Raw genomic sequence first — 57,671 nt, 5'->3', positions numbered from 1 at the left:
GCAGCGCGGCGGCGGCAGCCAGCGGCTGCACGGCCCGGTGGCCAAGCCACGCGCCACCCGCGGCGGCCAGGATCAGGGCAAGCACTCCGCACAGCGCCAGAGCGTCGAGGAGCGTACGCCGCTCAGTGTGATCGGTACTCAAATCGAGCGCGGCTTGCCGGACCGCGACGCCGTCGTTCACGGTGAGCACCCGGTATTCGACATCGCCGACGTGCAGGTCGTCGAAGCGACGGCCGCCCGCGGCGACTGCGGCCTGGGCGCTGGCATCCGGAAGACCGGCGGGGAGCCCTGGCGTCGCCACCTGCTGATCGGGTCCGTCGATCACCACCCAGACGCCCGGCGGTGGATCGGTGACGTCCTCGGCCCGAGTCAGCGTGGTGGTCAGCAGCTGGTCGGCGGCGGTGTGCTGCGCTCGTACGACAACCAGGGTCGCGACGGCGGCCACCAACGCGATGATCACGGCGACCGTGCCGGCGGCTTGTATGCCCAGCCGGACGGCGGTGCGCCGAAGCAGGGTCCGCTCGCGAGCGCTCACGCGTGTCCAAGTCGATAGCCGCGTCCGCGGACCGTTGCGATGACGTCAGGACCCAGCTTGCGTCTGAGATAGTGCACGTAGGTGTCGACCGCGACGTCGCTGCCGGCGTCGATGAAGACGGCCGCCCGTAGCTCCGCTCGGCTGAAGACCCGCGCCGGCCGCGTCGCCAGATACGCCAGCAACGAGCTTTCCCGATCCGACAATCGGACCGGCGCATCCGGCGGCACCGCCGACACCTCACGCGTGTCCAGATTCAGGCGCCGGCTCCCGATCGGCACGATGCGCGCCCGATCGAGATGCCTGCGTCGCAAGGCGCGTAGCCGGGCCAGCAGTTCATCGATGTCGAACGGCTTGGCGAGGTAGTCCTCCGCTCCGGCGTCGAGGCCTTCCACCCGGTCGGCGGGGTTTCCCAGTGCAGACAGCACCAACACTGGACAGGTCACGCCAGTGCGGCGGAGCCGAGCGAGAAGGTCCAGACCGTCCAAGGCGGGTAGGCCGCGATCCAAGATCACGACCTGATAGGTGCGAGTCAGCCCGAGATGGAGCCCGCGTTGGCCGTCGACGGCGACCTCGACAGCGTAGCCCTCGTCGGTGAGCAGTTCATCGAGCATCGAAGCCAGGCGCGCGTCGTCCTCGATGACCAGGATGGCGGGCGCCGGCTCGGAGTTCACGACACCATGATGCCCGGCGAGCGCTGATGGTCGGGTGCGGGCGGGGCTTGATCCGATAATCGTCCCGATTACTCCCTGTGGCCGCTGCAAGCCCGTGAGAATTGGAAGGCGTAGGGCTGGCCGAGGACCTTTGGCACTGGGCGAACCCTGAGCAGCACCCGCAGCGTTGACGGTGGCGTCTCGCTGAGGAAGGTGGCCCGGAATGCCTGACACCGTGAAAAGGGCGTCTTCGTCGCGGCCAGGACCGTCTGCACGCATCTGGGCGGCACGCGACAGCATCCTGTTCAGCCTGTCGACGCTGTTGCTGCTCGGCGGCGTCCTGGCGGCATCCGCGGATGCGAACGCATTGGCCACCATTCTGTGGACCAGCTCGGCCGGGATCGGGTTGGCGTATTCGACGGTGACGATCGGCCTGGCGGTGCGCCGTCGGCAGCCGTCGGTGGATGTCATCGCCTGGTTGGCACTCGTCGGTGCGCTGCTGGTCGGCGAGCCGGTCGCAGGCGCGGTCATCGCGGTCATGCTGTTCACCGGCGGCGTCCTGGAGGCCCGAGCGTCGGTTCGTGCCCGGCGGGAGCTGAGCACGCTGGCGGCGCGGGCACCGCGGGTGGCGCGCAGGCAAAACCCGCACGGCATCGAGGAGGTGCCGGTGGACCGGGTGGCGATCGGCGATCGGCTGCTGGTGGGTGCGGGGGAGATCGTGCCGGTCGACGGTCGGCTGACCGACGCGGGCGTGTTCGACGAGTCGGCTCTGTCCGGGGAAGCCAACCCGGTCGACCGCCCGGCAGGCGACGACGTCCGTAGCGGTGTCGTCAACGCCGGGTCCGCCGTGACGATGGTCGCGACACAGCGCGCCGCCGAGTCGACCTATGCCGGGGTGGTTCGCCTAGTCGAGCAGGCGCAGTCGGCGACCGCACCGTTCGTGCGGCTGGCCGACCGGTTCGCCGTGGGGTTCGTGCCGCTGACCCTCGCTGTGGCCGGGATTGCGTGGGCGATCACCGGCGACCCGGTACGCGCAGTTGCCGTCCTGGTGGTTGCAACCCCGTGTCCGCTGTTGCTCGCGGCGCCCATCGCGATCATGTCCGGACTGTCCCGGGCGGCCCGGCATGGTGTGATTCTCAAAGGCGGTTCCCCGCTCGAACGGCTCGCCGCCGGTCGCGTCCTCCTGTTCGACAAGACCGGCACCCTTACTCGTGGCCGACCCGCGCTGACCGCCATCATCACTGCCGGCCCCGAGCCCGCCGACGAGCTGCTCCGTCTGGCCGCCAGCCTCGATCAAGCCTCCGCGCATGTGCTCGCGGCGACCATCGTGAAGGCGGCCCGCGACCGCGGCCTCAGCCTCACACCGGCGACAGATGTGCGAGAACGCCACGGCTACGGCGTCGAGGGCACCGTCGGCGGCCGTGTGGTACGGCTGGGTAAGGCCGCCTGGACCCTGGACGGGCCCGTCCAGGGTTGGGTACGCCGAGCTCGTCGTCGTGCCGCCCTTGATGGCTCGCTGACTGTGTTCCTAGCGGTGGACGGCCAGCCGGCTGGAGTGCTGTTGTTGACTGATCCGCTCCGTCCGGACGCGCCACGGATGATGCGTACCCTGCGTCAATCCGGGATTCGACGGATGGTGCTGGTCACCGGTGATCGCGCGGACATCGCCGAAAGCGTCGGCCGCATCGTCGGCGCCGACGCCGTCTACGCCGATCGGGACCCCGCTGAGAAGCTGGCCATCGTTCAGAGGGAGCAGCAAGAAGCTCCCACGATCATGGTCGGCGATGGCGTCAACGACGCCCCGGCTCTCGCCGCCGCCGGAGTCGGAGTCGCCCTGGCTGCTCGGGGAGCCACCGCGTCGGCCGAGGCAGCCGACGTCGTGCTCACGGCTGACCGGATCGACGGGCTCGCCGACGCCATCATGGTCGCCCGGCACAGTCACCGCATCGCTCGCCTGGCCGCGGGAATCGGTATGGGGCTGTCTTTCGCCGCGATGATCCCGGCAGCAGCCGGTCGGCTGTCACCGACCGCCGGCGCCATTCTGCAGGAGATCATCGACGTCGCTGCGATCGGGATCGCCCTGACCGCGTTGCTGCCCACGCGTACCCACACCGTGCGGTTGCCGCAGGCCGACCTGGCCGTCGCGACACGACTCCACGCACAGCACGACGCCATACGCCCACTCGTCGAACAGATCCGTGTCGTCGCCGACGGACTGGGAGCGGTGCCGCCGGACCTGGCGTCCGCACGACGTCTGGTAGATCAGCTCGATTCCGATCTGCTGCCGCACGAACTGGCCGAGGAACAGCAATTGCTGCCCATCCTTGACCGCGCGCTGGGTCCAGATCCGACGGGAGCGCTCAGCCGCACCCACGCCGAAATCGAACACCAGGTACGGCGGCTGCGGCGAGCCTGTGACGACCTCGGCGAACACCCGGAGCCGGATGAACTCACCGATCTACGCGCGAGTCTTTACGGCCTGTACGCGATCTTGCACCTGCACAACGCTCAGGAGGAGGAAAGCGCATTCAGTCTCATGCCCACCGAAGCGGCCCGCCGGGCCGGCTGAGTGTGCAGCCGACCCGAGGCCACATGCGGACGACGCTTTAACGCCGCATCCTCCGCATGCTCATGTACAGGGTGGCGGCGCCGAGCACGGCGGTGACGGCACCGACGGAGACGTTGTTCGCCACTGCCGGCGTCGTGTTGACGGTCCCGCGGATCACCCAGGGTGATACGAAGGCCCACACACCGAGCACGGGAATCACCCAGGTGACGCCGTGCCAGCGCTCATACGACGCGGTCAGCCCGCAGGCCAGGGCGACGAGCACGGTGCCGGTGGCGATGTTGCTGATGGCGAGAGGCGTCAGCGACTGGAAGCCGACCACCCAGGGTGAAATCGCCAGGTACAGCCCCGATAACAGGACGAGGCCGGTGACGACGTGGGCGGCCCAGGTTTCGTTGACCTGTTCGTATTTCTGGCGCAACGCCACAATGTCGGGATGCCGCTCGATGCTGACCGTGGAAGCCATGGTTGTCACCTCCAGAAGAACGTGACGGAGTGCAATATGCGGCGATCACACCGGCGCACCGCCGGTCACCGTTGATCCGGTGATGCGCTGGCGGGCTGTCTCACTTTCAGGCTAGTACCGCCGGAAGACGTGCCTGAGGTCAACCTGCGGATCGGGCGCAAGCAGATCGGCGCGGTCTGGTCCCGGCCGCGGCAAAGCCGGATCCTGCCATGATCGGGGCCTTGGTCCCTACCTCCACGACGTCGAAGGTGCTGGGCTCGAGGTGAGGCCCTCGCGCTGGAGGTGGTCCATGATCACGATTTCCACACCGCGACGCGTCGAACTGTCCGCACCGGCCAGGCCTGCATGGTCGGGTCTGTTCAGCATTGCGGCGATCGCGGCTTTGGCGTCGGCGGTTCTTCTTCCGATCCAGATCGCGGTCTTCGTCGCCTGGCCGCCGCCCCTCGACGGCGGCGCGGCCGACTGGTTCGCGCTGCTGCAGGACAATCGGCTCGCGGGACTGATCGATCTGGATCTGCTACTCGTCGTGGACAACATCCTGCTCGTGCCGATCCTGCTCGCGCTGTTCCTCATCCTGCGCCGGGCCAGTGCTTCGATGATGCTCGTCGCGACCGCCGCAGGTCTGCTGGGCGTCGTCATGTACGCGACGATGAACCCGGCGATTCAGATGAGCACGCTGAGCGACGACTTTGCGACCGCGACGTCCGCAGAGGCCAAAGCCAGCGCGGTGGCAGCTGGCGAGGCTGCCTTGGCCGCTTGGCAAGGCACCGCCTTTCATGTGGGGTACTTGCTCGGATCCTTGGCGGGGATTGTGATCGGCATCGCCATGCTTCGGAGTGCGGCGTTCAGCAAAGTGACGGCGTGGATGGCGATCGCGGCCAATGCCGTGGGGCTCGGCTTGTACCTGCCGGGTATCGGCGTGTTCGTCGCCGTCTTCTCCGTCCTCTTCCTGGAGATCTGGTATGTGCTGGTGGCGCGGGCGCTGTGGGGGCACGCCAAGCGGTCCCGGGGCGACACGGCCATCCCGGCGGGGTCTCGAAGGGCGTCCGGCCCTGAGGCCGCGGGACCTTAGCCTCTGCGCGGCGGTCCCATGGTGCGATGCCATGGTCAGTGACCATCCTGGCGGGCCAACGGCTGGCCCGTTCAATGCGATCAAGGGGACGTCATGAACACTCTGGTGATCGGGATCGGTGACGAGCACCGGCGCGACTACGCAGTCGGCCTCACGGCGGTGCGTGAGCTGCGGACCCTGCACACCCAGGGGATCGACTTCGCGGAAAGCCACGGCGAGGCCACAGCGTTGGTCGACCTCTGGGCCGACATTCCACTGGCGATCATCGTCACCGCCGGCGACACGGGCGAAACGCCCGGCCACATCGAGCGGATCGGACCGCACGACTCGGCTCTGACCGGCCGCGGATCGCCAATCGGCGATGCGATGGCATTGGCCCGATCCCTCGACCGGATGCCGCAAAGACTGCTCGTCTTTCGCATCCAGATCCGCGACGGATCACCCGGGGAAGGCCTTTCGGCGCAGGTGAGGCTGGCCGCAGGCGAAGTGATCAGCGAGATCGCCGACCTACTAGTCACCCAGCGTTGGGTGCGCCACTGACCAGACCTGCCACTAATCCCGGAGGCAACTGTGATCACCACGACGTTCGACATGCTTAAGGCGCATCCGTTTCTCACCGGGATGACCGACGAGCATCTCCGGCGGCTGTCCGCTTGGGGGCACGGGTCGATCTTGCACGCAGACACCCGCGTTTTCGAGGAGGGCAGCCGGGCTGACCGGTTCTGGCTGCTGACCGACGGCCACGTCCGACTGGAGACACACCTGCCCGGTCGTGGCGACGTCACGGTCGAGACCTTGGGGCCGGGCACCGTTCTCGGCTGGTCGTGGCTGTACCCGCCCTTCCGGTGGCATTTCACCGCGACCGCCGTCGAACTTGTGCACGCCGTGGTCGTCGACGGGCCAGGTGTTCGCCGGATGTGCGAAGAGGATCCGGTGTTGGGCTTCGAGCTGACTCGCCGCTTCATGCGCGTTGTCGTGGACCGGCTGCAGCAGACCAGGCTCCGCCTGTTCGACGTTGATGCCCCGCCTGAGTGGCTGACGGCCTCGCCGTGATTCGCGGTGCTCGTGTTCCCTCCTGGTACCGGAGAGGTCACGTCGGCACGGCGATCGGGCCGAAGGTCCCTCGTGTCGTAGGCGGTCGGCACTGGGCCGGCTGAAACCGGGCTCGCACGCTGGAGATATGAGCGAGAAAGAAGTTCACGACGCCGGCCGGCAGGCACTGCGAGAATCCGCCGATCGCGTGCGGCCTCCGGGCGAGCGCGAAGAGGAGCTACTGCGATACCTCGGCGGCGTCGCGTACCGCGAACACATCGAGGAGTCTCGCGAGCAGCGAGACCTGGCGACCGAGGAGGGCAAGCGATGACTGTCGCACGTACCTGGACCGTCGAGGTCTTCATCGACGAGCACGAGGATGAGCGGCTCACTCATGCCGAGGCGCGCCTGCACACCCGTGATCGCACGAATCTGAGGGGCGAAGGCGTGGCCATGCGGCGGCCGGGCGACACCGAGGTGCCGGAGATCGGTGAGGAGCTCGCCGTCGCGCGGGCGCTGGCCGACCTGTCGCACCAGTTGCTCACGGCAGCCGCTGGTGACATGGAGCAGGTGGCGGGTTGACCGCTCGCCGGCGGATCGGCCCGATCAGCATCGGATGAGTACGCACCGTGGAGGTGACGAGATGTCGCCCGTTGCCACCGGCTTCCACCGGTCGTCACCAGCAACCGAAACGCAACGCGCAGCCTCGGTCTTCGCCATACGAAGTGTTGTCACTTTACTGATCTTCTTGGGAGTCAGCGCGGTCGCCGGCGGCGTCGAGATGCTGCTCGACGTCGACGGAGGCAGGTACCTGCCGCAGTCGTGGCTCGTGGACCTTCCCCTCGTCGACACGTTCGCACGATCGAACTGATCTATCTGCCGAGCCTGTCCTGGTTGCAGGTCGTCTACGGATTGACCGGATTGAGCCTGACGCTGTTGCCCTGGACCGGGCCGGTTCGGGATCACCTTCGTGCGAAGTGAAACGACTGTCGAGCGTCGAAGGCGATCAGGGTGAACGCAGACCAGAAGTTCTGCGCGGAGGGCGGAGGCGACGCGAATGGCTGTCTTGGGAACCCGGCATCCAGCCCGGAGGCGGTGGAAGGCGTGGAACGCCTTCACCTTGTGGGTACTGCACACGCCGCTGCTCGAGCGACTCGCCGAACGGCAGGTGTGCGAGCTTCGGTTCCGGGCACGGCGCAGCGGCATCGAAGTGGTTTTACCCGTCATGTATGCCCAGCGTGACGATATGCTCGTCGTGTTGGTCGGCGGGCCGGACGGCAAGCGGTGGTGGCGCAACTTCACGTCGCCGCGCCGGGTTCAGGTCCTCCTGCGCGGGAGCGGGCGCACCGGTGTCGGACGTCTCGTGCTCGCCGGATCACCACAGCGGCCGGAGGCGGCCGGCATCTACAGCAGCCGGTTCCCCGACCTGGAGGTGCGGGACGACCCGATCGTGGTCATAGACCTCGACCAGACCTCCTGACGAAGGCGTGGGCCGACCCGCTGTCACCGATTTCGCGATGAGCCGCGGCCGTCGACGGGAGGTCGTGAGATGACGATCGTCCATCACGAAGGGCAGGCGGAGCACTACCGTCTGCCGACTGCTTTGGCGAGGTTGGCGGAATGCGCCGGGCGTACCGTAGTGCTTCTAGCCCGCCGGCGCGTGCATCTGCCTCGGGCTCGGGTCGGCGCCTGGGTGCGGTTCGCGGACGGATCCACCTCGCGGATCTATCGGGAGACGGTGCTTGACCGTCCCGCTCCGCACGAGCCGTGTGTACTGATCGTCCAATTCCGGCTGCGGCGTGTCCGAGGCCGTGGACACCGAGTGTTTCAGGCCGAAAGCATGCTGAACACCCCGTTGTTCGTCGGCTTTCCCGGGTTCGTGTCCAAGTTGTGGCTCGCCGCAGACGAGCATGGCGTCTACCGAGGGTGCTACGACTGGGACGGTCCCGAAACGGCTCGGGCGTACGTCCGGGCCTTGTGGTGGCCGCTCGCCTTGGTCAGCGACACAGCCTCGATCAAGTATCGGGTGCTGCCGGGCTTGCGTCGCGACGCGATCCTCATGGACCCGGGCCGGGTCGACGCCGGGCGGAGCCAGGAGCAGGATCAGTGGTGGCGGCCGTTGAGCATGCGATGAACACGCCTCGGTTGCTGGTAGTCGGAGCCGGACCGACGGGTCTGGCGCTCGCTCTGCAGGCTGCCGTCCTGGGTGCGCAGGTCCGGCTCATCGACCGGCGTGCCAATGCGGCCCGGCCGTCGCGCGCCATGCTGCTGCACTCTCGCACATTGGAGGTGCTGCGCCCGCTCGGCCTGGCGGACGCGCTGATCGAGCGAGCCATAACCGCGCCACGAATGCAGCTACACGTTAACCAGCGCACCGTACCGGTGACCCTGGCCGACTTCGCGGTCGACGACACCGCGTACCCGCACCTGTCGCTGATTCGCCAGGCAGCCGTCGAGACGGTGCTCACCGAAACACTCGCACAGCACGGCGTCTCGGTTGAGTGGGGCGTCGAACTGTCAGGCTTCACCGCTTCCACTCAGAGCGGTGTCCGCGCGTATCTGCACGGAGCACGATATCGGAGTACGGAGCAGGACTTCCTGGCCGGATGCGATGGCGCGGCGAGCACGGTCCGCAGGGCGGCGCACATATCCGCCCCAGGCCGCGCGTACAGGCAGGAAGTCGTTCTGGCTGACGTCGAGCTCGACGACGATCTGACGCCGGAAGCAGCGCACGTCGCAGCAGGCTGGGACGGCCTGGTGTTCCTGTTCCCCATCGGAGAGCGCGCACCATGGCGGATACTGGCGACCCGGCAGGCGACCAGTGAAGGCGGCGACTGTATTGGTATGGACGACGTGCAACGCATCCTGGACCTGGCGCACCTCCCTACGAAGGTAGCCGGCGTTGCGTGGTCGAGCGTAGTTCCGCTGCGACGCCAGCTAGCCCAGTGTTACCGGCGAGGGTCGGTGTTCCTGGCCGGTGACGCGGCACATACGCACTCGCCGGCTGGCGGCCAGGGCATGAATACCGGCATCCACGACGCGATCAACCTCGGCTGGAAACTCGCCCTGGCCGGCAGCAGCACGGCCCGCGACACGCTTCTCGACTCGTATGAGGTCGAGCGCCGGCCGGTGGCCCGCACGATCATGGCGTTGACGGACGTGGTCTTCTGGGCCGAGGCGGGCACCGACCCGGTGGCGTCACTGGCCAGGACTGCTGCGGCACGTCTCGGGGCGCCGCTGCTGCCGGGCGTGCTTGGATGGCGCCGGTTGGTGGCCGAAGGGTTCCGAACCCTGGCGCAACTTCGCACCGGATACCCCAGGAGTCCGCTGAGCATCGACGACCGGCCGCCGTCGTCGATGCCGGTGGGTGCCGGGGGACGGCTGCCGGACATGCCGGTCGTGGTGTCATCCGGACCGGCGCGGCTGCACGAACTGACCGCCGAGCCCGGCACCCATCTGCTGCTCTTACGCGATGCGGCCGAGCCTGGACTCATGGAAAATGACCGAATTCGCGTCCACCGGTTGCTGGACCGGCCGGGAGCCGGGTTGATCGGCGTGCGACCCGACGGCTATGTCGGATTGCGAGCCGGCCGGACGAGCTCGCCGAGCGTGAAACGCTGGCTACGCCTGACCGGTGCCCTCTCTGGGCCGACGCCGTAGCCTGTCGGCGCCCATGCAGCGACGAGCGGCGACCGGATGGCCGCCGCTCAGGCTTTGTCCACTATTGCTGACAGCTCGTCGACACGACTTCGGTGAGCGGAGCGGCCGTGACGGGAATGTGCGACTGCAGCAGGAGACAACCCTTGGCACCGGCCGCGGCGATGGGGTGGGCAGCGCCGGGCGGCACAACGATGTAGGCGCCGTCGGACAGCCGATGCGAGCCGACGGAAACCTCACCTTCGAGAACCCAGATGTGTTGCTCGATGCCCATATGTGGACGACCTGGAGTGCTTGCCCCGGGTTCGAATCGCAGCAGCACGTCGACGAGGTCATGGCGCCGCGACAGCTCTTTGACATACACGCCTGGGCACCCGGCGACGGACGTCCAGGGTCGGCGCCTGATCTGCTCCGAACGCGTCGTGGTTACCTCATGTTTGTCCGCCTGGATCGGCACTGTCATCATCATTTCCCCGCTCCTAGCATTCGGCTGGATGTGCCATGGTCAAGCCTGGTCCAGGACGGCCCGCCGAGCCAGAGGAGCTGGTGCTCCGCGGAGCGGGACATTGGTCCTGCCGGTGTCGACGGTGCCCAGGTAGGGACCTTTGACCTAGCAGAAGGAGGTCCGCCGGGCCGGGCACCGCGGGACCTCCGTGTCTGGGCCGGATTCCTTGGTGGCGGTGGACTGTGACTAGGCGGACGCGATCGGCCGGCGGACAGCTGGTCGATCAGTAAGGCAGATGCGCTTACACGACGGGTGAGGAGTGGAGCTGCGATGACTGTCAAACTGGACGTCCATCAAGAAGAAGGTCAACAACCACAGGCGCGCGGGTGGATGGAGGAGCAGTCGCCGATCAGGCAGTCCGCCGCCGAGATGGCCGCAAGAGCCTATTCCGCGGCAGTCCGCGCGACCGAACTATTCATCACCAGCCTGCCCGGAACACCCACCGATGAAGACCTAGCGCGCTACACGGGCCTCCTCAAGCGTGAGGACGCGGCTTGGCAGGAACGCCGCGAAGCGTTCGCCGCTCTTGCCTTGCGCCACGAGCCGTAGTCGGGCTGACCACAATGAGAGCCGGCGGTACGCCAATCAACCGGGCCACCATTGACCTGGGAACGCTGCGAGAACTTGTGAGACCCGCCGACGCCACGTTCACGAGTGTCTACCTGGCCACCGTGCCCGATAACGCCGCGGAGTCTCACTGGCGCAGACTTTCCACTCACCTGGCACGTCAGGGCGCGCCCAGAGCCGACATCGACGCAATCGGAAGGTCTTCGGCCGAGACGGGCGTAAGAGGCGATCACGTGTTGGTCGCCCGCGCCGGGCGGACGTTGCTGAGTCAATCTCTGCCCGGGGGAGTGGCCAACGACTATGCCCACGTCGGCGCGCCACCGCCTCTGGCACCGCTGCTGGCCTGGCGCCAGCGCCATCCAGCGTACGTGGTGAGCCACCAGGCCGAGCCTGTGGAAGTGCTCGAACTTGCGCGGTCGAGTGGCGCCGACCTCGTGCTGGCAACAGCAGGTGACGTAAACGACCTAGTGAACCGGTTTCGGCGGCTGGATCCCTCGATCACAGTGCGCAAGATCGGTGATGGCGAGGAGACGGATGAGTCGATCCAACAGGTTCTGGATGAGTACGCCGCGACGACAAATTCAGAAGTGAGATTAGCCCTCGATGCCTTCGCCGTTCCGCACAGCGTCGCTGTCCAGGGAGTCCACCCGACGCTTGCCGCCCTGGCCGTTGGCCGTGCAGACACGGTGTTGGTCGTGGACGATCCGGACGATCGGCGAACCGCGTGGTTCGGGCCGGTCGAACTGTGCGCCTCGCTGCCAGACCCCGTGCATCCCGAGCGGACCGCGCACGGCGGCCGTCTGGTCGACGTGACCATCCGGGCCGCTCTGCTCACCGGAGCGCGGATCCGGATTCTGAGCGATGAGCAGGCGCGTGGCTTGCGCGGTGGGCTCGGCGCTCTCCTCCGGTGACCGCGGCGGGCTGCGGCAGAACCCGGACGAGGTGAGGACCATGAACGAGAAGCGTTTCTCCGGCCAGACCGTGCTCGTGACGGCGCGGGCTCCGGCATCGGCCGAGCCGTTGCCCGGCGACTGGCGGCGGATGGACCGCCTGAGCAGGGACTTTAGACCCCTCTTCGCGGGTCCGAGCGCTCTGCCCGCCCGGGTCGTGACCACGGGATGGTCAAGTCATGGACACGGATGCTTCACGAGGCGTCCGTCGCTCAGCCTTTGCAGCGAGCGCAGCTGAGTGCTGCGGTCGCCGCGATGAATCGGACAGGTGGCGCGGACATGCCTAGGATGCGCGATTTCCTCGACCGGTTCCGCCCGGCCGGCGCTCCGGGACCGGCCGGTGCCGTCGGCGTACCAGCTGATCGGCTGTCCGGCGCCGAGACGGAGCTCGCGCCGCTGTTCGCGGCCCTGACGGCGGTCGAGCAGCGGTGCGCTGAGACGCGTGATCGAGCGGAGCAGGATGCCGCCCGCCGCACCGCCCAGGCACGCCGCATGGCCGCGGCCATCGTGAGTCGTGCCAGATCGCAAGAGCGAGGTGAGCGGGCCGCCGCCGCAGCCGATGCGCTGGCCACCGTCGATGCGGAGGTGAACCGCATCTCGACGCAAGCCCGGCTGACGGCCGCCGATCTGCGCGAGCAGGGTGCGCGCCGACTCCCCGCGCTCGTGGACCTCGTGGTCACGCGGACCCGGAACTTCGCCGATTCGGCCGCGCGGGATCGGCCATGAACGGCGCGTGGGTGGCCGGAAGCGTCCGCGCGCAAGCGATGGCCCGCCGTCGTCTGGGTGTCACCGCCGCGCGTGCGTTGGGCCGTAGCGCTTCTTTGACCGAGGCGTTGGCGGCTTTGGCGGCCTCGCCATACGGCCGTCACGTCCGACTCGCCGCCGGCCTGGCCGCCGCTCAGCATGGTGTCCTCGACGCGCTGCTGTGGAATCTACGGGTACTCGCGGGCTGGCTGCCCCCCGCGGGCGTCCGCTCCCTGCGGGCCCTGGCCGGATGGTTCGAGATCGCCAACGTGGACGAGCACGTCGCCCAGCTGACGGGCCGGGCCGCCGAGGAGCCGTTCCGCCTCGGAGTTCTTGGATCAGCCTGGCCACGTTTGTCCGAAACCGGCTCCAGGCCAGAGGTGCGCCGGGCCCTGGCCGCCTCAGCTTGGGGCGACCCGGGGTCGGACGATCCAAGTGACATTTCGCTTACCATGCGCGTGGCCTGGGCTCGGCGGGTGGTGTCCCAGGTAGATCAGGCGGTTCCATGGGCGCTCGGAGCTACCGGTCTGCTGGTCGCCGGGCATGTCCACGATGCCGGCGGGCGGCTGCCCGAGACCGCGGCCCGTGGCGTGGACGCCCTTCTCGGCCCTGAATGGGCCCACGCGCGGGACCTCGCCGACCTATGCGATCGGCTCCCGGCCCGGGCCCGTTGGGTGCTGACCGACGTCCACCGACCCGAACAGCTGTGGCATGCCGAGGCAGCGTGGTGGAGACGCCTGCACACCGATGGCTCGAGACTGATCGCCGGTGGCCGGTTCGGACCGGATCGGCCGATCGGGGCCGTCGCGCTGCTGGCTGCGGACGCCTGGCAGGTCCGTGCCGCGCTGGCGCTCGCAGCACGGACCGACGTCGAACAGGAGGACGCCGATGTCCTGGCGTGAGGCGCTGGCGCCGCAACCGATGAGCCGCGTCGCGATCCTGAGCCCGATGCCGGCTCTGCGGGCGGTCTTGGCGCGAGTGGCGGATGAGGGCGTGGTGGAGTTCGATCGGCTCACCGGGCCGGGCGAGGCCGCGGCGAACCCCACCGCCCGCCTGCTGCGAGGCCTGCCGGCGGGGTCCGCGGAACCACGGCTGGCGGTCGCCGCACCCGACCTGAACGCATTGGTCGAGGCGGGCCGGATCGATCTGCTCGCCGGCGAAGCCCAACTCGCCGAGTACGCGGGGCAGGCCGTCGTGCGTGGTCACGTCGCCGGTCTCGTCGGCTGGACACCGACGGCCGACGTCACGGCGCTGTGCAGGCGTCTCGGTGAGATCGGCGGCGTCGCGGTGGAGCTCCCTCTGCCGCGGGGCACGGACCCGCCGACCGCCATCGCCACAGGCCGGACCTCGCAAGCGTTCGGGCCGCTCGTGACCACCTACACCACCGTCCCGTACGCCGACGTCGACCCGACGCTGCTGGCCGGGTTGGCGTACGTGGTCATGTTCGGGGCGATGTTCGGCGATGTCGGGCACGGCCTGCTGCTGGCCTTGATCGGTGTGGCGATCCGATGGGGTCTGCGATGGCCGCGCGCCGTGACGAAGCTTCGACCACATTGGATGTTCATCACAGCGGCCGGCGTGTGCGCGGCCTTGTTCGGGCTTGGCTACGGTGAATTCTTCGGGCCGACTGGTGTGGTGCCCGTGTGGTGGATCTCGCCCATGGATCACCCGGTGCCCCTGCTGCTGGGCGGAATCGCGCTTGGCGTTGTGCTGCTCGGCTTGGCGTACGCGCTGGGCACGATCAACCGCGTCCGCGAAGGCGGCTGGAGTGTCGCTCTCTACGCTCCGTCCGGGTTGGCCGGTTCCCTGCTGTTCGTGGCTCTCGGACTGGCCGTACCCGCCTGGTACCTCCCGTCCGGATGGTTGGCCGCTGCGGCGGTGCTGAGTGCGCTGCTGGCGATCGGACTGGCGTTCGTCGGGTTCTGGACGGCCGCAGGCCGTGGCGCGGGCGGCGTGCTGCAGGCCGTGATCGAGGTGTTCGACATGGTGCTGCGGCTTGGTTCGAACATCGTGTCCTTCGCCCGGCTCGCCGCGTTCGGGCTGACCCATGCGGTGCTGGGCTGGATCGTCTGGGACGCCACCACCGGCCTCTGGTCCGCCGGTCCGGCTGGGGCAGTCGCCGCGGTCGCCGTCTTCGTCGTCGGCAACGCGTTCGCGTTCGCTTTGGAAGCGCTCGTCGCCGCCGTGCAGGCCCTGCGACTGGAGTACTACGAGTTGTTCTCCCGAGTCTTCCAGACTCAGGGCCGGCCGTTCCAGCCATGGCACATACCGCTCGAACAGGTTCCGCTCGAACGCTCCGAAACGGAGGAGTCATGATCGGCATGCTCAGTGTGCAACTGGCGGCACAGGCCGCCGAGGTCAGCGGAATGGCTTTGCTGGCAGCCGCCATCGCCGTCGCCGGGGCCTGCATCGGCGCCGCGATCGCGGTGGCGTACACCGGCGCGGCGGCGCTGGCGGCGATGAGTGAACGCCCGGAGCTGTTCGGTCGGGCCATGGTCATCGTCGGCCTGGCCGAGGGAATCGCGATCTATGGACTGATCATCGCGATCATCTTGATCGGCAAGGCGTGACATGACAGCGGGCCGGATCGCCGCGATCGGCGAACAGGTTGCCGTCGAGGGATTCGGGCTGGCCGGTGCGCTGGCGTATCCGGCCGGCGATCCCGATGAGGTCCTGGCCGCCTGGCACTCCTTGCCGGCCGACGTCGCGCTGGTGTTCCTGACAGCGGCGGCGGACCGAGTCGTGCCGCGCCGCTCGCCCGAGTCGGTGCCGTTGACGGTGGTGATGCCGGGATGACGGCCGATACTTATGGCGACGCGTTGCGTCCGCTGGCCGAGGCGTTGCTGAGCGCGGCGGACGCCGACGCTGCGCTGACGCGCCGGGCGGCCGCGATGTCGTCGGCCACGGTGCTCGCCGACGCGCGCCGACAGGCAGACGAGATTCGGGCTGAGGCCCGCCGACAAGGTGCCGCCGACGCCGAGGCGGCCCTGGCCGCCGCGCGGGCACGTGCACGACGCGAGGCCCGTAGCGCGGTGCTCGGCGTCCAGCGTGACTTGTACGACCAGCTGCGGGAGCGCAGCTACGCGGCAGTTGCGGCGCTGCGGCTCGAATCGGGGTATGCCCGCTTGCGTAGCGGGTTGGCCGAGGCGGCGCGGCAAGTCCTCGGCCCTGACGCCGTGGTGGTCGACGCCGACACCGGCGGTGTCACCAGTTCCGCAGACGGGCGGCGGCTGGACCTGTCGTTGGCACAGTTCGCCGACCGGGCGGTCGACGAGGTCGCCTGGCGCCTGTTCGACCCCGCAGCCGACCAGGACGCCGTTGCGACCGCAGAGGCGGGATCCGCATGACGGCCATGGTTCGCCGCGTCAACGGCCCGCTCATCGAGGTGGATGACCTTGCCGGCGCAGCGGTGGCCGAACTCGTCGAGATCACCTCCGCGGCCGCCGCCATCCCGGCCGAAGTCGTCGCGCGCAGCGGAGAGCACGCGATCGTGCAGGCGTACGAGTACACCGGGGGCGTGCGCCCGGGTGACCCGGTGCGGCAACTGAACCGGTCTCTGTCGGCACCGCTCGGTCCGGGTCTGCTCGGCGGGGTCTTCGACGGTTTGCTGCGCCCGCTCGCCGGCGGCCCCGCCTGGCTGGCGCCCGGATCCATCGCACCCGCCGACGGTCGGACCTGGCAGTTCGTTCCCGTGGCGGGCGATGCCCGACAGGCCAATGCCGGGGACATGCTGGGCGTTGTCACTGCTGCCGGTCCGATCGAACACCGGGTGCTGGTGCCACCCGGTGTGCAGGGTGCCGTGTCGGTGCGGCCGGCCGGGGCCTACCGCGCAGACGAGCCGATCGCGCAGGTCGGTACCGTTGACGTCGCCTTGCGAACCTGGTGGCCGGTACGCCGCCCGCGGCCCTGCACGACCCGGCTGGCCGCCGCCGATCCGTTGCTCACCGGCCAACGCGTCCTTGACCTCCTTTTCCCTCTCATCAAGGGCGGCACGGCCGCCGTGCCGGGCGGGTTCGGCACCGGCAAAACGGTGCTGCTGCAACAAGTCGCGAAGTGGTCCGACGCCGACGTGATCGTCTACGTCGGCTGTGGGGAGCGCGGCAACGAGCTCGTCGACGTCCTCGACGAACTGCGTGATCTGCCCGATCCGCGTACCGGCGGCCGGCTGGCCGACCGCACGGTCATCATCGCCAACACCTCGAACATGCCGATCATGGCCCGGGAAGCGAGCATCTACACCGGTGTCACGGTGGCCGAGTTCTATCGGGACATGGGCTACGACGCCGTCGTCATCGCCGACTCGACCTCCCGCTGGGCCGAGGCGCTGCGGGAATTCGCATCCCGGAGCGGCGACCTGCCGGCGGAGGAGGGTTACCCGGCCGGGCTGGCCTCCGCGCTGGCGGCGTTCTACGAGCGGGCCGGCCGTGTCAGCACACTCGGTGGCCGATCCGGATCGGTGACGGTCATCGGCGCTGTCTCGCCACCCGGTGGCGACATGACCGAACCGGTCACCGCCCAGACCCAGCGGTTCGTCCGTTCGCTGTGGACGCTGGATCGGGACCTGGCATACGCGAGGCATTATCCGGCGGTGAGCTGGTCGGGCTCCTACTGCCGGGACGCCGAAGCCATCGGAGCCTGGTACGCCGCCAACGGCGACCCCGGCTGGGCGGCTCGCCGAGGTCGGGCCTCGGCGGTGCTGGCCGATGCCGACCGGATCGCGGCCTTGGCCGAACTGGTGGGCCTGGAATCCCTGCCCGGACTCGAACGCATGACCTTGCTCGGCGGTCGTCTCCTGCGCGAAGGCGTGCTACAGCAGAGCGCGTTGTCGGCCAACGACGCCACATGCACGTCGGCCAAAGCGGCCGGCCTGCTCGACGCGACATTATCCGTCATGGATGAATGCGTCGAGCTGGTCGCTGCCGGTGTCGCCGCCGCGACCCTCGAACAGGCCGACTTCGGCCCGGTGCTACGGGCCCGGGAGGAGACGGGACCGGACGACGCGGACGGCGTACGCGCCCGGGGTGAGCTCATGCGCCGGCGGCTGCACGAGGGCGGGCCATGAACACGACACAGCTCGACTACACCGACATCACTGAGATCCGGGGACCGTTGATGGTGGTCCGGGGCGTCGACGGAGTCGGCTGGGACGAGTTCTGCCGGATCGACACCGGTGACGGGCAGCTGCGGCACGGCCTCGTCCTCGAGGTCGACGGCGACCTGGCCGTGATCCAGGTGCTCGAGGGGACCACCGACGTCGTCGCCGAGAAGGTGGCGATACGGTTCGACGGCGCGCCGTTGCGTATCCCGGTGGGAGACGGCTGGCTCGGCCGCGTCTGCAACGGTCGCGGCGAGCCCCTCGACGGTGGCCCGCCGGTTTACGGCAGAGAGATGTCCTCCGTCGCCGGTTGGCCGCTCAACCCGGTGCTTCGCGAACCGCCGTCCCAGCCTGTGCTCACCGGAGTGTCGGTGATCGACGGTTTGACTACTCTAGTCCGCGGCCAGAAGTTGCCGATCTTCTCCGTCGCGGGGCTACCGCATCTTGAGCTGGCCACCCAGATCGCGGCGCAAGCGACCGCCGGTGGCGAGCCGTTCAGCGTCGTCTTCGCCGGGATGGGTCTCACCCACGCGGACGCCGCCTTCGTCCGCGACGCCCTCGACGATCGCAGCGCCGCAGGCGAGCTGGCGCTGCTCATCAACACCGCTGGTGACCCGGTCATCGAACGCATCCTCACCCCGCGTCTCGCGTTGACCATCGCCGAACATCTGGCCTTCACCCAGGGCCGACATGTGCTTGTGGTCGCAGCTGACATGACCAGCTACTGCGAGGCGGTGCGCGAAGTCTCGGCCGCGCGCGGTGAGGTGCCCGCCCGGCACGCGTACCCCGGCTACCTGTACAGCGACCTGGCCGGGCTCTACGAGCGTTGCGGGCGTATCCGCGGCAGGCCGGGCTCGGTGACCATCCTGCCCCTGCTGACGATGCCGGCCGGAGACATCACGCATCCGGTGCCCGACTTGACCGGCTACATCACCGAAGGCCAGATAGTGCTGTCGCCGCAGGTCCACGCGCGAGGCGTCTACCCTCCGGTCGACCCCCTGTCATCGCTTTCGCGGCTGATGCGGCGTGGAGCCGGACCCGGCCGGACCCGCGACGACCACCTGGACGTCGCCGCTCAACTGCTAGGCGCCCTGGCGCGCGCACGTCAGGCCCGAGAACTCGCCGAACTCATCGGAGCCGGCGCGCTCGGCCCGGTCGACCAGGCGTACCTGCACTTCGAAGACCGTTTCGGACGCGACTTCGTCAGCCAGCGCCCCACCGAAGCCCACACCCTCGATCAGACCCTGGAACGCGCGTGGCAGACCCTCAGCTCGCTGCCACGACGAGAGCTGACCATGATCCCGGATCGGTTGCTCGACGCGTACTACCGGAGCGATCATGGCTGAGCTGCGCGGATTGCCGCCTGGCCGAGCCGGACGCCTCTGGCTGCGTCAGCGTCTGGCGGTCGCCCGGCGAGGCGCTGAGCTGCTGGACCGCAAGCTGCGCGTCCTGCGGTCCGAACAGGCGCGACTGCACGCCCTGGTCACCGCTACGGAACATGATTGGACCCAGGCGTACGCGGAGGCTACGCGCTGGTTGACACGCGCTGCCCTGATCGGTGGCGAACGGGCGATCCGCCTGTCGTCACCGTCTGATTCGGCTCACGTGGAGTTCGGCTGGCAGGCCGTCATGGGTGTGCGATATCCCGGCTCCGCCGTTGTGCGACCGCCGTTCTCCGACCACTCGCCTCGGGCGTCAGGAACGTCTGCCCTAGGCGTGGCCGCCGCCGCATACGCAGAGGCCGTAAACGCCGGGGCAGCGCTGGCCGCCACGCAATCCGCGGCGGCGATCGTGGACGGGGAGGTCGCTGCGACCGTGCAGAGACTTCGCGCGATCCGCGACCACTGGATCCGACGTCTGGACGCGGCGATGACCATAGTGGGCCAGCGGCTGGAGGAGATTGAACGTGACGAGAGCATCCGTCTGCGGTGGGCTGCCCGCCGGCACGAGACACCGCACTGACCTCGAGTGAGCCGGTCCCGTCATGGGCCCTTGGTACGCCGACGACAGGGATGACCGGCCGGCGGCCGCGGGCGGCGGCCACCGGTTCCGCGGCAGCCGCTGTCGCGAGCAAACCACCACGGCTCGGTCTGAACGCCGCCGCCCAGCTCGCTAGAACGGGCCTCGCTCGAATGGGCCTCGGTAAGCCTGCTGAAGTGCCTCCGCCGCGTTTGTGACAGCGGTCAAGAACTGCCGGTGATCATCGAACCCGCCGAGAAGTAGCGGCGACCGTTCGTGAACACTTTGGAACGCCAACTTGACGCCGGCCTGAAATCGAGTCTCGACTTCGAGTAGTTCCAGCAGTTCGCTGACTCGACGGCTGAAGGTTCTCGGAGAGCAGTTCAACCGGTGACTGGCAGCCACGTCGGTCGCCCCACTGAGCAATGCGACGACAACAGGTCGAAGGTGTTCCGGCAGCATCGTAATATATAAATATCTGACGTTGCTTTCGGTATACGCATTGTGTTTCGTGGCGTTGGGAACATTGTCCAACAGCATGGGCGGCGGCCCCTCCACGTCGAATGACTCCGCTCACGGTAGATGTGAGAACTTCTATCCGAGCCGTCGTGACGATGTCAAGATCTAGCGCAAAGTTGCCTCGGAAGCCGCTGGTAGAGGCATACGGCGTCGGAAATTTCTATATTTTGTCGCATGTGATGGATCATGCCGTGAGTTTTACGGTGGCCCGGCTCTTCGGCGGCAGGAATTGCTTCGGCCCGGCTCCGCGGAAAGGCTGTTCCACGCATACGCTCATCGAAAGTGGAGATGGCCCACGGATTCGGTGGTGGGGGCGGGCGGAATCATTGCGAATCGTCGAGGATCTGCTCGATCACTGCGATTCGTCGTGGAGCGCAAAACGAGTGGCGGTCGCGGCCGCGCGTGCGCAATGAAAGGATTCGCGGAGCGTCTCGGCGTCCGTGGCATTGGCAAGGATGACAACAGCGTCGAGCAGAGCGATGCAGGCGTGGCGACGGCTCTCGCTCAACTCACGACTGGCGAGTTCCCGGGATACCTTGAGGAGCAGTGCCGCCAGGTCACGGTCCATGAGATTCGCCGGACGACTTGACCAGGAAGTCGATGATCGCCTGATTCACGGCATCCGGTTCCTCGAGGAAGCCGAAGTGGCCCAGCCCTGGGAACTCCACATAGGTTGCCGAGGGGATCGCCTGGTGCACCTCGAGCCCAGCGGCGGGCGGAGTGATCAGGTCGGCGGAGAATGCCATCACCAGGCAAGGCCGGGTAAGACCCGCCAGCGCAGCCCGGCGATCACCGATCACGCTCGCGTCATACTGAGCGGCCGGCCCGGCGCCCTTGGTCGGGAAGCGGCGCTGCAGCTCGAGCCAGTCCGACATCTTCTGCTCGTCGGTGAGAGTGCCGGGCCCGAACAGCTGCACGAGGTGCATGAGCGATTCGAGTTCGGACGCTGGGCTGGTGCTGCGGGTCTGGGCAGCCAAGGCACGCGCCAGCAGGCGGCGGAACTTGTCGGTGCGGGCCCGGGTGCCCATGAGGACCGCCGCCCGCACCAGGTCCGGACGGGTGAGCGCCACCTCCTGGGCGACGAACGCGCCCAGCGACGCCCCGATCAGGTGCACCGGACCACAGTTCAAGAGTTGGACGAGCGCGACGACGTCCGCGACGAGCTGGCTCATCAGATACGGGCCCGGCGGGACGGGGGACGGCGCCGTGCCACGGTGATTGACGGTCATCACCCTGAACCCGTTACGTACCAGCGCGGGAACCTGGTAGGTACGCCATACCTCGCCCGGCGTGGCCGCCGGCGGCAGCATCACCACCGGGACACCGTCTCCGTGCTCCTGCCACGCGAGTTCGACAGGTTGCTGGTCGCCCATCAGTCGAGCACAGCGCCCCGAGCAGCCTCTGGTCAAGACGGTGACGACAACTCGCCAACGACTCGGCCGCCGCGCTGGGTTGCGTGGCTGACGTGCCGATTCTCCCGACACTGACGAGGTCAAGGCGCGCTGCGCGTGCGAGTTGGTACTGCTGGACGGTCGCCCCACCGCCTAGAGTGGCCCTTGCCAACTTCCCGGCACTCCGGGCGATTCAGACGGGTGCCGGATGCAGCTGTTTGCCAAGGATGGTCGCATGAGCAACTCACTCGCCGTGCGCGTACGCGGGCTGACCAAGCGATACGGCGGTAACGCCGTAGTGGACGGCGTCGATCTCGACATACCGAACGGGCAGATCTTCGCGCTGCTGGGACCCAACGGAGCCGGCAAGACGACGACGGTGGAAATCCTCGAGGGCTACCGGAACCGGGATGACGGCGAGGTCTCGGTTCTCGGTGCCGACCCGCAACGGGCCGGCCGCCGGTGGCGGTATGGGATCGGCATCGTGCTGCAGGAAGCCTCGGACCTGAGTGAGCTCACTGTGACGGAAACCGTTCGCCACTTCGCCCGCTACTATCCCGATCCGCGCGCGGCCGATGAGGTGATCGCGACGGTGGGCCTGGCCGAGAAGGCCAATGCCCGGGTCGGCACATTGTCCGGAGGACAGCGGCGTCGCCTCGACGTCGCCGTGGGCATCGTCGGCAATCCCACGCTGCTGTTCCTCGACGAACCGACCACCGGTTTCGACCCGCAGGCGCGCCGGCAGTTCTGGGAGCTCATCCGGTCGCTGTCGACCGAGCACGGCACGACCATTCTGCTCACGACTCACTATCTGGAAGAGGCCGAGAATCTCGCGGATCGGGTCGCCGTGCTGGTCAAGGGGAAGATCGTGGCGGACAGCGACCCGGCGTCGCTGGGCGGCCGGGCCGAGGCGAAAGCCGTCATCTCCTGGTTGGACAACGGCGAGCGGCGCTCAGTGGAGTCCGATGATCCGGGAGCGGTGATCGCTGAGCTGACCGCTCGTTACGGCGGCGCCGTGCCGGGATTGAGCGTGACGCGGCCGAGCCTCGAAGATGTCTACCTCGATCTGATCGGGAGCGAGAACGCATGACGACGATCGAAACCCGGCGACACCCGGCCGGCGTCAAGGACCCGTCGGCGCTGATGCTCGGCCTGCACCGAGGCGTCATCGAACTCAAGACGTTCTTCCGGGAGCGCGACAGCGTGGTGTTCACGTTCGCGCTGCCGATCGTGCTGCTCGCGCTGCTCGGTTCGCTGTTCGACGCGGTCTACGCGGGCACGACGGTCACCGCCGCGCAATACCTCGTCCCCAGCATGATCGCCGCCGGTGTCGCCTCGACCAGTTTCGTCAACCTGGGAATCAGCATCGCCGCCGACCGCGACGACGGCACGCTCAAGCGGTTGCGCGGCGCGCCCATGCCGAAGTCCGCGTACTTCCTCGGCAAGGTCGTCATGGTGCTGGTGATCAGCCTCGCGGAAGTGGTGCTGATCGTCGGTTTGGGTGTGGCGCTCTTCGATGTCACGCTGCCGCGTGCACCGGAGCGATGGGCCACCTTCGGCTGGGTGTTCGTGCTGGGCGTCGTGGCGTGCTCGTTCCTCGGAATCGCCGCCAGCAGTCTGGCGCGGACCGCACGTGGCGCGGCGGCCGTGATGAACCTGCCGTACCTGGTGCTGGCGTTCCTGTCGGGGATCTTCTACACGCCCATCAGCGCGCTGCCTCCCGGGCTTGCGCAGATCGGTGCGCTCTTTCCGTTGAAATGGATGGCGCAGGGATTCCGGTCGGTGTTCCTGCCCGACTCGATCCTGCCGCAGGAAATCGTCTCGACGTCCTGGGAACACGGCCGCACCGCCCTGGTCCTGGCTGCCTGGTGCGCCGGTGGGCTGCTGCTCTGCCTCATGACGTTCCGGTGGCGAGGCCGTCGGGAGCAATAGCCGAGCCCAGCACTGTGACGTGCTCGCGGGGATCTTAAGTCCCGGGCCGCCCGGACGGATGTCGCGGAAACACACGACACGACTGACCGGCCACGATGCGATTGACTGGCTTGCCGGTACCCAGGAGGAGGGTGAGCCCATGTCTAGCGCCAACGCCTGGTTCCCCTACCGCTCCAGCGGAAACGACTTCGAGCTGTTCGCGTTTCCGCACGCCGGGGCCGGTTCGACCGCGTTCAGCGCGCTCCGCGAAGCGCTGTCGGGCAGCTCCGTGTCGTTGGTTCCGGTGGTCCTGCCGGGCCGGGAACGCCGGATGCGCGAGACGCCGCATCAGGACCTCGACGCGCTGCTGGCCGACTTCGAGCAGATGGCGGCGGCGGACGGGTTCGCGGCCTTTCAGGGCGACTACGGCCTGCTCGGCCATTGTTCGGGCGCGATGATCGCCTTCGAGGTGGCGCGGATCCTGGAGCGATCCCCTTGCCGTAATCCACATCTGCTGATCTCGTGCAGCTGCCTGCCGCCTCAGCTCATCCGTGACACCGGGATCAGCCGGCTGCCCACGCCGGAACTGTTCTCCCGGGCGGGCGGCACGCCGGAGGCGCTCCTCGCCGACCCGGCTTTCGTCGCGATGCTCGAGCGTCCCCTGCGCGCCGACTTCGTGGTCTTCGACGCATACGCGTACCGCCCGGGTGAGAAGCTGTCCACCCCGATCCTGGCGACGCGTGGGCCGGACGACCCGGATCTGTCGGCGGCCGAGTTGCAGGCTTGGCGGGACCAGACCACTGGTGGCTTCGCCACGATGGAAGTCGGTTCGGGGCACTGGGCGCTCACGCCCGAGGGCACCGCGATGCTGGCCAACCGGATTCCTGCTGCCCTGTACGCCGGCCGCGGCGCCTGACCGTCACCCGGTGCGCCGAAGTTGTTCGGGTGGTGCGGCAAGCGAAAGTGAGGGTGAGTGAACACGTCCGTCCAGCAGATCCCGGCCGGAGACGACTTCGGCTTGCCGGTGCCGGTGCAACCGCCACGACCGCTCGGTCCCCGGCAGTACGCGTTCTGGATCTTGCAGCAGCTCGCCCCGGATTCCGCGGTGTCCAATCTGACCATCGTACTGCGCACCGAACGACGGCTGCGGTGGTGGCCGCTGCACGCGGCGGCGAACCACCTGGTGACGCGGCATGCCGCGCTGCGTACTCGGTTTCCGTCCGCGGCCGGTGTGCCGCTGCGGCACATCAGTTCCGCCGACGACGTCGAGCTCGCCGTGGAGTCGGTCGAGGTCACTGAGGCGGACCTGACCGGACGCCTGCACGCGGCGGCCCGTCAGCCGTTCGACCTCAGCCGCGAGCTGCCGATCCGAGCCACTCTGTACCAGATCACAGGCGGCGGCAGCGCCGTGCTTCTGGTGGTGCACCACGCGATCAGCGATGCGATGTCGCTCTCGATGCTGACCGACGAGCTGGCCCGGGCGTACGACGGTGTCGCTGCCGGCACCGGGATTCCCGCCGAACTGCAGGGCGAGGCCACCGACGACGTCGCCGAGCCCGTCAGCCGTCCCGGCGATGTCGCGTACTGGGCCGGGTATCTCGATGGCGTCGACACCACGACCATGGCGCTGCCGTGGGCTCGGCCCAGTCCGGCCCGGCCGACGTTCGCGGGCGGGACCATCGCAACAGCGCTGTCGCCGCGAACGGTGTCGGCGCTGGCCTCGCTGCGCAAGTCGCTTGGCGGCACCGACAATCTGATCCTGCTGGCGGCGTTCTACCTGACGCTGTTCCGTCACGGCGCCGGACCCGACATGATCATCGGGGTTCCCGTGACGAGCCGCAGCACAGGCGCGGCCACCGGCCTCGGCTTTCAGGTCAGTACGTTACCCCTGCGGTTGACGCTGGACCCCCAGGCGAGCTTCGCGGCGCTGAGCCGCCAAGTGCGCGACGCCTTCCTCAATGGCATTCAGCATGCGTCAGTGTCGATCGAGGAGATCCTGGCCGGGCTGGGCCACCACTCGCCCGACTGGCGTATTCCGCTGTTCCGGCACATGTTCAACTACCGGCCGTGGGACGAGGGCGACGTCAGGATCGCCGGGGAGAAGCCGACCTCGCCCACGCTTCTCCGCGACGACAGCCGCCTGGACCTTCAGCTGACGATCCTCGACGGGCAACCGCCGGAGCTGATGGCCAACTACAGCGCCGAGGTCCACGACGAAGCCGACATCGTTACCCTGCTGGCCCGGATGGAACTGCTGCTCGCGGCGGCCGCTGACGATCCACATCGGCCGGTCGTGGAGCTCGACATGCTCAACGCCGCCGAGCGGGAGGTCATCGGCGAGGTCAACCGGACCGTTCGCCCGGAATGCCTCGACCAGACGGTCCTGGAGCGGTTCCTCAGCCACGCCGAAGCCAACCCGCAGGCGATCGCGGTCATCGACGGCGACACCGACTACTCGTATGCCGACCTGGCCGGCCTGGCCCGCCGGGTGGCCGCCCGGCTGACGGCCGACGGCGTCGTGGCGGGCGACATCGTCGCGCTGGCCCTGCCTCGGTCGGCCCCGCTGGCCGCCGCGATCCTCGGCGTGTGGGCGGTCGGCGCCTGCTACCTGCCGGTCGACGCGGAGCACCCGTCCCAGCGACTGGCGCAGCAGCTCGCGGACGCCCGGGCGAAACTGGTGCTGGCGGAGTCCACGCAGGACATCGCCGACAGCGCCGGTACGCAGGTCGTCACCTGGGACGAGGTGATCTCCGGCGGCGCCGGCGGCGAAGAGCTCGGCCTGCCCGCCGACGCCGAGGCCGCGTACGTGATCTACACGTCGGGTTCGACCGGGACTCCGCGTGGCGTCGTCGTCAGTCACCGGAACTTGGCGAACGTGGTCGCCGACTTCGCCGGACGGCTCGTAGTGACCGGTAAAGACGCGGTGCTGTGGTCTACCACGACCGCTTTCGACATCTCCGGGCTGGAGCTGTGCTTGCCGTTGAGCACCGGCGGCACCCTCGTCATCGCGGGAGCGCAGGCCCAGGTCCGGCCGCGCGAACTGCTCGACCTCGTCGCCAAGCACGACGTCTCCGTGGTGCAGGCGACACCTACGTTCTGGCGTACCGCGGCTGAGGTGATCACGGACGGCGAGCTGCGCGGGCGGACGGTCCTGTGCGGGGGTGAACCCATGACCGCCGGGTTGGCCCGGGATCTGCTGGCCACCGGGTGCCGGCTGTTCAACGTGTACGGCCCCACCGAGACCACCATCTGGTCCACCGCGGTTGAGCTGTCCGGCGACATCACAGACCCCGTCCCGGTCGGCGGACCGCTCGCCAACACCACCGTCTTCATCCTGGACGCGTACGGTGCGCAGCAACCGCCGGGCCTGCTCGGCGAGCTGTGCATCGGGGGAGCGGGGGTGAGCCTCGGCTACCTGAACCGGCCCGAGCTGACCGCCGATCGGTTCCCTGATGGCGAGCAGGGCCGTTACTACCGAACGGGTGACCTGGCCCGCTGGCGTCCCGACGGTGTGCTGGAGCTGTTCGGCCGCAACGATCGGCAGGTGAAGCTGCGCGGACACCGCCTGGAGCTGCCCGAGATCGAAGGCGCGCTGCGTTCGCATCCCGCTGTCGCCGAGGCTGCGGTCGTGATCGTCGGCGACCCGCAAGGCGACGCCGAGTTGCGAGCGTTCGTGATTCTCGCCCCCGGCGCGTCCCCGGCCATCTCGGCCGACCTCTGGCCCTATCTCAGCCAGCGGCTGCCGTCGTACGCGTTGCCGTCTCGGTTGCGGGTGCTGGACGAGTTCCCGGTGAGTCCCAACGGCAAGACGGACTACGGTGCGCTCCGGGCCCTCGACGTCAGCGGCTCGGACGGCGGGCCGCTGCCGGCGGATGATGAGCGTCCCGATCCGAATCCGGAGCTGACCCAGCGGCTTCTTGTGTTGTGGCGCGACACGTTGGCTCGTCCCACCCTGGGGGAAAGCGATCACTTCTTCCTCAATGGCGGGCACTCCCTGCTGGCGGCGCAGCTCGCCGGGCGAATCGCCGAAATTCTGGGCGAAGACCTGCCGCTGCGGGCGATCTTCGACCACCCGACGGCCCGGCTGTTGTCGGCCCACCTCAGTGGGGAGCACTGAATGGGCGCGCAGTGGTTCGCCTGCGTGGAGCGGCGAGCCGAACCGCGCGCCCGGGTGTACGTCTTCCCGCACGCCGGTGGCGGGCCGGGAGCGGTAGCTGCCCTCGCCGCGGCGTTGCCGGACACGATCGAACCCTGGGCGCTCAACCTGCCCGGCCGCCAAGCCCGGCTGGCTGAGCCGCCGCGGCGGGAGCTCGATCCGCTCGTCGCCGATCTCGCCGAGGAGCTGTCCAGCGATCAGTCCGGTCCGCCCGTGCGGGCCTACTTCGGCTATTGCGGTGGCGCGCTGCTGGGGTACCTGACTGCCCGGTTGGTCGCCCCGAAGCATTTGTTCGTCGGTTCCTTCGCCGCGCCCGACATCGCGCTGGTGCCGCGGCGGCTGCATCTTCTGCCCGGCGAGGCGTTCTGGGACGACCTGTTGGCGGAGGGCGGCGTACCACCGGAACTCGCCCGCCATGATCTGCGGCCGGTCTTCGAAAGCGCGTTGCGCGCCGATTTCGAACTCTACTCCCAGTACCACCACCGGCCGACCGAGCCGCTGGACCTGCCGATCAGCGTGCTGTACGGCCGAGACGACGCCGATCTGAGCCGCGGCGCCGTGCTGGGCTGGCGGCGGCTCAGCACCTCACGCCCGGACCTCTGCGAACTCAAGGCAGGGCACTGGCTCGTCGACGAGAATCCGGCCGAAGTGGCGGCCTGCCTGGCCGAGCGAATCGTCCGTGACTAGCCCGCGACGTCCTGGGGAGGCCACGATGGAACCCTTGCCGGACCCGCAGACGCCGGCCGATCGAGCACTCCACGCGATCGAGGCGACGATCGGCGTCATCCTCGGTCGCTCGATCGGCCCGGACGAGAACTTCTTCGAAGCCGGCCTCAGCTCCCTCGATCTGGTGCGGCTGCACGAGGTGGGCGCTCGTCAGCTGACCGTCGAACCGCCGGTCACCGTGATGTTCGCGTACCCGAATCTGCGCGCGTTGCGGCGGCATCTGGCGGGCGAGGGCACGGTGGCCGACGTCGGTGGCCGCACCGCCACCGCGAGCCAGGTACGCCGAGTCGGCACCGCCCGGCGCGAACTGCGAAAGCGAAACCGATCCGAGAGCGAGCCCCAATGAGCGAGTTTTTCGATCCCATCGCCATCGTGGGGATCTCAGCGCGGCTGCCGGGCGCCCGGGACATCACCGAATACTGGAACAACCTCGTCGCCGGCCAGGAGTCCATCACCGCGCTGACCGACGATGAACTGCGGGCAGCCGGGGTGCCACGTTCGCTTCGCGACGACCCGGCGTACGTGAAGATGGCTGGGCTTGCTCCTGACGTGGACCACTTCGACGCCGGGTTCTTCGGCATGACCGCCCGCGAGGCCGACATCTGCGATCCTCAGCTGCGGCTGTTCCTGGAGGTCGCGTACCAGGCGATCGAAGACGCCGGGTATGACCCGGTCCGGATGAGCCGTGACGTCGCGGTCTACGGCGCATGCGGGCAGAACCGGTACGGCGACCTGCACGTGATGGAGAACCCGAAGTACAGCGCCGACGCCGACATGGGCATCATGGTGCTGAACAGTGTGGACTACCTGGCGACGCTGGTGTCCTACAAGCTGAACTTCCGGGGTCCCAGCATGTCGGTGCTCACCGCGTGCTCCAGTTCCCTGACCGCGGTTCATCTGGCCTGTCAGGCGCTGCAACTCGGCGAGTGCGATGCCGCGATCGCGGCGGCCAGCAATGTCGAGATCCCCTATCGGACGGGATACCGATGGAGTCCAGGCGGCGTACGCTCCGCCGACGGCCGCTGCCGGCCGTTCGACGCCTCGGGCACGGGCACCATCTTCACCAATGGCGCTGGAGCAGTCCTGCTGAAGCGAGCCGCGGACGCGATCGCCGACGGCGACCACATCTGGGGTGTCATTCACGGCGTCGGAGTGAACAACGACGGTTCGGACAAGGTCAGTTTCAGCGCGCCCAGCGTGGCCGGCCAGTCGACGGCGATCGTGGACGCGATGACGATGGCGGGATTCGACCCGCTGGACATCGGCTATGTGGAGATGCACGCCACGGGGACACCTCTCGGCGACCCGATCGAGATGGGCGCGCTGGCCGCGGCGTACCGCCGCCTGGCGGAGGGGCCGTTGCCGGCCGGGCGCATCCCGGTGGGGTCGGTCAAGGGCAACGTGGGGCACACCAACACGGTGGCCGGCATGGCGGGCCTCCTCAAGCTGGTGCTGTCACTCGAACACGAGCGGATCCCGCCTTCGATCAATGTCACCACCGTCAATCCCAGGCTTGAGCTGGAGAACACGCCGTTCGTCGTCAACAACCGGCTGCGCTCGTGGCCCCGGTCGGATCATCGGCCGCGCCGGGCGGGCGTCAGTTCGCTGGGGATCGGCGGAACCAACGTGCACCTGGTCCTGGAGGAGGCTCCGGCCGGCGTGCGTACGCCGAATCTGGACCGTCCCCGCATCGTGGTGTGGTCAGGATTGGACCAGGCGGCGGCGAAGTCGAATCAAGCGGCGCTGGCCGGCTACTTCGCCGGTGCGGACGAGGCGGATTTTGCCGGCGCCACCAGCACGTTGCAGCGCGGACGCACCGAGCGCCAGGTACGCGGAGCCGCGATCGCCGCCAGCGCCGCGGAGGCGGCACAGCTGCTATCCGCTGGAGACGTCCGTACGGGCGAGCCGAGCGGCGAAGTGGCGCCGGCAGTTGTGTTCACCTTCCCCGGCCAGGGCTCTCAGTACGCGCGGATGGCGTCCGAGCTGTACGGCGTATGGCCCACCTTCACCGAGGTCATGGACGTGTGCCTGGAGGCCGTGGCCAAGGAGGGCCCGGATCTCTACCCGCTGTGGCTGGCCGAGTCCTCCGGCGATCAGCTGGCCGAGACGGCCGTCGCCCAGCCGCTGTTGTTCGCCGTCGAGTACGCGCTGGCGCGGCAGTGGATGGAGTGGGGGATAACTCCGGCCGCTGGAATGGGGCACAGCGTCGGCGAGCTGGTCGCCGCCACGGTTGCCGGAGTCATGGACCTGGAGGATGCCCTTCGGCTGGTGACGGTCCGGGGTCAGGCCATGCAACGTCAGCCGCGGGGGGCGATGCTGGTCGCGGCGACCAGCCCGGATCAGCTGCCCGCGTTGCCGGCCGGGTGCGCGATCGCGGCGGTGAACGCCTCCGATCAGGCAGTTGTCGCCGGACCCGCCGATGCGCTCACCCAGGTGGCGGAGACTCTGTCCTCGGCGGGTGTCCTCACAAGGACTCTGCACACCTCACATGCGTTCCACAGCCCTTCGATGCGTCCCGCGGTCGCCGAATTCCAGGCGGCGTTCGAGGGTGTGGACCTCGCCGCGCCGAGACTCCCGGTGTACTCCGCGGCCACCGGCAAGCTCCTGACTCCCGGCGAAGCGACGGACCCGGGCTTCTGGGCCCGGCAGCTGGCCGAGCCGGTGTTGTTCGACGCCGCCGTCGGCAGCGCGTCCGAGGCGGGGGCTGGCATCCTGCTCGAGGTCGGTCCGGGCACGGCGCTGACCGGTTTGGTCCGCAGACATCCGGCCGTCGCCGGCGGGCGGTGGCGAGCGCTGGCATCGTTCCCGAGATCAGCCGCCGGCGAGCACCGCGGTGTGCTCGAAACACTGGCCGACCTCTGGCTGGCCGGCTGCCCGGTGAACTGGCCCAGCCTCTACCGCATCGAGCGTCCGCAGCGCGTATCGCTGCCGGGCTACCAGTTTCAGCGCGAGCGGCATTGGGTCGACCCGATCACCGGCCCGGCCGCCCCTGAGCCGACTGTTCCGGCAGCTGGGCAAGCCATGCCCTCGGCAGCGCCCGCTGCCGAGGCGCCCGCTGCAGCGCCGGCCGCCGGGCCGTTCACCATTCCCCTCTGGACAGCGGTGCCCGGCCCGGCCTCCGGGGAGGCGAAACCGGGGGTCGCGCTCGCCCTCGTGCCCGTCGGGGATCTGCGGGTCGTCAACGCTCTGCAGCAAGCTGGGCACGAGGTCATACGGGTACGCCCGGGTGCGGAGTTCAGCGAACGAGCCGGCGAGTACACCGTGCGTCCCGGACACCTCGCCGAGGATCTCGGCAAGGTGCTCCACGGATCGGCTCAGCCCTCGACGCTGGTGCACGCGTGGGCGACGGGTGCCCCGGCCGGAATCACCGAAGAGCTCGACCGCACGTTCTACGCGCTGCTCCATCTGGTGCAGCGAGCCGGTCACCATCGCCCGTCCCTGCTCGTGGTGACCAGCGGCGCCGTGGACGTCTCGGGTAGTGAGCCGGTCAACCCGGTGCGTGCGGCGTTGATCGCCGCCGTCCGAGCCTTCCGGCTGGAGTCGCCGGACACCGAGTGCCGGGTGATCGACCTCGGTTCGGTCGTCTCCGAGGACCAGCTCATCGCGGAGCTTGCCGCCGACACCGCCGAGCCCGTCGTGGCATTGCGTGGTACGCGCCGATGGCTGCCCGGCAGCGTGCCGTGGGAGGCCACCGAACCGAACGGCGACCTGAGAATCCGCCGCGGCGGGGTCTACCTGCTGACGGGCGGGCTCGGCGGGCTCGGTCTCGCGGTGGCCAAGGGCCTGGCCGCGACGGGGCGCCGGCCGACCTTGGTGCTGGTGAGCCGGACGATCCGGGAGGTGGACTTCGCGGAGATCGAGTCCATGGGCGCCACCGTCCGCGTTTTCAGCTGCGACGTCGCCGATCGGGACCAGCTTGACACGGTGCTCGATCAGGTCGGTCCGGTCAACGGCGTCTTCCACCTGGCCGGCCTGCCCGGCGACGGCATGCTTCAGCTCCGCAAGCCGGCGGACGCGGAGAAGGTCCTGCGGCCGAAGGTCTTCGGCACGCTGGCTCTGGACGCCGCTTTCGCCGATCGGCCGCCACTCGACTTCGTCGTCTGCTTCTCCAGCCAGGCGGCACTGACCGGCATGGTCGGCGGCGCCGATTATTCGGCGGCCAACGCCTTCCTGGACGCGTACGCCGCGACGCGGCCGGGCTGGCTGAGCGTCAACTGGCCGGGTTGGGCGAGCGTCGGGATGGCGCGAGGCGGCGTACTGGCGAAACTGTCGGCGGTGGTCCGGGACGCCCGCACGACCGGTCCGCGCTACGAAACGGTGCTGTCGGCGGCTACTCATTGGGAGCTGGACGAACACCGGATCGGCGGCGCGGCGGTGCTGCCCGGCACCGGAATGATCGACTTGATCATCCGTGGCTATCTGGAAGCAGTCCCGAACGCGGCTGCGCCGGTGACCCTCAGGGACGTGGTGTTCCTGCGTCCGCTCGCGGGCGAGGCCCCGCTGCATACGAGGGTGGCCTTCGAGCCCGAGGGCGAGGCGTGGCGCGTACGCGTGCTGTCGCGCCCCGAGGACACGGACACTCAAGCGTGGCAGGTGCACGCCGAGGCCGTCGTCGTGCCCGGCGGCCCGCCGCAGCGGTCCGTCGCGATCGCGGAGCTGACCGCCGGGCTCACCCTGACATCCCTGTCCGCGCCTTCGGCAAAGAGTGCATTCGTCTTCGGCCCGCGCTGGCACAACCTCGACGAGATCTGGGAATCAGGCGACACAACGGTCGTACGCCTGGCGCTGCCCGCCGGACTCGTCGCTGAGGCGGCGGCGTACGCGGCCCATCCGGCGCTCATGGACACCGGTTCTGGTGTCATCCGGCGTCATCGACCGGGCGAGTTGCTGGTGCCGTTCACCTATCGCAGCATGACGTGGTACGCGCCGCTGCCGGGACGGCTGTACAGCCGGCTGCGATCGCTCGTGGGTGACGACCCGGCGGCGGACGTGGAGTTCATCACCGATGACGGAGCGATCGTCGCCACCATCGAAGGGCTGCGGATGCGCCCGGCCAAGGTGATCGATTTCAGCGATCAACCGGACTCTGTCGTGGACGCGGAGGATGCGGACGGGCTTTCGCCGCAGGAAGGCGTACGACTGCTGCTGCGATTGCTGGCGTCGCGCACACCCGCGCAGGTGTCCGTCGTGCCGAAGGACGCAGGCGATTCCGTGCCGGAGCCGCCGGTCCGTGCGCTCACCACGGCCACAGCCACAGCGACGGAGCCGGTGCCGGCGGTGGTCGTGGCCGCCGAGACTTCTGTGCAGGAGCGGCTGGCCGCGATCTGGTGCCTGGTGCTCGGCCGCAGCCGGGTCGAACCGGAGGACGACTTCTTCGAACTCGGCGGCGATTCGCTGATGGGCGTGGCGCTGACCGGCCGGATCCGGGACGCGTTCGGGGTGAACATGAGTATCGGGTCGTTGTTCGATTACCCCAACCTCGCCGCCCTGGCCGGCGCCCTGGAAGCGCAGGGGGCGCGGTGAAGCCGCCGGGTCAGACCATGCCGCCGAGGAGGGCGGCCCGCGTGAGTTCGGCCTTGTTGCCGGCTCGGAGCTTCACCCGGATGCGCGAGACGTACGTCTCGACGGTGTGCGGGCTGATGCCCAGGCGCGTGGCGATCTGACCATGAGTGAGACCGCAGGAGATGAAACGCAGCACTTGTTCCTCGCGCTCGGACAGTTGCTGGGCCGCCTTGCCGTGGTCCGGTCGGCGAGGTACGTCGGACCGAGCGGGACCGAGGCTGAGGCCGGACGTGGCCGCGCGGATGGCGGCCACGAGCCCCTCGGCTGACGTGCGTTTGCTGACCACACCGTAAGCCCCGGCCCGTACGTAGTCGGCGTGGGCGGCGAAACTGTTGTCCAGGATCAGAACGGGGGCGATCCGCGCGGCCGCCGCGATCTGTTCCGGCTGTTCTGCCGGGGTCAGCGCATCGGCGTCGATGACGATGGCGTCCACGGGCGACGAGAGGGCTTCGTCGGGAGTCGTCCGTATCGAGGCGGCCGTCAGACCGGCGCTCTTGAGCACCTCGACGAGGCCGAGCAGGAAGATGGGAGAGTTGACGAGCAGATCGATGCGAATCACGTGTGCCCCCCTCTGATCTTGTACGCGTCCGCGAGCATGCTGCGCCGCCCGGCTCCGGGGAGCCGGGCGCGGGCGCGACTCCGCGGGCAGTCCATCGGGCCGTCAGCCGCCAAGGAGTCGGCGATAGCCTCACGTAACGCACCCATCACTGGTCAAGCGACTGACGACTTCTCGCCAACGTTCCCGGCTGGCATTGATGGCGGATCTTCGGCACGGAAGTCTCGGACGGGTGCGACACCTAACCTCGGTGAACGACCTGAGCGATGCTGAATTGCACTACCTGGTGCAGCGGTCGGCGTGGTACGCGGGCCCGGGGTCGGCTGGCGTACGCCCGTTGGAGGGCTGCGTCGTCGGCAGCTACTTCAGGACCACCTCGACCCGTACGCGGACTGCCTTCGCGGCCGCAGCGTTGCGACTGGGCGCGGGCCACGTCGCGTACGGCCCCCATGATCTCCAGCTGAACACGGGGGAGTCGATCGAGGACACCGCACGGGTGCTCGGCACCATGCTCGACGCCCTCGTGGTCCGGACTGCCGCCGATCCGGCCGAACTGCGTGCGCTGCTGGCTCAGGACAGGATGGCGATCGTCAACGCGATGACCGCAGACGAGCACCCGACGCAGGCCATCGCCGATCTGTCCACCATCGAGCGTCACTTCGGCAAGGTCGGCGGACTGCGCATCGCCTACTTCGGTGAGGGAAACAACACGGCGTCGGCGCTCGCCCTGGCCCTGTCACGGTATGCCGACGTCGAGTTCTGTCTGGCGACGCCGCGCGGATATGGCCTGGAGCAAGTGTTCCTGGAGCGTGCCCAGGCGCAGGCCGCCGAGCGCGGCACGAGCGTGGTGGAAGTCCACGACCCCGCCGCGGCGATCGAGGACGCCGACGTGGTCTACACGACCCGTTGGCAGACGACGGGCACCTCCAAGGCCGATCCCGAGTGGCGTACGAGCTTCGTGCCGTTCCAGGTGAACGAGGCCTTGATGAGCCGGCATCCGAGGGCGGTCTTCATGCACGACCTGCCCGCGCATCGTGGCGAGGAGGTGACCCCCGAGGTCCTTGACGGGCCGGCGAGCATCGCCTTCCGGCAGGCGGAGCAGAAGATGCACAGTGCCAAGGCCGTGCTGGAGTGGTGCGTACGCGGACGGCACCCGTGACCGGAACCGCCCGTGACCGCTTCGCAGACGTCGTGGCGGCGATGCCGGATGCCGCCGCCGTGTACGACGGCGGTGTCCTCACGACGTACGCCGAGCTTGACCGCCGCTCCGAGGAGATCGCGGGCTGGTTGTGCGAGCAGGGGATCGGTGCCGAGGACGTCGTCGCGATCGCCGTCGGGCGGACGGTCCACCTGCCCGCGTGTGTCCTGGGGGTCTGGAAGGCGGGAGCCGCTTACCTCGCCCTCGATCCGATGGCGCCGCGGGAACGATGGCGTTCGATTATTGAGCAGGTCCGGCCCGCCGCCGCCTTGGCCGAGGCCGGCTTTCGACGCCGGTTGAGCGGCCTCGACGGTCCCGTCGGCTTCGTGGACGGTGCGATCACGGCCGGTCGGGTGACACCGGGCAGCTGCGATTCCCGCAATCTCGCGTACGTCATTCACACCTCCGGCTCGACAGGACGGCCGAAGGCCGTGGCGATCAGTCACGGGTCCCTGCTCGCGCTGGTCGACTCCTATCGGCAGCTGTATCGCATGGGCGAGGAGGTCAAGCGAGTCCTGCAGTTGGCCGGCTTCGGGTTCGACGTCGCGACCGGCGACCTCGCTCGAACCTTGTTCACCGGTGGCTGCCTGGTCATGTGCCCGGAAGAGACGCTGACCAGTCCACCTGACCTCGTGCGGCTGGTCAACGATTCCGCGGCGGAATACCTCGAACTGACTCCCTCGCTCCTGCGCCCGCTGGTGAGTCACCTGGCGGCGACCGGCGATCGACTTGAGTCAGTCCGTCACGTGATCGTGGGCGGAGAGTTGTGGCCGGCTGAGGAGTATCGCGAGGCGCGTGATGCCTTCGGACCGCAGGTTTCCCTCTTCAACACCTATGGGCTGACCGAAGCCACCATCGACAACACCTACTTCCAGACCGTCCCGGGCACGAAGTACGCCGGCTCCGTGCCGATCGGCGCCGGCTTCGACTCGACCGAACTGGCGGTGCTCGACGGCGAGCTGCGCGAGGCCGGGGAGGGTGAGCTGTATCTGAGCGGAGTACAGCTCGCTCGCGGCTATCTCGGTGATCCGGCGGCGACCGCCTTGCGATTCGTGCCGGGGCCTGCGGGAGCCCGCCGTTATCGCACCGGTGACCTCGTACGCTTCGACGAGCACGGTGACCTGGTCCATCTCGGCCGAGCCGACGACGTGGTGAAGGTCCACGGAGTGCGGTTGAGCCTCGTCGAGGTTCAGCTGGTTCTCGCCGCCGGTCCCGGTGTCACGGCGGCGGCGGTCGCTGTCGAGGAGGTCGACGGCCGCCCGGAACTCGTGGCCTACCTCGTCGGCGCTCCAGACCTCGATGTCGCGCAGGTACGCAGATTCGTGGCGACGCGGCTTCCCCGCGCGATGGTGCCCGCGGTCGTGATCGTGGTGCCGCAGTTCCCGGTCACCGCCAACGGGAAGACCGATCTCGCCGCCCTGCGCCGGCAGCGCCGCCTGTCTGTGGACACCGCACCAGCCGACCCAGCCGGGGCGGATCTCGACGCGCGCGTACGCCGGATCTGGGCTCGGGTGCTGGACGCGGCCGCGCCCGCACCCGACGACGACTTCTTCGAACACGGCGGTGACTCCTTGCGCGCCGCCGCCTTCGCCGCAGCCATCCGCGCGGAGCTGGGCGTCGAACTCGCGGCCGGGGCGCTGCTCGATCGGCCGACCCTCGGCGAAGTCATCGCCTCCGTGTCACGATCCGCCGCGCCGCCGCCGATCACTCGCGATCCGGCGCGGATGACGGGACCGCTGGCTCCCGGCCAGCAACGGCTCTGGCTGCTGAGCCAGCTGGACGGGCACCTGGCGGCGTACAACATCCCGATCGTGCTGGGACTCGCGGGTGACGTCGACCCGGCCACCGTCGCGGGCGCGCTCCACCACCTGGTCACGCGGCATCAGGCTCTGCGTACCGCCTTCGTGGCCGGCTCCGAGGGGCCGGAACAGCGAATCGAACCGGCACAGGCCGAATACCCGCTCGACGTCGTGACCCTGCCCGACGCGAGGACGGCGGAGGAATGGATCGCGGCCGAGGTCCGGCGCCCGTTCGACCTCACCCGGCCGCCGCTGCTGCGGGCCGCGCTCCTCAGCCTTGGCCACGGCGAATACCGCCTGGTGCTGACCCTGCACCACCTGATCTCCGACGCACAGACGGTACGCATTCTGCTGACGGAGTTCGGTGAGATCTACCGGACCCTGCGCGCCGGGACCGACCTGGCAACGCCGGGGCCCGTGATGTCGTACCTCGACTACAGCGTCTGGTACGCCGATCGGCTCGGCGCGGGGGAGTACGAATCGCAGCTGCGCAGCTGGACGCAGCGGCTCGAAGGATGCCCGCCGCCGTACCGCTTCCCGGTTCCGCTCGGTCCCGCCGCTGGACCCTCGCCGGAGATCCATCGGCGAGTCCTCGATCCGAATCTCACCGCGGATCTGCGGGTCCTGGCTCGAGAGCACCGGACCACCCTGTTCGTCGTGCTGCTGTCGGCCCTGGCCGCGGTGCTGCGGCGCTGGGCCGGCGAGGAGGATCAGGTCATCGGGGTGCCGCTGGGCACCCGAACCGTACCGGGGACCGAGGATCTGGTCGGCTTCTTCGTGGACACCGCGGCGATCCGGGTGACCGCACCCGAGGAGGCCACCTACACCGATCTCGTCCGGGTGACCCGGGCCGCGATCGCGCACGCCACGGCCAACCAGCGGATTCCGTTCGACGTCGTTCATCACCACCTGCGCCGCGCGGGAACCGACGTCTCGTTCAGCACCTGGTTCAACTACCTCGGCGATCCCGACCCGGCGCCCGAGGTGCCCGGGTTGAAAACCTGGGTGATCGATCAGGAGCCCGTCGGCCCGCTCTTCGACCTCAACGTCTACGTCACCGACTTCGGCGGGCATCTCGGCCTCACGGTCGTCCATGACCCGGCCACGGTGGACGGCCGTGTCGTCGCGGCGTTCGTCGACCAGTTCCGGACGCTGCTCTCGGCGGTCGCCGACCGCCCGGATCTCCCGATCACGGAGCACCCGCTCGCTTCGGCACCGCTGCCCGAGCCGCGGCAACCGGTCCCAACCCGCCCGGTGCTGGAGAGCTTCGCCGAACGCGTACGGGTCACCGGGACCGCGGTCGCGATCACCGATCAGTCCGGCGCGGTCACCTACGCCGAGCTTGCCGCCTGGGCGGCGGCCGTCGCCGCGGATCTCGCGAGGCACGTGAGTCCCGGGGACCGCGTGGCGGTCTACGCGCCGCGGTCCGGGTCACTGGTGGCCGGCCTGCTGGCGTCCTGGGCCGCCGGCGCCGACTTCACCATCCTCGACCCGGGCTACCCGGAAGCCAGGCTGCGGGCACAGGTCGAGGCCGCGGGCGGGGTGAAGGCCATCCTGTTCAGCGGCACCGTCCCGGCCTCCTGGGACCAGGTCGGGCCGATGGTCGCCATCGACCCGATCCGGGCCGGCGCAGCGCTGTCCGCGCCCTTCCACTCAGCCGGGCATGTGGGATTCACGTCCGGCACGACCGGCGCCCCCAAGCCGGTGCGCGCAAGCGGCGCGCCGCTCGCCCATTTCCTCGACGTGTACGCCGAGAGCTTCGGGCTCGACGCCGCAGACCGGTTCGCGATGCTGTCGGGCTTGGCTCACGATCCTCTGCTGCGGGACGTGTTCGCGCCGTTGACCCTGGGCGCCACGGTGCGGATCCCGCCGGACGAGATCGTTCGTTCGCCCCGCGACCTGCATGCCTGGCTCGACCGGGAACAGGTCACGGTGGCCCATCTGACTCCGCAGCTTTTGCGGATGATCACGACGGTTCGGCGGCCGCTGCCCCGGCTATGCCTTGTGCTCTGTGGCGGCGACCAGCTGTTCGCCGCGGACGTGACCGCGCTCCGAGCCCTCGCGCCGTCGGCGACCGTGGTGAACGCGTACGGAACGACCGAGACCCCGCAGGTGGCCGCGTGGTACCGCGTCGAGGCGGCCGACGAGTTCGGCGGCGAGGACCGGCGTATTCCGATCGGCACGGGCGTCGACGGCACGGGTGTCCTGGTGGCCCGGGCGAACGGGCTGCCGGCCGCCATCGGTGAGCGTGGCGAAATCGTCGTGCGGAGTCCCTACCTCGCCGACGGATACGGCCCCGACTACGCCACCGGAGACCTCGGCCGGTACCTGCCCGGCGGGGTGGTCGAGCTGCTCGGCCGAGCCGACGACCGCGTCAAGGTCGCCGGATTCCGCGTCGAACCACAGGAAGTCGACGCCGCCGTCCGGGCCCTCGGCTACATCGCCGACTGCCGTACGGTCCTGTCGGCCGGACGGCTCATCGCGTACGTGGTCCCCACTGCCGGGCAGACGGTGAGCGTTGCGAAGGTGCGGGGCGATCTGCGTACCGCCTTGCCGCCGCACATGATCCCGGCGGGCGTGGTGCAGATGACGGCGCTGCCGCTGTCGCGCAACGGAAAGCTCGATCGCGACGCCCTCCCGCCCTGGCGACCCGGCGACGCCGCCGGTGGCCGTCAGGTCGAGTTCTCGCGGCTGGAGCGCCAGATCGCCGACGTCTGGTGTGAGGTCTTGCAGTGCGCACCCGATCTCGACAGCAACTTCTTCGACCTCGGTGGCAGCTCGCTGCTGATGCTTCAGACGCAGATCGCCCTTGAGGACCGCCTCGGCTTCGAGGTGCCGATGCTGACCCTATTCGAATTGTCCACCGTGCGGGCTCTGGCCGCGCATCTGGCGGGTGGGGCCGCGGCCGTACCCGGCTCCCGCGCCGCCCGCACTCCTATCGCGGTAGACGCGTCTCGCCGTCAGTCGGTTCGCGCGAAGATACGAAGGGAGATGTCGTGAGCGACAGCCACCACATCGCGGTCGTGGGTATGGCGGGGTGCTTTCCCGGTGCGCCGGACATCGGGCAGTACTGGGCCAATTTGCATGACGCCGTGGAGAGCATCACCTTCCCGTCCGACGACGAGCTGCGAGAGTGTGGCGTCGCGGAGGCGATGCTGCGCAATCGGGACTACGTCAAGGCGTTCGCGAACTCACCGAACGTCCAGGACTTCGACTCGGCGCTGTTCGGCTACACGCCCCGGGAGGCCAGCCATACGGATCCGCAGATCCGCATGTTCCTCGAAAGTGCCCACGCCGCTCTCGAGCACTCCGGCTACAACCCGCACGACACCGACGCGACGATCTCCGTTTACGGCGCGGCTGGTTCGAACAGGTATCTCGATCTGCATCTGGGCTTCACCGGCGACGCGACGGCCTCCCAGAGTTTCGCGATCACCGCGCTCAACAACACCGACTACGTGGCGATCACAACCGCGTACAAGCTGGACCTACGGGGTGCGGCGATCTCCGTGGCGACAGCCTGCTCGAGTTCCCTGGTCGCGGTGCATCTGGCCGGGCAGGCGCTCCGGAACGGCGAATGCGACATCGCGGTCGCCGGCGGTTCAGAGGTGGAGATGCCGTTCGGGCACGGGTATCTGTGGGTGGAGGGCAGCCCGTTCTCCCGGGACGGCCATGTCCGGCCGTTCGACGTCAAGGCCGACGGCACGGTGTTCTCCAGCGGTTCCGGAGCGGTCGTGCTCAAGCGTCTCGCCGACGCGCTCGCCGACGGCGACACCATTCATGCGGTGCTTCGCGGCAGCGCGGTGAACAACGACGGTTCGCAGCGGGCGGGATTCACCGCGCCGTCCGTTCCGGGACAGGCGGCGATGCTGGCCGAGGCGTTCGGCATGGCCGACGTCACCGCCGCGGACCTGTCCTTCATCGAGTGTCACGCGACCGGTACGCCACTCGGTGATCCCATCGAAGTGGCGGCCTTGCACCGCGCGTTGCGTGCGGTGGGCGACGTCGGCAACGCGCGGGTGGCGCTCGGCTCGGTCAAGGCGAGTGTCGGTCATCTCGGGCATGCCGCCGGGGTGGCGTCGTTGATCAAGGCGATCATGGCGCTGCGGCACGGCCGCATTCCGGCGACGTTGAACTTCACCGAGCCGAACCCCAAGCTCGAGCTCGACAGTTCCCCGTTCGTCATCGCCGACCGGATGACGACGATTTCGGCCACCAAGCCCTGGGTGGCCGGGGTCAGCTCGTTCGGCGTCGGCGGGACGAACGCACACGTGGTCGTCCAGGAGGCGCCGTCTCGCCCGGTGACCGCAGCGCCCACCCGGCCGAGGATCGTGGTGTGGTCGGCGCGCAGCGAACAAGCCGGCCGCGAGTATCAGGACAACCTGGCCGCATACTTCGGCGACACGGAGAACGAAGCCGGCTTCGCGGCCGCCGTGCATACCCTTCAGCGCGGTCGGCGTGCCCATCCGCAGCGGTTCGCCGCGATGGCCGCCAGCGCCGCTGAGGCCGCGGCAGCGTTGCGTACCGGGCAGAACCTGATCACGTCGCCCGGCGGCGGACGGCGCGACATCGTGTTCGCCTTCCCTGGTCAGGGGTCGCAGCGTCCGGGCATGGGCGTCACCTCCTACCGCACGGACGCGGCGTTCGCCGCCGCGGCCGACGAGGTCCTCGACCTCCTGGCCCAGCAGCAGATCGACGTCCGGGCGGACTGGCTCGCCGGTGATCCGGCGCTGCTGACGCGTACCGCGGCAGCTCAGGCGTTGCTGTTCACGGTCGAGTACGCCACCGCGCGAGCGCTGCAAGCCCGTGGTGTACGCCCGGCGGCGGTGATCGGTCACAGCGTCGGCGAGCTCGTGGCGGCGGCGGTCGCCGGTGTCTTCTCGCTCCCGGACGCGGCGACGCTGGTGGCGGCGCGTGGCCGGGCGATGGAAAGCGCCCCGGCCGGGGCGATGCTCGCGGTGGCGATGCCGTTGGACGACCTGGTGCCGTTGCTCCCGGGTGGCGTCACGGTGGCCGTGGTCAACGGCGAGCGGCAGTGCGTCCTCAGCGGCGCTCCCGAGGACATCGACGAGGCTCTGGCGATGCTGCGAGAGCACAAGATCGCCGCCACCCGGCTGAACACGGCGGGCGCGTTCCACAGTCCGCTCATGGCCTCGGCCGCGGAACGATTCGGTCTGGCCTTCCAGGGCCTGACCCTCAACCCGCCGACGATCCCGTTCTACTCGGCCGCGGCCGGTGGGCTCATCGGCGAGCGGGAGGCCACCCACCCCGCCTTCTGGGCGGAGCAGGTCGCCGCGCCGGTCCGGTTCGACCGGGCCTTGCGCGCGCTGCTCGACGACGGTCCCCGGCTGATGCTCGAGACCGGCCCCGACCGGGTGCTCAGCAATCTCGGCAAGCAAGCCGGTGCGGCGGGTTCGGCGTTCATCCCGGTCCTGGAACCGGAGCACGGGTTGCTGGAGGCGACCGCACGGGTCTGGGCGGAGGGCCACGACGTCGACTGGGGTGTCGACGACGAGGACCTCGGCGAGGTACGCCGGGTGCCGATGCCCGGATATCCGTACCAGCGCCGTCGGCACTGGGTGGAGCCGCTTGCGCTGCGTACTCCGGCGGTCGCCGAGGCGGCACCGGTGGCGCCCGCTCCCACTGCGGTGGAGGCGCCGCAGGACACGCCGCTGTCCACGATCGTGTGGGCCGAGGCGGAGCCGCTGGGTGAGTCGCTTCTCGACGGGCACTGCCTGCTGCTGGTTCCGGACGGCGAAGCGGAAAGCCTTCCGCTTGTGCTGGCCCTGCAGCAGGCCGGGGGGACCCTGTCGATCGCCCGGCCGGCCGACGCGTACGGGGAGACGTTCGGTGAGTTCCGGGTGCGCCCGGGGGAGCGAGCCGACTACACGCGGGTGCTCGAAGAGCTGAACCGCCGTGGCACGCCCGCGCGGTTGGTCGTGCATGCCCTGTCGGCACCCGGCGAGATCTCGGGCAGCGCCGTGGGCCGGTCCGTCGACGACAGTTTCGGCAGTCTCTTCGCGGTCAGTCAGGTGATCAGTTCGATGGCGGCGGACGCCGCACCCGGACTGCTCGTGGTCGCCCGCGGCGCGGTCGACGTCACCGGAGGCGAGAAGGTGGACCCGGTGGCGGCGATGCTCGTCGGCTTCGCCAAGTCGCTGGCCAAGGAGGCGCCGCAGCTCGGCTGCCGGGTGGTCGACGTCCACGCCGAGCAGGAGAAGGAACTCGCGCGTGAGCTGGCCCACTGGCGTGAGCACGAGGTCGTGGCATTGCGTGGATCACGCCGCTGGATCGCCGGCGTCCGGCCGCACTACGTCGATTCGGCGTCGCCCGTGCCTGCCTCGGTGTTGCGACGTCAAGGGCACTACCTGATCACCGGGGGAACCGGTGGGCTGGGCCTGGCGTTGGCACGTGGCTTGGCGGGGACCGGGTTGCGGCCGCGTCTGCTGCTGGTCAGCCGCACCGGCTTGGCCGACGACGCGACCGACGAACGATCCGTCCGGCTGCGGGCGCAGCTCGCGGAGCTGACCAGACTCGGGGCTCAGGTGCGAGTGGTCGCCGCGGATGTCGCGGACAAGCGCGCGCTGCAGCGTGCGCTCGACGCTGCCGTCGCGCGTTTCGGGCCGGTCAACGGCGTGTTCCACCTCGCTGGAGTGCCCGGCGACGGCCTCGTGCGGTTCCGTGATCCGGCCGAGTCGGCGAAGGTGCTGGCGCCGAAGGTACGCGGGACGGTACTGCTCGCCGAAGCCTTGCGTACGGGGCCGCAGCTGGACTTCTTCGCCTGTTTCTCGAGCCGGGCGGCGACGGACGGGCTGGTCGGCAGCGCGGATTACGCCGCGGCGAACTCGTTCCAGGACGCGTACGCCATGGTGCTGCGTCGTGAAGGGGTGCCGGCGATCTCCATCAACTGGCCGTCGTGGGCCGAGGTGGGGATGGCCGCGGACTACGGCGTGCAGACGTGGTCGACCGAGCTCGGACCGGCCATCAGCCCGATCTTGGACGAGCATCGGCTGACCGGAAAGGCGATCCTGCCCGGCACGGGCCAGCTCGATCTGATTCTGCGCGGCTACTGCGCCATCACCGGTCGTGACCTTCCCATTCGCGTCAACGATGTGGTCTATCACCGTCCGCTCGCCGCCGAACAGACGCTACGGGTGGAGATCAGGCTGCATCCGGACGGCGTGATCGAAGTGTGGTCGCGGCCGCTGGACGAGCCGGGCGCAACCGCGATCAGACACACCACCGCCAAGATCGCGCCGGTGGGCGAGGTCGGTGACGCACCGGATGTCGCCGCGTTGCAGTCCACCCATAGGCAACCGCTGGCCGAGTTCGACGCGGATGAACCGCGACTGTTCAGCCTTGGCCCCCGCTGGGACAACGTGACGGCCACCTTGACGCGTTCCGAGCAGGACATCGACGACATGCTGCTTTGCCTCGAACTGCCGGAGCAGTTCGCCGGCGACATGGACGAGTACCTGATACATCCCTCCCTGCTGGACACGGCGACGACCGCGTTCCGTCGTCCGTCCGACGGGCTCCATCTTCCGTTCTACGCCGAGTCCGTGGTCTTCCTGCAGCGCCTTCCGATGCGGCTGTTCGCCCAGTCCCGCCGGCTGCCCGATGGCGCCGGCGTGATCAGGGCGAACGTGGACCTCGTGGACCCGGAAGGGCGCCTGCTCGTGCGGGCCGTCGGCCTCACCCTGCGCAGGGTGGTCGACGCGGAGCAGGTGACCGGGGACGACGCCGCGCCGCGGAGCCCGGGTGGCGACGCCGGCATCGACCCCCGCGAGGGCGTGGCGCTCACGCTCAGCATCCTCGGCGGGGACCATCCCGGCCAGGTGCTCGTCGAACCAGGGGCTCGGCCGCTCAGCCCATCGGCCCCCGCGCCACGTGCGGCGAGGCGGTCGGTCGCGCCACAGCCCGTCGCGCAGGTTGTCGCGCAGCCCGCACCGGTCGCCGAGGTCGCTGCGCCGACGGCCGCGCCGGCCGCGAGCGCGGCCGTCGCCGGCTCCACGGGCGTACGCGACGGGGTTCAAGCGAGAGTCAAGGCGCTGTGGGTCGACGCGATCGGCGATCCGGACATCCCCGTCGACGCGAACTTCTTCGAGGTCGGCGGAAACTCGCTGACCGCGATCGCCCTGGTCGGCGCGGTCCGGGACGAGTTCCGCGTCGAGCTGTCCATCGGGGCGATCTTCGATTACCCCACTATCGCCGCGCTCGCCGGCCTGCTGTGGGAACAGGGCGCCCGATGAGTCATCTCGTCCGGCTCGACGACGACTGGGGGCTGTGGCCGGTCGCCCCGGTACGCGGTGCCGGCCTGCCGTTCTCGTGGTTGGCGGGGCTGACCGGCGACGCCGCGTCCGCTTTACGGCAGCTGCTCGCCGAGCCGGCTTTCCTGGCCGCCCTCACCTGGCAGAACCCCGGGTTGGTGGCGACTTGGGCAGGCCGGCCGCAGCCGGGGCTCACCTCCTACCGGATCGGCGTTCTTGCCAAGTACGCCCAGCGGTACTGCGCGAAGAACGACAGCATCGGCTTCTTCGGCCCGGTCGGGTGGGCGCAGCTGGACGCCGATCCGGGAAGTGAGCTGCGGGTCGACGGCTCCGGGGAGATCCGGAGGTCGGAGGTGTCGTTGGAGCTGTGGGCCGTGCGAGCGCTCGCCTCGGCGCTTGCCCGCGACCCCCGAGTCGAACCGCATCTGCCGCTTCGGGTGAACCCGGCCGTAGGCGTCGTCGGCGACCAGGCGGTACGCCCGTATCGGCCGCCGCTGCCGTTGAGCCGCGACCAGCTGGCCGTGGTCGAGCGCGTCCGTGCTGGGGCGACCGCGGCCGACTTCTCCTCCGCCGACCTGGTTCAGCTCGCCTCACTCATGGACGCCGGACTGGTGAAGTCCGGGTTCGAGGTGCGGCCCAGCGCTCACCCTGAGGAGGCCCTGCGGACGCAGATCGCTGCGCTCGCGACGCCCGACCGCGACGACCTGCTGTCCGGACTCGACAAGCTGCTCAGCGCCCTGGCCGAGGCGGAGAAGGCGGCCCTGCGCCCGGCCGAGCTTGCCGAGGCGTTCACCGAGCTGGAGCGGCACTTCGCCACGGCGACCGGGGAGCCGGCGACGCGGACCAAGGCTGACGCCAGTGCCGGCCGCACCCTCGCGTATCTCGACTGCCGTCGCGACCTCGATGTCGGAATCCCGGCCGGGATGGTGGAGCAGCTGGCCCCGCCGCTGGCGCTGTTGCTGCAGTCGGCCCGCTGGCTCACCGCTCAGCTCGGCGAGGCCGTCGAGGAGGAGCTGCAGCAGGTGTACGCCGATCTGCGCAGGCGACGCGGCGAGGTGACGCTCGCCGATCTCTTCCTGGCCGCCGCGGAGGTTCTGTCGGGCGCGCCGAAGACTGTCGTGCACGAGATCGCGCAGGACTTCACCCTCCGGTGGGCCGAGATCCTCGCCGACGTCGGCGCCGACCCGGGCGCTGAGCCGGTCCGGTTGCGCTGCAGCGAGCTGGAGCCGCTGGTCGCGGCCCTCTTCCCGGCCCGCGCGCCCGGGTGGGCGGCCGCCCGGCAGCACAGTCCCGATCTGTTGTACGCGCACGACGGCGACGACTCGTTCTGGGTCCTCGGCGAACTGCACGTGGCGATGAACACGCTCGAGTCCAGGTTCTTCCACACCCTCGCCGACGACGCCGGCCGGTTGGACGATCTGATGGCGCTCGACATGGCGGGCGGCCGGATCGTTCCCTGCTACCCGTACGGACCGGAGATCGACTCGCGCCGCTATCCGCCGCCCGCGATGCATGTGCCCGGCCGCTACCTCTACTGGTCGCACAGCGACGACATGGGTACGCCCGACGGGTCGACAGCGTGGCCGGCGGCCGCGTTGACGGTGTGGCCGGAGCAAGGTGAGCTGGTGGCCGGGCCGGATCGGACCAGTTGGTCGCATCCCGTACGCGAGTTCTTCGGGGAGTTCCTGTCGGCGTTGGCGGTCAACCTGTTCCGGCTGCCGGTCCCGGGGCCGCGCGTGCTCGTCGATGATCTGGTGATCCGCCGGGCGACCTGGGCCTTCGATCCGGACGACCTGCCCGCCGGCGTGCTGACCAAGTCGGGCTACCGGCCGGAGGTCCTCAGCGCGTGGCTGGCCGAACAGGGCCTGCCACGGCACCTCTTCGCGCAGATGCCGTCCGAGCCCAAACCGTTCTATGTAGACCTGTCATCCCCGGTGCTGCTGACGAACCTGGCCAGGTCCTGGCGTCGGGAGACCACCGGGCCGGTCCGGCTTCAGGAGATGCTGCCCGGGCCCGACCAGCTCTGGCTCCAAGACGCCGACGGGCGGCGGTACACCACGGAGTTCCGGCTCGTCGCGGTCGACAGCGCCGCGCGTACTCTGCCCGCTCTCGCCACGACAGTAGGGCGATCGCCATGTTGATTCTCACTCACCGTGATGTTCAGGACGCCTTACGAGGCCAGGAGGTCGCGGTTCTGCGGGCCGTCGAGGACGCCTACATCGCCCACGCGGCCGGTGGATCGTCGTTGCCCCATTCCGTCTTCCTCAGATTTCCCGACGAGCCGCGTAACCGGATCATCGCGCTGCCGGCGTACTTGGGCGGCGAGCAGCCGATCGCCGGAATCAAGTGGATCTCGTCGTTCCCGGCGAACATCGACCGCGGGCTCGAGCGGGCGTCCGCGGCCGTCATCCTCAACAGTCTGGAAACCGGCCGGCCACTGGCGTTTCTCGAGGGTTCGACGATCTCGGCCTGGCGGACGGCGGCCGGCGCGGCGTTGGCAGCCCGGCTGCTCCCGGCCACCACCGACGGCAACGGCGTGACGGTGATCGGCTGCGGGGTGATCAACTTCGCGATACTGCGATTCCTGCACCACGTGGTTCCCGGCTTGACCGAGGTCACCGCGTACGACACGCAACCCGGCCGAGCCGAACGGCTGCGTGAGCGGTGCGCGGCGGACCTGCCCGATCTCACGGTGCGGGTCGAGCACGATCTGGCCACTGCGCTGGCGAAGAACACGCTCGTCAGCGTCGCCACGAACGCCCTGCAACCGCACCTGGACTTCAGCGGGCTCGTCCCGGGGACGTTGATCCTGCACGTCTCCCTGCGGGACGTGCTTCCCGAGGCCATCGTGACGGCCGTGAACGTCGTAGACGACCTGGACCATGTGTTCCGCGCCAATACCTCGGTGCACCTGGCGGAGCAGCAGGTCGGCAACCGCGACTTCGTCGCAGCGACGATCGGCGAGCTGGCGGCGCGCGGTGCGGCCGCCGACCGTGACCCGTCCCGGATCACCGTCGTGTCACCGTTCGGGCTGGGCATTCTCGACCTCGCCGTCGCCGATCTGGTGGTGGCGACGGCCAAGGCACGAGGACTGGGCACAGCCGTCGACAACTTCCTGCCCACCGCGGAGACGAATCATGACTGAGCTGTCGCCTCTCAAGCAGCAACTGCTGGCCCAGCTTCTCAAGAGAGGCGGCGGAGCGGCTCCGGCCCCGGTCGACGTCATTCCACCATGGACCGGCGATTTCCCCGTGCGGCTGTCGTTCGCGCAGGAGGCGGTGTGGCTTATCGCGCAACTCGCCGGAGACGTCCCGCTGTTCAACCTGATCGCCGCCGAGTGGATACCCGACGAGCTGTCCACCGCAGGGATTCAACAGGACCTGAACGACATCGCGGCACGGCACGACAGTATGAGGATGGCGGTGCTGACCGGCGCTGACGGTCCGCTCATGACCGTCCTGCCGTCGGTGTCCGTCGTGCTCGAAGAGATCGCCGTGGACGGCGACGACCTCGACGCCGTGCGTACTGCGGCGTTGCGGTTCGCGGCCAGGCCGTACCAGCTCGACGCCGCCCCGCTCTGGCGGTCCGCGGTCCTGGTCACTCCGTCCGGCCGCCGGATGTTCATGCTCTGCGCGCACCACATTGTCATGGACGCCTCCTCACTGGTCCTGGTCTGCAGCGAGCTCGCCGGGGCACTGCCCAAGACCCCGATGCCGCTGCGGTTCGTCGACTTCGCCGCCTGGCAACGAGATCGCGTCACGAGCGGCGCATTCGCCCGCGATCTCGACTACTGGCGTGGCCGGCTGGCCGATCTGCCCGCTCCGCTCGACATGCCGGCCGACCACCCGCGGTCCGCGGAGCGCAGCCTGGCGGGCGCGACAGTCCAGCGCGAGATGAGCGCCGAGGTCATCGAACAGGTACGCGCGCTCAGCCGAAGCGAGGGCGTCACCACCTACATGACGATGCTGGCGGCGTACGCCGTCCTGCTGCGCCGTTACACCGGCGAGGACGACATCCTGATCGGCTCGACCGTCTCCGGGCGTAACCGGCCGGAGCTGCAGCGCATGGTCGGGATGCTGGCGAACATGGTGCCGGTCCGGGCCGACCTGACCGGCTCGCTGAGTTTCCGCGATCTGCTCAAGCAGGTGCGGGACCGGGTGTCGGAAGCGCTCGTCCACCAGAACGTGCCGTTCGACCTGCTGATCCGCGAGGTCCGCCCCGGCTATCCGCGTAACCGCGCGCCGCTGGCCCAGGTCGGGTTCAACATGCCCATGGAGGAGAACCGGCAGCTCCTGACCTCCATGCCGCTGCCGATCACCCCGCAGGGCTCCCAACTCGACATGACCCTGCACGTCGTGCCCGTCGCCGGTGGCGGACTGGACATCGAGTTGGAGTACTCGACCGCCCTGTTCAGCGAGGAGACGGCCGACACGCTGCTGGATCAATTCATCGCCCTCGTCGGCACCCTGGTCGCGGATCCGGCGGCCGACGTCAAACGGGCGCCCATGGGCGAGGAGGTCACCGCCGTCTCAGCGCCCCACGACGTGCCGCTGCTCCCGTCGTTGTTCCGTGAGCAGGCAGCCCGCACGCCCGATGCCACCGCCCTGGTCGACAAGGGCGAATCCATGACGTACGCCGAGCTGGAGCGGGCCGTCGAGGTGCTGGCGGCACATCTGGCGGCGGAGGGCGTCGGCCCGGAAACCCGTGTGGGCGTCTACCTCGATCGAGGTGCGGCGGCGGTCTGCGCCCTCCTCGCGGTGGGCCGGCTCGGCGGGTGTTACGTCACCCTCGATCCCCAGCATCCGGGGGCACGTACCCGGCTGATCGTCGACGAAGCCGGAATCCGCACCGTGATGACGACAACGGAGAATGCGGCCCGGCTCGCCGCGCTGGGGATCAACGCGTTCTGCGTCGACACCGTCGCCGACGACGGTACGCGTGCGCCGATTCCCCTGCTGCGCCCGGATCTCGCGGCGTACATGATGTACACCTCGGGCTCCACCGGGCGCCCGAAGGGCGTGGTGATCACCTACGGCGGGATCGCCAACCGCGTACTGTGGCCGATCCGCAGCCTCGGCCTCGGCCCGGCCGACCGCGTCCTGCAGAAGACCGCGCTGACCTTCGACGCCGCCGGATGGGAGATCTTCTCGCCCCTGGTCAGCGGCGGAACCGTGGTCGTCGCACCGCCCGGCGTGGAACGCGATCCGGAGGCGATGGTGCGGGCGGTCGCCGACGAGGCGGTGACGGTCCTGCAGGTGGTTCCGTCGGTCCTGCGGCAACTCGTGGCCGCACCCGGGTGGGACGAATGCTCGGCGCTGCGACTGCTGTTCAGCGCCGGAGAGCCGTTGACCGGCGAACTGTGTGCGCGCGTGCGTGATCTCGTCGACGTCACGATCTACAACACCTACGGCCCGACCGAATGCTCCATCGACGTCACCGAGTACGAATGGCCGCCGGACCAGAAGGACGGCCCGGTACCCATCGGCCGCCCCCTCGACGGCATGCGGGCCGTCGTCCTCGACCGTGACGGCAATCCGGTTCCGCCCGGCGCGGTCGGCGAACTGTACGCCGGTGGCATCGGTGTCGCCCGTGGATACCACGCCCGGCCGGAGCTGACGGCGGAACGCTTCGTGCCCGACCCGTTCGGCCCACCCGGCGCACGGCTGTATCGCACCGGTGACCTGGTCCGTCGCCGCCCCGGCGGGGTGCTCGAGTTCCTCGGCCGCCGCGACGATCAGGTGAAGGTCAACGGGGTCAGAATCGAACCGGCGGAGATCGAGCGTGCGCTCATCGACCCGCCGACCGTCACCGCCGCTGCCGTGGTCGTGCGTACGCTCCCCGACGGCGGCCGGCAGCTGGTGGCGTATCTCGTGGGGGAGGGCGAACCGGAAACCGGTGACCTTCGAGCCCGGCTACGGCAGACGCTGCCGGACGCCATGATCCCGTCGGTGTTCGTCCGGCTCGACGAAATGCCGCAGACCAGCAGCGGCAAGATCGACCGCGTGGCCCTGCTGCGGCGGGAGCTGCCCACCACCGCACCCGAAGAGCGGATCGACCCGAGGGACGAGACCGAACGAGGCGTGGCCGACGAGTGGATCGCGCTGCTGGGCTGCGACAGCGTCGGAGTGCACGACGACTTCTTCGCGCTGGGCGGGCAGTCGTTGCAGATCGGTCTGCTCGGCAACCGGCTCCGGCAGCGGTTCGGCACGGACATCGCGTTGTCCCGGCTCTACACCGCCACCACAGTGGAGGCCCAGGCTGCGCTGCTTCGCGTACCGGCCGCGCACCAGCCGGGCACCGATCACACAGTGGTACGCGTGCCGCGGGGAGGGCCGCTGCCGTTGTCGGCGGGGCAGGAGCGGATGTGGATCGCCGAAGCGCTGCGCCCGGGCAGCCCTGAGCAGATGGTCCCGGCGATCTTCCCCCTCGACGCCGACGCGACGCTGGCCTCGGTGACCACCGCCGTGCGGAAGGTGACCGACAACCACGAGATTCTGCGCACCCGGTACGTGGTGGTCGGCGACCAGCCGATGCAGGTGATCGATTCGGAGGCTCGCCTGGAGATCAGCGAGGTTCGCCGGGACGACCAGGATCTGGCGGCCGAGATCGCCGACCTCGCGAGCCGTCCCTTCGATCTGGCTGACGGACCGGTCTTCCGTGGCCGGCTGGTCGTCACCGGCACCGGGGCCGCGTCGCTGGTCCTCCTGGTACACCACATCGCCTGGGATGGTGTGTCTGCCCAAGTGTTCGCCGAGGAACTTCGTGGTTCGGCGGCCGCACCCGAGGCGCAGTACGCCGACTACGCCGCGTGGCAGTCGGCCTGGCTGGCCGAGAACGCGGAGGGAGAGCTGGCGCACTGGCGGGAGCGGCTGGCCGACGCGACCGCCACCGAGATTCCCGGCGACTATCCTCGCCCGAAGGTGTGGCAGGGGCGCGGCGAATCGCTGGCGTTCCGTATCCCGCAGGCGGTATGCACGCCGATCGTCCAGATCGGGCGGAACGCAGGCGCGACACCGTTCATGACCTTTCTCGCCGCGTTCTCTTGCCTGCTCTCCGGAGTCACCGGAACCGGCGACGTGGTGGTCGGCACACCGGCGGCGGGACGCTCCTCGTCAGACGTCGACCGCCTCATCGGCTACTTCGCGAACATCCTCGTGCTGCGGACCAAGGTCGGTGCCGACGACACGTTCCTGGACGTGCTCGCCGGGACCCGGGAGACCGCACGCACGGCGTACGCGCACCAGGACCTGCCCTACGACCGGCTGGTCGACGGTCTGCGGGTGAAGCGTGACCGATCCCGCAACCCGTTGTTCCAGATCATGTTCGAGGTCGGCACGGAGCGACCGTCGTACCTTGCCGACCTCCCGGCGGACGGCGACCTCGCCCACGTCCGCATTCCGTGGCCGACCGCGATGTACGACCTCACCATCACGCTGACCGCTGAGCCGGACGGTAGCTACCTCGGTATCGCCGAGTTCGCTACGGATCTGTACCGGCCGGCGACGATCGCCCGGTTGATCGGCGGGTACCAGGACCTCCTGCGAGACATCGCGGCCGACGAGCGGCAGACGGTCCGGGCCCTCACCCCGGCGACGCTGCCGGAGGCGCTGGTCCGCCGCGCGCGCGTCACACCGGAGGCGATCGCTGTCGAGCAGGACGACCAGCGGCTGACCTATGCCGACCTCGACGGCCAGGTCGATCGGATGGCTGCGCAGCTTCGCGCACTGGGCGTACGCCCGGAGATCCCGGTCGCGGTCTGCCTGCCGCGCTCGCCCGAGCTGGTGATCGCCGCGTTGGCCGCCATGCGGGCCGGCGGGGTGTTCGTTCCACTCGATCCCGCGGCGCCTCAGCATCGTCTGGCGTCCATGCTCGGCTCGATCAAGCCGGCTGTCGTCGTCGCTCGGCCTGAGATCGCCGAGCACCTGCCGTCGGACGGACCGGCGGTCCTTGTCCCTGGCGATGGTGCGACCGCCTTCACCCCAGCCGACGGGCAATCGCGGGGCGCCGCACCGGACCAACTCGCGTACATCGTGCACACCTCCGGTTCCACCGGGGAGCCCAAGGGCGTCATGGTCGAGCACGGAGCCTTCCTCACGCACTGTGCGAGCGTCGCCACGCGATACGCAGTGACGGCCGGCGACCGTCTGCTGCTCACCAGCCCGCCGTTCGTCGACGTGGTGTGTGAGCACATCGGCGTCACGATCGTCACCGGGGCCGCTCTCGTCCTCGGTCCGGCCCAGCCGTGGAGTCCCGCGGAGCTTGCCGACTACGTCGAAAAGCACGGCGTGACGTTCCTGGACCTGCCGCCGACCGCGTGGCGGGACTTCCTGGACCACGCGGAGCCCGGCGACCGCCGGCTACGCACGCTGCGTGTCGTCAACATCGGCACCGACGTCGTACGCGCGACGGACGTCCACCGCTGGCACGCCCTCGGCTTGGCGGGCGACTTCATGGCTTGTTACGGGCCGACCGAAGCTGTCGTGACGGCCAGCCTCCTGGACGTCTCGGCCGCCCTGGCCAGCCGGCTGGCGGCGGAGTCGGTCGTGCCGATCGGCACCGAGGTCGGCGGGCGGATCGGCTATGTCCTCGATGAGAATCTGCAGAGTGTGCCGGCCGGTACGCCGGGGGAGCTCTATCTCGGTGGCGCCACCCTGGCCCGGGGGTACGCGAACCGGCCCGGGTTGACCGCGGAGCGGTTCCTGCCCGACCCGTACGCCGACGTCCCCGGATCCCGGATGTATCGCACGGGCGACCTGGTCAGCCGGGACTCCGACGGAGTTCTGCACTTTCACGGCCGAGCCGACCGTCAGGTCAAGGTCAACGGATTCCGGGTCGAACTGGCCGAGGTGGAGGCGGCGGTGCTGACCCATCCCGGCGTACGCGCCGCGGTGGTGATCGCGGTCGAACCGCACGGAACGCCAGAGCTGGCCGCGTACATCGTCGCTGAAGGTGCCGTCGCGCCGACCGCCCATGAAGTACGGGCACACGTTCGGGGGCGGCTGCCCGCGTACATGGTGCCCCGGCACGTCATGGCGCTCACCGAGCTGCCGTTGACCGCGAACGGCAAGGTCGACTCGCGAGGGCTGCCCACCATCGCCGTCGACGAGCCGGACGCGCACGACGCCGACCGCCTGCCGGCCGATGCGCCGGTGCCGGAGACCGAGGACCTCATCAGGGGCATCTGGCGTGACGTCCTCAGGGAAACGGAGATCGACGACGACGCCGATTTCTTCGAGTTGGGCGGCAACTCGCTGATGGTCACCCGGGTGCACACGAGACTGCAGGACCTGTTCGGCGTCACCCTGCCGCTCGGCGAGATGTTCGACGCGACGACCGTCCGCCTCCAGACCGCCCTGGTCACCGACGCGGTGGTCGCCGAGGTCGGGCAGCTGTCGGACGACGATGTCGCGGCACTCCTGCGGGAAGGCGGCGACGATCTCGCGGGGAACTTGGGGGACGACATCGCGGAGACCTTCGGGGAGAACGATGAACGACAGTAGCCAGCCCGCCGCCACCGTCGACCCCGCCGCCGAGCTACGCCGTCGTCTGGTCCGGCAGCGGCTCGCCGGGCAGGGTGTGCGGCAGGTACCGCCGTCCGCGGTCGAGCCCGCCTCGGACGGGCCGGCCCAGTTGTCGTCCGTGCAGCGGCGGATGTGGTTTCTCGAGCAGCTCACTCCGGGCGGCACCGAATATCTGGTGCCGCTGGTGCTTCGGCTCCGCGGGAAGCTCGACATCCCTGCGCTGACAAGGGCGCTCGGCGACCTGGTCGCGCGCCATGACATCCTGCGCACCAGGTACGAGCTCCGCGACGGCGAACCGGTTCAAGTGGTCGATCCGCCGGTGGCGGTGGAACTGCCGGTCCTGACCACCGACGAGGTGGGTCTCTCGGCACTGCTGGACAGCGAGTCTCGTCGCGGCTTCGATCTCGCCCGGGGTCCGGTGTGGCGGGCGAAGCTGGCCAGGCTCGGCGACGACGAGCACGTTCTCGTCATGCATGTCCATCACATCGCCTGCGACGGCTGGTCGACGGAGTTGCTGTGTGCCGACCTGGCCGGGCTCTACGAGTCGGCGCGGACCGGGTTGCCACCGTCACCGGCGGCGCAATACGCCGACCACGCGCGCGCCGAGCAGCGGTACCTGGCAAGTGACGAGGCCAAGGCGGGCCTCGACTGGTGGCGGGACAACCTCGCCGACCTCGACGAGCTGGAACTGCCGACCGACCGGCCGCGGAGCGTACCTCGTGATCCGGCGGGAGCCCGTGTGGTGTTCACGGTTCCGGCTGAGCTGGCTCGCGGGGTCGCCGAGTTCGCGCGGCTTCATCGGACCACCGCGTTCGTCGTGCTGCTCGCCGGGTACGCCGGCCTCCTGTCCCGGCTGACGCGGCAGACCGACATCGCCATCGGGTCTCCGGTCAGCGGGCGTACGCGGCCGGGGGCCGCCGACGTCGTGGGACCGTTCATCAACACCGTGGTGTTGCGGATCGACTGCGCCGGGGAGCCGTCATTCGCCGAGCTGGTCGGCCGGGTCCGGCGGGTGGTCCGCGACGCGATGATCCACCAGGACATTCCGTTCGACCGGGTGGTCGACGCGGTGCAGCCGGATCGAGACCTCTCCCGTAACCCGCTGGTGTCCGCACTGCTCCTCGTCGAGGAGGACAGCCTCGCGGCGACGCCGGAATTCGGCGGCCTGAATCTCGTGGACGAGCCGGTGGCGCCCAGCTCGGTCAAGCTCGATCTCAGCCTCGGGCTGCGCCGTGGCCCGGACGGCGACCTGCACGGTGCCGTGGACTACGCCACGGCACTGTTCGACCGGGAGACGATGCAGGCCCTGGCCGATCGTTTCGTGCGCCTGCTCGGGCACGCAGTGGACGAACCAGATATGCCGGTCGCCCGGCTGCGATGGCTGGGCGACGAGGAACGAAGCCGGCTGTTGGGGCAGTCGACCGGAGTTCCGCAGGCAGTGCGGGACGCAACGCTGCACGACATCATCGGTGAACACGCGGGCAGCGACGCGATCGCCGTTCGCGCCGACGGTGTCGATCTGTCCTATCGCGACTTGGATCGACGCTCCGATTCGCTCGCGAAGCTGCTCCGCAGCCTCGGGGTACGCCGCGGCGACGTGGTCGGCGTATGCCTGCCCCGGAGTCTGGAACTGGTCTGCACGCTGCTCGCCATTCTCAAAGCGGGAGCCGCGTACCTTCCGCTCGACCCGGAAGATCCGTCCAACCGGCTTCGGTCCGTCGTCGGCCAGGCAGGCGCTGGTCTGGTCGTGGCCCGGCCTGACGTAGCGGAGAAGCTGGCGGGCGAGGCGACGATCATCTCGCCGGACGAAGCGGGGCCGGAGGATGTCGAGCTGCCCGTCGTCGGCCCCGGCGACCGGGCGTACGTGATCTTCACGTCCGGCTCGACCGGTACGCCCAAGGGCGTCATGATCGACCATCGTGGCATCGTCAACCGGCTGGACTGGATGCAGCGTGCGTACCAGCTGCGACCCGGCGATCGTGTGCTCCAGAAGACGCCGTACACCTTCGACGTCTCGGTGTGGGAGTTCTTCTGGCCGTTGATGTTCGGCGCGACGCTCGTGATGGCGGCCCCCGGCGAGCATCGTGACCCCACGTTGCTCGACGCGACGATCCGGCGGGAGGAGATCACGCACGTCCACTTCGTGCCCTCCGTGCTGGACGCCTACCTCGACGCCGTCCCGGCGGGGCCGCCCAGCCTGCGGCACGTCTTCTGCAGCGGCGAGGCCTTGCGCACGATCACGGCTCGCCGTTTCATCCGCTGGT

At 69.4% G+C, this 57,671-nt stretch carries 42 protein-coding genes (2 of these 42 running past the window's edge); 35 read left to right on the top strand and 7 right to left on the bottom strand.

What is annotated here, in order from left to right:
- On the bottom strand, nt 1–325 hold the beginning of the coding sequence (locus AB0H43_RS03850; protein ID WP_359996048.1) for a HAMP domain-containing sensor histidine kinase. It extends 668 nt beyond the left edge of the window; the window shows 325 of its 993 coding nt (coding positions 1–325); its start codon is at nt 323–325; its stop codon lies off the left edge, out of view.
- Between the two features lie 206 nt (nt 326–531).
- Complete coding sequence (locus AB0H43_RS03845; RefSeq protein WP_359996045.1) at nt 532–1,296, bottom strand: response regulator transcription factor; 765 nt, start codon at nt 1,294–1,296, stop codon at nt 532–534.
- A gap of 112 nt (nt 1,297–1,408) precedes the next feature.
- Here AB0H43_RS03845 and AB0H43_RS03840 point away from each other — a divergent pair, with 112 nt between their 5' ends.
- Nucleotides 1,409–3,754: a heavy metal translocating P-type ATPase gene (locus AB0H43_RS03840; RefSeq protein ID WP_359996042.1), complete on the top strand. Its 2,346-nt coding sequence runs from the start codon at nt 1,409–1,411 to the stop codon at nt 3,752–3,754.
- A gap of 37 nt (nt 3,755–3,791) precedes the next feature.
- Here AB0H43_RS03840 and AB0H43_RS03835 read toward each other — a convergent pair whose 3' ends face one another.
- Complete coding sequence (locus tag AB0H43_RS03835; RefSeq protein WP_359996039.1) at nt 3,792–4,217, bottom strand: SPW repeat protein; 426 nt, start codon at nt 4,215–4,217, stop codon at nt 3,792–3,794.
- A 289-nt stretch (nt 4,218–4,506) separates the two neighbouring features.
- Here AB0H43_RS03835 and AB0H43_RS03830 point away from each other — a divergent pair, with 289 nt between their 5' ends.
- From AB0H43_RS03830 to AB0H43_RS03790, 9 genes are all read left to right on the top strand, one after another.
- Nucleotides 4,507–5,289: a hypothetical protein gene (locus AB0H43_RS03830; RefSeq protein ID WP_359996036.1), complete on the top strand. Its 783-nt coding sequence runs from the start codon at nt 4,507–4,509 to the stop codon at nt 5,287–5,289.
- Nucleotides 5,290–5,382: 93 nt separating this feature from the next.
- Entirely contained in the window at nt 5,383–5,829 is a 447-nt protein-coding gene (locus tag AB0H43_RS03825) for a hydrogenase maturation protease (protein ID WP_359996033.1), read from the top strand.
- 30 nt (nt 5,830–5,859) lie between these two features.
- Nucleotides 5,860–6,342, top strand: a complete 483-nt coding sequence (locus AB0H43_RS03820; protein ID WP_359996029.1) for a cyclic nucleotide-binding domain-containing protein — start codon at nt 5,860–5,862, stop codon at nt 6,340–6,342.
- Nucleotides 6,343–6,469: 127 nt separating this feature from the next.
- A complete protein-coding gene (locus AB0H43_RS03815) occupies nt 6,470–6,652 on the top strand; it encodes a hypothetical protein (RefSeq protein WP_359996026.1) in 183 nt (60 codons plus the stop codon).
- On the top strand, nt 6,649–6,903 hold the full coding sequence (locus AB0H43_RS03810; protein ID WP_359996023.1) for a DUF1876 domain-containing protein: 255 nt from the start codon (nt 6,649–6,651) through the stop codon (nt 6,901–6,903). Before AB0H43_RS03815 ends, AB0H43_RS03810 begins: the two co-directional genes overlap by 4 nt.
- Before the next feature lie 166 nt (nt 6,904–7,069).
- Nucleotides 7,070–7,192: a hypothetical protein gene (locus tag AB0H43_RS03805; protein ID WP_359996020.1), complete on the top strand. Its 123-nt coding sequence runs from the start codon at nt 7,070–7,072 to the stop codon at nt 7,190–7,192.
- Nucleotides 7,193–7,567: 375 nt separating this feature from the next.
- A complete protein-coding gene (locus AB0H43_RS03800; protein WP_359996017.1) occupies nt 7,568–7,801 on the top strand; it encodes a hypothetical protein in 234 nt (77 codons plus the stop codon).
- 342 nt (nt 7,802–8,143) lie between these two features.
- Nucleotides 8,144–8,455: a hypothetical protein gene (locus AB0H43_RS03795; protein ID WP_359996015.1), complete on the top strand. Its 312-nt coding sequence runs from the start codon at nt 8,144–8,146 to the stop codon at nt 8,453–8,455.
- On the top strand, nt 8,431–9,981 hold the full coding sequence (locus tag AB0H43_RS03790; protein ID WP_359996013.1) for an FAD-dependent monooxygenase: 1,551 nt from the start codon (nt 8,431–8,433) through the stop codon (nt 9,979–9,981). The genes AB0H43_RS03795 and AB0H43_RS03790 overlap by 25 nt, the downstream gene beginning before the upstream one ends.
- A gap of 61 nt (nt 9,982–10,042) precedes the next feature.
- Here AB0H43_RS03790 and AB0H43_RS03785 read toward each other — a convergent pair whose 3' ends face one another.
- The gene (locus tag AB0H43_RS03785; RefSeq protein WP_359996010.1) at nt 10,043–10,435 is read right to left on the bottom strand and encodes a cupin domain-containing protein; all 393 of its coding nucleotides are present in this window, start codon (nt 10,433–10,435) and stop codon (nt 10,043–10,045) included.
- A gap of 318 nt (nt 10,436–10,753) precedes the next feature.
- On the opposite strand from AB0H43_RS03785, the gene AB0H43_RS03780 reads away from it, so the two are divergent.
- From AB0H43_RS03780 to AB0H43_RS03730, 11 genes are all read left to right on the top strand, one after another.
- Nucleotides 10,754–11,032 carry a hypothetical protein gene (locus AB0H43_RS03780; RefSeq protein WP_359996007.1) on the top strand — a complete coding sequence of 93 codons (279 nt, stop codon included), beginning with the start codon at nt 10,754–10,756 and terminating at the stop codon, nt 11,030–11,032.
- Nucleotides 11,033–11,283: 251 nt separating this feature from the next.
- The gene (locus tag AB0H43_RS03775; RefSeq protein ID WP_359996004.1) at nt 11,284–11,961 is read left to right on the top strand and encodes a hypothetical protein; all 678 of its coding nucleotides are present in this window, start codon (nt 11,284–11,286) and stop codon (nt 11,959–11,961) included.
- 318 nt (nt 11,962–12,279) lie between these two features.
- Complete coding sequence (locus tag AB0H43_RS03770) at nt 12,280–12,726, top strand: hypothetical protein (protein ID WP_359996001.1); 447 nt, start codon at nt 12,280–12,282, stop codon at nt 12,724–12,726.
- Nucleotides 12,723–13,646, top strand: coding sequence for a hypothetical protein (locus tag AB0H43_RS03765; protein ID WP_359995999.1), 924 nt, complete (start codon nt 12,723–12,725; stop codon nt 13,644–13,646). The genes AB0H43_RS03770 and AB0H43_RS03765 overlap by 4 nt, the downstream gene beginning before the upstream one ends.
- Complete coding sequence (locus AB0H43_RS03760; protein WP_359995997.1) at nt 13,633–15,060, top strand: V-type ATPase 116kDa subunit family protein; 1,428 nt, start codon at nt 13,633–13,635, stop codon at nt 15,058–15,060. Before AB0H43_RS03765 ends, AB0H43_RS03760 begins: the two co-directional genes overlap by 14 nt.
- Complete coding sequence (locus AB0H43_RS03755) at nt 15,057–15,314, top strand: ATPase (protein ID WP_359995994.1); 258 nt, start codon at nt 15,057–15,059, stop codon at nt 15,312–15,314. The genes AB0H43_RS03760 and AB0H43_RS03755 overlap by 4 nt, the downstream gene beginning before the upstream one ends.
- Before the next feature lies 1 nt (nt 15,315).
- The gene (locus AB0H43_RS03750) at nt 15,316–15,540 is read left to right on the top strand and encodes a hypothetical protein (RefSeq protein ID WP_359995991.1); all 225 of its coding nucleotides are present in this window, start codon (nt 15,316–15,318) and stop codon (nt 15,538–15,540) included.
- Entirely contained in the window at nt 15,537–16,091 is a 555-nt protein-coding gene (locus tag AB0H43_RS03745; protein WP_359995988.1) for a hypothetical protein, read from the top strand. Before AB0H43_RS03750 ends, AB0H43_RS03745 begins: the two co-directional genes overlap by 4 nt.
- On the top strand, nt 16,088–17,806 hold the full coding sequence (locus AB0H43_RS03740) for a V-type ATP synthase subunit A (protein ID WP_359995985.1): 1,719 nt from the start codon (nt 16,088–16,090) through the stop codon (nt 17,804–17,806). The genes AB0H43_RS03745 and AB0H43_RS03740 overlap by 4 nt, the downstream gene beginning before the upstream one ends.
- Complete coding sequence (locus tag AB0H43_RS03735) at nt 17,803–19,185, top strand: V-type ATP synthase subunit B (RefSeq protein ID WP_359995982.1); 1,383 nt, start codon at nt 17,803–17,805, stop codon at nt 19,183–19,185. Before AB0H43_RS03740 ends, AB0H43_RS03735 begins: the two co-directional genes overlap by 4 nt.
- Entirely contained in the window at nt 19,178–19,801 is a 624-nt protein-coding gene (locus AB0H43_RS03730) for a V-type ATP synthase subunit D (protein ID WP_359995980.1), read from the top strand. Before AB0H43_RS03735 ends, AB0H43_RS03730 begins: the two co-directional genes overlap by 8 nt.
- 868 nt (nt 19,802–20,669) lie before the next feature.
- On the opposite strand, the gene AB0H43_RS03725 is transcribed toward AB0H43_RS03730, so the two are convergent.
- Both AB0H43_RS03725 and AB0H43_RS03720 read right to left on the bottom strand, forming a co-directional pair.
- Nucleotides 20,670–20,885 (bottom strand): hypothetical protein, encoded by a 216-nt coding sequence (locus AB0H43_RS03725; RefSeq protein WP_359995977.1) that lies wholly within the window; start codon nt 20,883–20,885, stop codon nt 20,670–20,672.
- Nucleotides 20,875–21,690 carry an alpha/beta hydrolase gene (locus tag AB0H43_RS03720; protein WP_359995974.1) on the bottom strand — a complete coding sequence of 272 codons (816 nt, stop codon included), beginning with the start codon at nt 21,688–21,690 and terminating at the stop codon, nt 20,875–20,877. The genes AB0H43_RS03725 and AB0H43_RS03720 overlap by 11 nt, the downstream gene beginning before the upstream one ends.
- Before the next feature lie 253 nt (nt 21,691–21,943).
- Here AB0H43_RS03720 and AB0H43_RS03715 point away from each other — a divergent pair, with 253 nt between their 5' ends.
- The 7 genes from AB0H43_RS03715 to AB0H43_RS03685 all read left to right on the top strand — a co-directional run bounded on the left by AB0H43_RS03715 (nt 21,944) and on the right by AB0H43_RS03685 (nt 34,024).
- A complete protein-coding gene (locus AB0H43_RS03715) occupies nt 21,944–22,798 on the top strand; it encodes an ABC transporter ATP-binding protein (RefSeq protein ID WP_359995971.1) in 855 nt (284 codons plus the stop codon).
- On the top strand, nt 22,795–23,640 hold the full coding sequence (locus AB0H43_RS03710) for an ABC transporter permease (protein WP_359995968.1): 846 nt from the start codon (nt 22,795–22,797) through the stop codon (nt 23,638–23,640). The genes AB0H43_RS03715 and AB0H43_RS03710 overlap by 4 nt, the downstream gene beginning before the upstream one ends.
- Nucleotides 23,641–23,779: 139 nt before the next feature.
- Nucleotides 23,780–24,535, top strand: a complete 756-nt coding sequence (locus tag AB0H43_RS03705; protein ID WP_359995965.1) for an alpha/beta fold hydrolase — start codon at nt 23,780–23,782, stop codon at nt 24,533–24,535.
- 57 nt (nt 24,536–24,592) lie between these two features.
- On the top strand, nt 24,593–27,736 hold the full coding sequence (locus AB0H43_RS03700) for an amino acid adenylation domain-containing protein (RefSeq protein ID WP_359995963.1): 3,144 nt from the start codon (nt 24,593–24,595) through the stop codon (nt 27,734–27,736).
- Complete coding sequence (locus tag AB0H43_RS03695; RefSeq protein WP_359995960.1) at nt 27,737–28,462, top strand: alpha/beta fold hydrolase; 726 nt, start codon at nt 27,737–27,739, stop codon at nt 28,460–28,462.
- Between the two features lie 25 nt (nt 28,463–28,487).
- A complete protein-coding gene (locus AB0H43_RS03690; protein ID WP_359995957.1) occupies nt 28,488–28,847 on the top strand; it encodes an acyl carrier protein in 360 nt (119 codons plus the stop codon).
- Entirely contained in the window at nt 28,844–34,024 is a 5,181-nt protein-coding gene (locus AB0H43_RS03685; RefSeq protein ID WP_359995954.1) for an SDR family NAD(P)-dependent oxidoreductase, read from the top strand. Before AB0H43_RS03690 ends, AB0H43_RS03685 begins: the two co-directional genes overlap by 4 nt.
- Nucleotides 34,025–34,034: 10 nt before the next feature.
- On the opposite strand, the gene AB0H43_RS03680 is transcribed toward AB0H43_RS03685, so the two are convergent.
- Nucleotides 34,035–34,622, bottom strand: coding sequence for a response regulator transcription factor (locus AB0H43_RS03680; protein ID WP_359995951.1), 588 nt, complete (start codon nt 34,620–34,622; stop codon nt 34,035–34,037).
- 196 nt (nt 34,623–34,818) lie between these two features.
- On the opposite strand from AB0H43_RS03680, the gene AB0H43_RS03675 reads away from it, so the two are divergent.
- The 7 genes in view from AB0H43_RS03675 to AB0H43_RS03645 are tightly spaced (each overlapping or abutting the next) and all read left to right on the top strand, a layout consistent with a single transcriptional unit that may run on beyond the window.
- Nucleotides 34,819–35,778: an ornithine carbamoyltransferase gene (locus tag AB0H43_RS03675; protein WP_359995949.1), complete on the top strand. Its 960-nt coding sequence runs from the start codon at nt 34,819–34,821 to the stop codon at nt 35,776–35,778.
- Nucleotides 35,754–40,616 (top strand): amino acid adenylation domain-containing protein, encoded by a 4,863-nt coding sequence (locus AB0H43_RS03670; protein WP_359995946.1) that lies wholly within the window; start codon nt 35,754–35,756, stop codon nt 40,614–40,616. Before AB0H43_RS03675 ends, AB0H43_RS03670 begins: the two co-directional genes overlap by 25 nt.
- Nucleotides 40,613–45,868 (top strand): SDR family NAD(P)-dependent oxidoreductase, encoded by a 5,256-nt coding sequence (locus AB0H43_RS03665; RefSeq protein WP_359995943.1) that lies wholly within the window; start codon nt 40,613–40,615, stop codon nt 45,866–45,868. The genes AB0H43_RS03670 and AB0H43_RS03665 overlap by 4 nt, the downstream gene beginning before the upstream one ends.
- Nucleotides 45,865–48,027 carry a lantibiotic dehydratase gene (locus AB0H43_RS03660; protein ID WP_359995940.1) on the top strand — a complete coding sequence of 721 codons (2,163 nt, stop codon included), beginning with the start codon at nt 45,865–45,867 and terminating at the stop codon, nt 48,025–48,027. The genes AB0H43_RS03665 and AB0H43_RS03660 overlap by 4 nt, the downstream gene beginning before the upstream one ends.
- Entirely contained in the window at nt 48,021–49,031 is a 1,011-nt protein-coding gene (sbnB, locus tag AB0H43_RS03655) for a 2,3-diaminopropionate biosynthesis protein SbnB (protein WP_359995938.1), read from the top strand. The genes AB0H43_RS03660 and sbnB overlap by 7 nt, the downstream gene beginning before the upstream one ends.
- Complete coding sequence (locus AB0H43_RS03650; protein WP_359995935.1) at nt 49,024–55,386, top strand: amino acid adenylation domain-containing protein; 6,363 nt, start codon at nt 49,024–49,026, stop codon at nt 55,384–55,386. Before sbnB ends, AB0H43_RS03650 begins: the two co-directional genes overlap by 8 nt.
- Nucleotides 55,373–57,671: the 5' portion of an amino acid adenylation domain-containing protein gene (locus tag AB0H43_RS03645; RefSeq protein ID WP_359995932.1), read on the top strand. It continues 4,973 nt past the right edge of the window; 2,299 of the gene's 7,272 nt are visible here — the first part of the coding sequence; it begins with the start codon at nt 55,373–55,375; its stop codon lies off the right edge, out of view. The genes AB0H43_RS03650 and AB0H43_RS03645 overlap by 14 nt, the downstream gene beginning before the upstream one ends.

It is taken from the genome of Hamadaea sp. NPDC050747 (genome assembly GCF_040654195.1).
Classification (GTDB): Bacteria; Actinomycetota; Actinomycetes; order Mycobacteriales; family Micromonosporaceae; genus Hamadaea.
The sequence above is the reverse complement of the archived record's forward strand: the minus strand, read 5'-3'. Positions and strand labels throughout refer to the sequence as shown.

Excerpts from the sequence above, each read along its gene's own strand:
- sbnB (WP_359995938.1), top strand. The coding sequence starts at position 48,021 with ATGTTGATTCTCACTCACCGTGATGTTCAGGACGCCTTACGAGGCCAG.
- AB0H43_RS03735 (WP_359995982.1), top strand. The coding sequence starts at position 17,803 with ATGAACACGACACAGCTCGACTACACCGACATCACTGAGATCCGGGGA.
- AB0H43_RS03705 (WP_359995965.1), top strand. The coding sequence starts at position 23,780 with ATGTCTAGCGCCAACGCCTGGTTCCCCTACCGCTCCAGCGGAAACGAC.
- AB0H43_RS03770 (WP_359996001.1), top strand. The coding sequence starts at position 12,280 with ATGCCTAGGATGCGCGATTTCCTCGACCGGTTCCGCCCGGCCGGCGCT.
- AB0H43_RS03675 (WP_359995949.1), top strand. The coding sequence starts at position 34,819 with ATGGCGGATCTTCGGCACGGAAGTCTCGGACGGGTGCGACACCTAACC.
- AB0H43_RS03760 (WP_359995997.1), top strand. The coding sequence starts at position 13,633 with ATGTCCTGGCGTGAGGCGCTGGCGCCGCAACCGATGAGCCGCGTCGCG.
- AB0H43_RS03690 (WP_359995957.1), top strand. The coding sequence starts at position 28,488 with ATGGAACCCTTGCCGGACCCGCAGACGCCGGCCGATCGAGCACTCCAC.
- AB0H43_RS03765 (WP_359995999.1), top strand. The coding sequence starts at position 12,723 with ATGAACGGCGCGTGGGTGGCCGGAAGCGTCCGCGCGCAAGCGATGGCC.
- AB0H43_RS03710 (WP_359995968.1), top strand. The coding sequence starts at position 22,795 with ATGACGACGATCGAAACCCGGCGACACCCGGCCGGCGTCAAGGACCCG.
- AB0H43_RS03730 (WP_359995980.1), top strand. The coding sequence starts at position 19,178 with ATGGCTGAGCTGCGCGGATTGCCGCCTGGCCGAGCCGGACGCCTCTGG.
- AB0H43_RS03840 (WP_359996042.1), top strand. The coding sequence starts at position 1,409 with ATGCCTGACACCGTGAAAAGGGCGTCTTCGTCGCGGCCAGGACCGTCT.
- AB0H43_RS03695 (WP_359995960.1), top strand. The coding sequence starts at position 27,737 with ATGGGCGCGCAGTGGTTCGCCTGCGTGGAGCGGCGAGCCGAACCGCGC.
- AB0H43_RS03715 (WP_359995971.1), top strand. The coding sequence starts at position 21,944 with ATGAGCAACTCACTCGCCGTGCGCGTACGCGGGCTGACCAAGCGATAC.
- AB0H43_RS03755 (WP_359995994.1), top strand. The coding sequence starts at position 15,057 with ATGATCGGCATGCTCAGTGTGCAACTGGCGGCACAGGCCGCCGAGGTC.
- AB0H43_RS03660 (WP_359995940.1), top strand. The coding sequence starts at position 45,865 with ATGAGTCATCTCGTCCGGCTCGACGACGACTGGGGGCTGTGGCCGGTC.
- AB0H43_RS03745 (WP_359995988.1), top strand. The coding sequence starts at position 15,537 with ATGACGGCCGATACTTATGGCGACGCGTTGCGTCCGCTGGCCGAGGCG.
- AB0H43_RS03830 (WP_359996036.1), top strand. The coding sequence starts at position 4,507 with ATGATCACGATTTCCACACCGCGACGCGTCGAACTGTCCGCACCGGCC.
- AB0H43_RS03750 (WP_359995991.1), top strand. The coding sequence starts at position 15,316 with ATGACAGCGGGCCGGATCGCCGCGATCGGCGAACAGGTTGCCGTCGAG.
- AB0H43_RS03720 (WP_359995974.1), bottom strand. The coding sequence starts at position 21,690 with ATGGGCGACCAGCAACCTGTCGAACTCGCGTGGCAGGAGCACGGAGAC.
- AB0H43_RS03780 (WP_359996007.1), top strand. The coding sequence starts at position 10,754 with ATGACTGTCAAACTGGACGTCCATCAAGAAGAAGGTCAACAACCACAG.
- AB0H43_RS03800 (WP_359996017.1), top strand. The coding sequence starts at position 7,568 with ATGCTCGTCGTGTTGGTCGGCGGGCCGGACGGCAAGCGGTGGTGGCGC.
- AB0H43_RS03650 (WP_359995935.1), top strand. The coding sequence starts at position 49,024 with ATGACTGAGCTGTCGCCTCTCAAGCAGCAACTGCTGGCCCAGCTTCTC.
- AB0H43_RS03740 (WP_359995985.1), top strand. The coding sequence starts at position 16,088 with ATGACGGCCATGGTTCGCCGCGTCAACGGCCCGCTCATCGAGGTGGAT.
- AB0H43_RS03835 (WP_359996039.1), bottom strand. The coding sequence starts at position 4,217 with ATGGCTTCCACGGTCAGCATCGAGCGGCATCCCGACATTGTGGCGTTG.
- AB0H43_RS03725 (WP_359995977.1), bottom strand. The coding sequence starts at position 20,885 with ATGGACCGTGACCTGGCGGCACTGCTCCTCAAGGTATCCCGGGAACTC.
- AB0H43_RS03685 (WP_359995954.1), top strand. The coding sequence starts at position 28,844 with ATGAGCGAGTTTTTCGATCCCATCGCCATCGTGGGGATCTCAGCGCGG.
- AB0H43_RS03825 (WP_359996033.1), top strand. The coding sequence starts at position 5,383 with ATGAACACTCTGGTGATCGGGATCGGTGACGAGCACCGGCGCGACTAC.
- AB0H43_RS03815 (WP_359996026.1), top strand. The coding sequence starts at position 6,470 with ATGAGCGAGAAAGAAGTTCACGACGCCGGCCGGCAGGCACTGCGAGAA.
- AB0H43_RS03810 (WP_359996023.1), top strand. The coding sequence starts at position 6,649 with ATGACTGTCGCACGTACCTGGACCGTCGAGGTCTTCATCGACGAGCAC.